Annotated in this window: 33 protein-coding genes and 2 pseudogenes; 24 read left to right on the plus strand and 11 right to left on the minus strand. The window is 62.5% G+C overall.

Features of this window, described 5'->3' with window-relative positions; genetic code table 11:
* The 4 genes from RT424_RS14740 to RT424_RS14755 all read left to right on the plus strand — a co-directional run.
* Positions 1-548, plus strand: a 548-nt coding sequence (locus RT424_RS14740) for an ATP-binding protein (protein WP_313439730.1), incomplete at its 5' end; no start/stop codon positions are given.
* On the plus strand, positions 545-1,249 hold the full coding sequence (locus RT424_RS14745; RefSeq protein WP_313439733.1) for a response regulator transcription factor: 705 nt from the start codon (positions 545-547) through the stop codon (positions 1,247-1,249). The genes RT424_RS14740 and RT424_RS14745, both read left to right, overlap by 4 nt.
* A gap of 382 nt (positions 1,250-1,631) precedes the next feature.
* Positions 1,632-1,976, plus strand: coding sequence for a hypothetical protein (locus tag RT424_RS14750; RefSeq protein WP_313439736.1), 345 nt, complete (start codon positions 1,632-1,634; stop codon positions 1,974-1,976).
* 148 nt (positions 1,977-2,124) lie between these two features.
* Complete coding sequence (locus RT424_RS14755; RefSeq protein ID WP_313439738.1) at positions 2,125-2,949, plus strand: TorF family putative porin; 825 nt, start codon at positions 2,125-2,127, stop codon at positions 2,947-2,949.
* Between the two features lie 108 nt (positions 2,950-3,057).
* On the opposite strand, the gene lysA is transcribed toward RT424_RS14755, so the two are convergent.
* The 4 genes from lysA to RT424_RS14775 are packed head-to-tail and all read right to left on the minus strand — an operon-like array spanning position 3,058 to position 5,413.
* Complete coding sequence (gene lysA / locus RT424_RS14760) at positions 3,058-4,347, minus strand: diaminopimelate decarboxylase (protein ID WP_313439741.1); 1,290 nt, start codon at positions 4,345-4,347, stop codon at positions 3,058-3,060.
* Positions 4,348-4,373: 26 nt separating this feature from the next.
* Entirely contained in the window at positions 4,374-4,637 is a 264-nt protein-coding gene (locus RT424_RS14765; protein WP_313439743.1) for a hypothetical protein, read from the minus strand.
* Positions 4,634-5,131 (minus strand): SAM-dependent methyltransferase, encoded by a 498-nt coding sequence (locus tag RT424_RS14770; RefSeq protein ID WP_313439746.1) that lies wholly within the window; start codon positions 5,129-5,131, stop codon positions 4,634-4,636. The genes RT424_RS14765 and RT424_RS14770 overlap by 4 nt, the downstream gene beginning before the upstream one ends.
* Before the next feature lie 12 nt (positions 5,132-5,143).
* Positions 5,144-5,413, minus strand: a complete 270-nt coding sequence (locus RT424_RS14775) for a hypothetical protein (RefSeq protein WP_313439749.1) — start codon at positions 5,411-5,413, stop codon at positions 5,144-5,146.
* Between the two features lie 689 nt (positions 5,414-6,102).
* On the opposite strand from RT424_RS14775, the pseudogene RT424_RS24545 reads away from it, so the two are divergent.
* Together RT424_RS24545 and RT424_RS24550 are read left to right on the plus strand one after the other, a co-directional pair.
* Positions 6,103-6,399 (plus strand): annotated as a pseudogene (locus RT424_RS24545) (dihydrodipicolinate synthase family protein); the annotation flags it as partial.
* Positions 6,400-6,425: 26 nt separating this feature from the next.
* Entirely contained in the window at positions 6,426-6,818 is a 393-nt protein-coding gene (locus RT424_RS24550) for a dihydrodipicolinate synthase family protein (protein ID WP_409521507.1), read from the plus strand.
* 467 nt (positions 6,819-7,285) lie between these two features.
* Here RT424_RS24550 and RT424_RS14785 read toward each other — a convergent pair whose 3' ends face one another.
* A complete protein-coding gene (locus RT424_RS14785) occupies positions 7,286-8,071 on the minus strand; it encodes a LysR family transcriptional regulator (protein WP_313439754.1) in 786 nt (261 codons plus the stop codon).
* 102 nt (positions 8,072-8,173) lie between these two features.
* Here RT424_RS14785 and RT424_RS14790 point away from each other — a divergent pair, with 102 nt between their 5' ends.
* On the plus strand, positions 8,174-9,220 hold the full coding sequence (locus tag RT424_RS14790; protein ID WP_313439757.1) for an aromatic ring-hydroxylating dioxygenase subunit alpha: 1,047 nt from the start codon (positions 8,174-8,176) through the stop codon (positions 9,218-9,220).
* Between the two features lie 29 nt (positions 9,221-9,249).
* Here RT424_RS14790 and RT424_RS14795 read toward each other — a convergent pair whose 3' ends face one another.
* From RT424_RS14795 to RT424_RS14805, 3 genes are all read right to left on the minus strand, one after another.
* Positions 9,250-12,273 carry a family 78 glycoside hydrolase catalytic domain gene (locus RT424_RS14795; protein ID WP_313439760.1) on the minus strand — a complete coding sequence of 1,008 codons (3,024 nt, stop codon included), beginning with the start codon at positions 12,271-12,273 and terminating at the stop codon, positions 9,250-9,252.
* A 94-nt stretch (positions 12,274-12,367) separates the two neighbouring features.
* Positions 12,368-13,678 (minus strand): glycoside hydrolase family 1 protein, encoded by a 1,311-nt coding sequence (locus RT424_RS14800; protein ID WP_313439762.1) that lies wholly within the window; start codon positions 13,676-13,678, stop codon positions 12,368-12,370.
* Between the two features lie 10 nt (positions 13,679-13,688).
* Positions 13,689-16,007 (minus strand): TonB-dependent receptor, encoded by a 2,319-nt coding sequence (locus tag RT424_RS14805; protein WP_313439764.1) that lies wholly within the window; start codon positions 16,005-16,007, stop codon positions 13,689-13,691.
* Between the two features lie 222 nt (positions 16,008-16,229).
* Between RT424_RS14805 and RT424_RS14810 the strand changes: the two genes are divergently transcribed.
* Entirely contained in the window at positions 16,230-16,814 is a 585-nt protein-coding gene (locus RT424_RS14810; protein WP_313439767.1) for a helix-turn-helix domain-containing protein, read from the plus strand.
* Here RT424_RS14810 and RT424_RS14815 read toward each other — a convergent pair.
* Complete coding sequence (locus tag RT424_RS14815) at positions 16,811-17,716, minus strand: LysR family transcriptional regulator (protein WP_313439770.1); 906 nt, start codon at positions 17,714-17,716, stop codon at positions 16,811-16,813. The two genes, RT424_RS14810 and RT424_RS14815, sit on opposite strands and share 4 nt — an antisense overlap.
* A 112-nt stretch (positions 17,717-17,828) precedes the next feature.
* Between RT424_RS14815 and RT424_RS14820 the strand changes: the two genes are divergently transcribed.
* From RT424_RS14820 to RT424_RS14830, 3 genes are all read left to right on the plus strand, one after another.
* The gene (locus RT424_RS14820) at positions 17,829-20,216 is read left to right on the plus strand and encodes a TonB-dependent receptor domain-containing protein (protein ID WP_313439773.1); all 2,388 of its coding nucleotides are present in this window, start codon (positions 17,829-17,831) and stop codon (positions 20,214-20,216) included.
* The gene (locus RT424_RS14825) at positions 20,216-20,659 is read left to right on the plus strand and encodes a DoxX family protein (protein ID WP_313439776.1); all 444 of its coding nucleotides are present in this window, start codon (positions 20,216-20,218) and stop codon (positions 20,657-20,659) included. Before RT424_RS14820 ends, RT424_RS14825 begins: the two co-directional genes overlap by 1 nt.
* A gap of 91 nt (positions 20,660-20,750) precedes the next feature.
* Positions 20,751-21,119, plus strand: coding sequence for a LysR substrate-binding domain-containing protein (locus tag RT424_RS14830; RefSeq protein ID WP_313439779.1), 369 nt, complete (start codon positions 20,751-20,753; stop codon positions 21,117-21,119).
* Here the strand turns inward: RT424_RS14830 and RT424_RS14835 are convergent.
* The gene (locus tag RT424_RS14835) at positions 21,084-22,331 is read right to left on the minus strand and encodes a cation:dicarboxylate symporter family transporter (protein WP_313439782.1); all 1,248 of its coding nucleotides are present in this window, start codon (positions 22,329-22,331) and stop codon (positions 21,084-21,086) included. The two genes, RT424_RS14830 and RT424_RS14835, sit on opposite strands and share 36 nt — an antisense overlap.
* A 336-nt stretch (positions 22,332-22,667) precedes the next feature.
* On the opposite strand from RT424_RS14835, the gene RT424_RS14840 reads away from it, so the two are divergent.
* The 8 genes from RT424_RS14840 (at position 22,668) to RT424_RS14875 (ending at position 36,181) form a co-directional block, all read left to right on the plus strand.
* Positions 22,668-24,389, plus strand: a complete 1,722-nt coding sequence (locus tag RT424_RS14840; RefSeq protein WP_313439785.1) for an amidohydrolase family protein — start codon at positions 22,668-22,670, stop codon at positions 24,387-24,389.
* Positions 24,390-24,467: 78 nt separating this feature from the next.
* Complete coding sequence (locus tag RT424_RS14845) at positions 24,468-27,542, plus strand: TonB-dependent receptor domain-containing protein (protein ID WP_313439788.1); 3,075 nt, start codon at positions 24,468-24,470, stop codon at positions 27,540-27,542.
* Positions 27,543-27,665: 123 nt separating this feature from the next.
* Entirely contained in the window at positions 27,666-29,084 is a 1,419-nt protein-coding gene (locus tag RT424_RS14850) for an amidohydrolase (protein ID WP_409521508.1), read from the plus strand.
* 1 nt (position 29,085) lies between these two features.
* Entirely contained in the window at positions 29,086-30,351 is a 1,266-nt protein-coding gene (locus tag RT424_RS14855) for an amidohydrolase family protein (protein ID WP_313439794.1), read from the plus strand.
* Between the two features lie 73 nt (positions 30,352-30,424).
* On the plus strand, positions 30,425-30,721 hold the full coding sequence (locus tag RT424_RS14860; RefSeq protein ID WP_313439797.1) for a hypothetical protein: 297 nt from the start codon (positions 30,425-30,427) through the stop codon (positions 30,719-30,721).
* A gap of 32 nt (positions 30,722-30,753) precedes the next feature.
* Complete coding sequence (locus RT424_RS14865) at positions 30,754-32,013, plus strand: TetR/AcrR family transcriptional regulator (RefSeq protein ID WP_313439800.1); 1,260 nt, start codon at positions 30,754-30,756, stop codon at positions 32,011-32,013.
* 263 nt (positions 32,014-32,276) lie between these two features.
* On the plus strand, positions 32,277-34,481 hold the full coding sequence (locus RT424_RS14870) for a TonB-dependent receptor (protein ID WP_313439803.1): 2,205 nt from the start codon (positions 32,277-32,279) through the stop codon (positions 34,479-34,481).
* Complete coding sequence (locus RT424_RS14875) at positions 34,481-36,181, plus strand: alkaline phosphatase D family protein (protein ID WP_313439806.1); 1,701 nt, start codon at positions 34,481-34,483, stop codon at positions 36,179-36,181. Before RT424_RS14870 ends, RT424_RS14875 begins: the two co-directional genes overlap by 1 nt.
* 203 nt (positions 36,182-36,384) lie before the next feature.
* Here RT424_RS14875 and RT424_RS14880 read toward each other — a convergent pair whose 3' ends face one another.
* Complete coding sequence (locus RT424_RS14880; protein ID WP_313439809.1) at positions 36,385-37,353, minus strand: LysR family transcriptional regulator; 969 nt, start codon at positions 37,351-37,353, stop codon at positions 36,385-36,387.
* A gap of 83 nt (positions 37,354-37,436) precedes the next feature.
* On the opposite strand from RT424_RS14880, the gene RT424_RS14885 reads away from it, so the two are divergent.
* The 5 genes and pseudogenes from RT424_RS14885 (at position 37,437) to RT424_RS14905 (ending at position 41,038) form a co-directional block, all read left to right on the plus strand.
* Positions 37,437-38,210 carry an SDR family NAD(P)-dependent oxidoreductase gene (locus RT424_RS14885; RefSeq protein WP_313439812.1) on the plus strand — a complete coding sequence of 258 codons (774 nt, stop codon included), beginning with the start codon at positions 37,437-37,439 and terminating at the stop codon, positions 38,208-38,210.
* Positions 38,207-38,758, plus strand: a complete 552-nt coding sequence (locus RT424_RS14890; protein ID WP_313439815.1) for a nuclear transport factor 2 family protein — start codon at positions 38,207-38,209, stop codon at positions 38,756-38,758. The genes RT424_RS14885 and RT424_RS14890 overlap by 4 nt, the downstream gene beginning before the upstream one ends.
* On the plus strand, positions 38,755-39,789 hold the full coding sequence (locus RT424_RS14895; RefSeq protein WP_313439817.1) for a zinc-binding dehydrogenase: 1,035 nt from the start codon (positions 38,755-38,757) through the stop codon (positions 39,787-39,789). Before RT424_RS14890 ends, RT424_RS14895 begins: the two co-directional genes overlap by 4 nt.
* A gap of 651 nt (positions 39,790-40,440) precedes the next feature.
* Positions 40,441-40,771: pseudogene (locus RT424_RS14900) on the plus strand (IS3 family transposase); the annotation flags it as partial.
* A 66-nt stretch (positions 40,772-40,837) separates the two neighbouring features.
* Positions 40,838-41,038, plus strand: coding sequence for a hypothetical protein (locus tag RT424_RS14905; protein WP_313439819.1), 201 nt, complete (start codon positions 40,838-40,840; stop codon positions 41,036-41,038).
* Positions 41,039-41,087 lie beyond the last annotated feature (49 nt).

Raw genomic sequence — 41,087 nt, forward strand, 5'->3', positions numbered from 1 at the left:
GCTTCGTCGCCAATCTGCTCGACATGGCGCGTGTGGAAGCCGGCGCGCTGCCGATGAAAGTGGAAGCGACCGATCTCTTCGATGCCGTGGCAGGAGCGGCGCACGATACTCGCGCGTCGTTGATGAACCATGCAATCCAGGTCGATGTCGTACCCGATATTCCACTGGTCCGGCTGGACCCCGTGCTCCTGCACCACTGCCTCATCAACCTGCTCGACAATGCCGGGCGCTATGCCGACGCCGGAACCCCGATCGTGATCCGATGCAGGCGCGCTTCGGACGCGCTGCTCCTGTCGGTCATTGACCAGGGGCCGGGCATCCCGGCAGGACAGGAGAAGCGGGTCTTCGAAACCTTCACCCGCCTGGAAGGCTCGGACCGGGTACGCCACGGAACCGGTCTCGGCCTAGCGATCGTCAAGGGCTTTGCCGAAGCCATGGGCCTTTCGGTGGAGGCGACCAACAACGAAGCACCGCACGGCGCCTGCTTCACTATCCGCATCCCTGAACCGCTGATCATCGCGAATATCGATAGCAAGGACGTACTATGAACCTCCGCCACAAGGTGCTCATCGTCGATGATGAGCCTCACATCCGCAGGCTCATCCAGGCCGCGCTCGTCCGCGCAGATTATGCTACCGTGGAAGCGGAAAGCGCGCGCGAAGCTATGGATCGCCTGCAGACCGAACTTCCGCAGATCGTACTGCTGGACCTTGGTCTCCCCGATCGCGATGGGCTGGAACTGGTGCCGCTGATCAAGCAGAATGCAGATACCACGCTTATCGTTGTCTCCGCGCGCGATGCGACGGACGAGAAAGTTGCGGCGCTTGATCTAGGCGCGGATGACTATCTAACCAAACCATTCGACACCGACGAACTGCTGGCGCGGGTGCGCGTCGCCTTGCGTAATCGCATGACACGCGGTGGTGGGGTGCCTGCAATCACTGTCGGCGACCTGTCGATCAACCTCCTCGACAGAAAGGTCACGAAAGCGGGCAAAGAGGTTCATCTCACGCCCAAGGAATATGCCGTGCTGGCGCAGCTAGCCAAGTTTCCTGGTCGGGTCATCACGCACGAACAGATCATGGTGAACGTCTGGCCCAAGGATGTCGAACGCCATGTCGAGTATCTGCGCGTGCTCGTGCGGACACTGCGGCAGAAGCTGGAAACCGACCCGCAGCGGCCTCAGGTCATCAGCAATGACGTAGGCATCGGCTATCGCCTGCGCATCCCTGACGATGATTCAACATGAAGCGCCATCGAAACCCTGACGGACGTCAGCGCATCGTGGACTGGCTCGGAGCGCAGGGCGCAAGCGGTATCGCGATCTACAGTTGTATTGCAGTCACGCTCGCCTGCGCCTTCATCTCTGCGCTTAAGTAAGGTCCGGCCTTAGAGTCCGTTTGAAAATTCGCTGAAAGCGAATTTTGCGGCAGCAGCCCACGGCTCAGGAATTAGCGCGTGTCCATCATACCGATGGGCGCGCCGCACGATGTGAATCGCATATGATCGGCTCAATTCGTCGTCTTTCGAGCGCTTCGACATTAGGAAATCTCAATGCGCCGAGCGGTTTCTCGCTCTCGAATTGCTATGCGGTCCTGCGTAACTTGTGAGCCTCCCAAAGGAGGTCGTCGATGGTCAAGTGGCACGAAACCCTGGCAGCCCAGTTCGCTCTGCGCCTTGCTGGCGCCGTCGTCCTGTCGGGCGCATGGTGGGCAGGCAGCAGTCTCTATACGCGCGTCCACGCGCATGCACCCGGGCCGGCGAGCCTCGCGGAACTGGCGATCTGCGCTGTGTTCGTTCTGCTGCTCATCATCGGCAATGCGCTTCTGTTCGTGGGGCCTGGCCTATGGAAGCAGATCGAGATTCCCCGGCGCTGGAGCGCTGTCTTGATCGAACCTCGTCAGTTCGACGTGCTGCTGAACGAACAGGCGAGCACGGAAACGAAGTTCGAGCGCGTGACTACCAAGGCCGCTTGATCCTCGCTGCCTCGTTTTTGGATCGGGGCATTGGAAAAATACAACGCGATCGGCACGGTCCTCCTCTCGATATCAAACGCGGCTCTGATCTACTTGGAACGCCTCGAATCGCCCCGGCAATGTCCGGGGACATCCAATGAGGAAACCCATGAAATCGATCGCACCTGTCGCAGCCCTGTTCGTCGGCCTGTTCCCGATGGCCGTTCAGGCGCAGGAAGAGGCAGCACCCAGTTCCCCCGTCACCGTCGCCGGTTCCGCGACGATCGCTTCGGACTACCGGTTCCGCGGTGTCTCGCAGTCCGACAAGGACATGGCCGTCCAGGGCGGCCTCACCGTCAGTCATGAGAGCGGTCTCTATGTCGGCACCTGGGCCTCGAACCTGTCAGGTTGGGGCACCTTCGGCGGCTCCAATATGGAACTCGATCTGATCGGCGGCTACAAGGCGAAGCTGAGCGACAATGCGACGCTCGATGTCGGCCTGACCTGGTACATGTATCCGGGCGGCGCCAGCGATACCGACTTCGCAGAGCCTTACGTCAAGCTTTCGGGCACAACCGGGCCCGCCACGCTGACGGCCGGCGTCGCCTACGCGCCCAAGCAATATGCGCTCGCCAACGTCTCCAATGCCCCCAATAGCCGCGGGCAGAAGCAGGACAACCTCTACCTGTGGGGCGACGGCGCCTTTGCGATCGGCGGCACGCCGCTCACCGCGAAGGCCCACATCGGATACTCAGACGGCAATCCGGGCCTTGGGCCTAACGGCACCAGCGTCGCTCCCACTGGGACCTACTGGGACTGGTCGATCGGCATGGACGCCGCCTGGCGCAACCTGACCTTCAATGTCTCGTATGTCGATACCGACATAACGCGTGCCCAGGCTTCTCGCCTGCAGCCCAACTTCAGCAAGGGTCAGGATGGCACCGGGTCCATTGTGGATGCTACCGTCGTGGCCTCTCTGACGGCTGCGTTCTGACAACGGGGGAAAGCCCGGCAGCGACGGCTGCCGGGCTCTTTTGATCTCTCCAAACTCGAGGATAGCCGTGTCCGTCAGGCCATGCCGCGTTTGAATTCCCGGCGAACGTCAGGCAGCCACCGGATCGTCGATCCCTTGCGCGTACGACTGCCAGGGCGCAAGCCGATGGCGAGCAACCGCACTCACAGCCAGGCGATCGGACACGACGGCGAACCTATCGCCATCGACCAGGACTTCAGGTGGCAGCGCGCGGCAGTTGTAGGTCGATGCCATCGTCGCACCATAGGCGCCGACCGTATGAATTACGGCAAGATCGCCAGCGCCCACGCTGTCGATGTCCCGTGCGCGGGCAAAGGTGTCGCCGCTTTCGCAGACCGGCCCGACGATGTCAGCCGTCATGCGTGTACCGGTGGGGCGCACGGCCGAGAACTCGTGCCAGGCATCGTAGAGCGAAGGCCGCATAAAATCGTTCATCGCGGCATCGAGGATCACGAACGGCTGCTCGGCGCCGGGTTTGACCCAGGTGACCTGGGTGAGCAAGACCCCAGCACTGGCGGCGATACACCGGCCCGGCTCGAACTGCAGCGTCACATTCCAGTTTCGCGTGATCCGGGCGACCATCGCGCCATAGGCTTCGAGATCGGCGCCAGCTTCGCTCTCGCGGTAGGATACGCCAAGGCCTCCGCCCAGATCGACATGCGTGAGGGTGTGCCCGCGAGCGCGAAGCGATGCGAGGAGTTCGCCGATGCACGTGTAGGCGGCTTCGAGCGGTGCGATATCGACGATCTGACTACCGATATGCACCGCGATGCCGCGCAGATCGAGACCGGGAAGCAGGGCCAGACGCTCATAGATAGCGATCGCATCGCCAAGGGGAACGCCGAACTTGCTGGTGCTTCGGCCGGTCGTGATCTTCGCATGCGTGCAGGCATCAATGTCTGGATTTATCCGCAGCGATGCCGGCGCGCGAAAGCCGCGTTCGATCGCAAGGGCCGACAGCAGTTCGCCTTCCGCTTCCAGTTCGATATTGAACTGACCGACACCGGCATCGAGCGCATCGACGAGTTCGCTGCGCGTTTTCCCGGTTCCCGAATAGATGATGTCGCCGGGCTGCATGCCGGCTTCCCGTGCGACCGAAAGCTCCCCGCCGGATACGATGTCGGCGCCGAAGCCTTCCTTGGCGAGCAGATACAGCACCGCGCGGTTCGGGTTGGCTTTTACCGCAAAGGCGATGTGCTTTCGCGGGATGTCCGCAAGTGCCGCCTGAAACTGGCGGGCTGCGTTTCGTAACGCCTTCGCCGAGTATACGTAGGCGGGGGTTCTGACTGCGGTGCCGATCGTGGTCAGGGGTACGGCTTCTGCGTGCAGGACGCCGTCGGCATAATGAAATGCTGTCATGCGCGAATGTCCTTGATGAAGACCTGTCAGGGCTTGCGGCGGCGTTGAACTCGTCGCGATCGGATGAGGTCGGGAAGCGCGCGGTGACGGCTGTTTTCGATCCGCAGCACGAGTGCGAGCTTCTTGCCTTGAGCCACAAGTACGAGGCCGAACAGAGTGACGGCGAGCAAAAGGAGAGTAAGCAATCCGCGCGCGCTTCCTGGGTCGCTGGGCGCCAACAGTTCCAGCGTGGGAGCGGCGATGATGAGGACACCCCCAACGCCGCGCCAGAACAGATCCCTTCGGGTCATAGGCTCGGCATCCCGCATTGTTCACGCTTTGCCAGCACATACTGACCTGAAGCGCGAACTGCGTCTTCGAAGCTTTTCGAGTAAGTTGGCGGCGGCGCATACAGGATTATGTCGGCAGGGAATTCGGCTTCGGCCAAGAGGCTCGGCATCGGCGTCGCTCTCTCGAATTCGAGGCCTATCGCGCAGTCCGAAAGCCATCGAGCCTGTCTGCGGGCATCGTCGATGTTGTCAGCGTCCGGATCCACGCCAGAACCTTCGATCGCAAGGAATCCGAGCTTGCGAGCTTCACGCGTGGCCGCGATGAGAAGCGAGCCGTCGCCGCAGTTCACATCGACGATGCGAACGGATCTGCGACCGCTTTTTCGCAGCGATTGGAGCCTTGCGACGAGCGGTCTCCAGCACGGATCCTGTTCGGCGCGCGCGCGATCCGAGCACATGCCGATCGAGACCGCAGGCCAAGGTGAGCCGGTGGGGAGGGAAAGCGAGAAATGCATGGTGCCGCCCTTTCACGCCGCGCGGTCGAGGGTGCCGTAGGCATCCGGCACCGGGTCGAAAGGGATTGCAGGGACCAGCCACTTCGTTGTCAGGAGGATTTTAGCCTCGGGAAAAGCGTGCACCTCTCCGCGGGCGAAACGCCATGCGGCATCGCGCGAGATGAACCGGCCCTCCAAAAGGCCGTGGTTCTCCTGGACCAGCCAGTGTCCGGCGTGGTCCTGACCGACATAGAGTATCGACCCGCGTTGGTCCGGTTCCGGATTGCTGGGGGTTTCGATCACAAAACAGCTCCTTCAAGCCAAGTTGATGCGTCGGCCGCGATAAACCGCGGCGGACGATGAAAAGGTAAAGGGAGCGGCATATGTATTCCAGATCGCGATGAACGGATAAGCATTGAATTTTCACTATGTTGTCCACCTATCGAGCGCCGAAAATACAATGACATTCCTATGCGCCTGGCGAAAAGGTTCTCGCGTTTTTATATCCGGATACGCATACTTGGACCGCTCATCGAAATTGGAGCACTATCCATGTTCTCGGGCTCAATTCCCGCCATTCCCACTCTTCAAGCGAGACGGCATCGACGAGGCCGCACTGCGCGATCATGTTTCCTGGCTGATCGAGGAAGGGGCGTCCGGGATCTTAGGGCGTAAACTTATAAACCGCACCGTCGAGGCGCCCGAATGGCGAACAGCTCGGGCCGAAGTGGCCGCCGGGCGGGCTGGTTGCCCGTCCAAGGTCGATTTGGTTCGAGATGGAAGCCATTCGGGCGTCCTTCGGATTTGACGCAAAATGGCCCATCGCTGCGTCGGCAGGACTTGAAATACGAACGTATTCCTTCGTCCTGCCTTCTTGCGCTGAGCCATTTTGCCCCAAACCTCGATGGTGCGGTTTATGAGTTTACGCCCTAGCCTGCGGCACGACCGGTGAAGCGGCCAGCCTCAGTGATGCGGAACGACGGCAGGTCCTTGTTATCTGCATGTCAGAAGCGAACGGCCGCGTCCCGGTAATAGCTGGATGTGGAACGGCAAACACCGTCACCACCCTTGCACAGATTTGCCGTGCCCGGGACGCAGGAGCGGCTGCTGCCTTGGTCATGGCACCGTACTACGTGCGACCGAGTCAGGATGGCATTTTCGCTCATTACGCACACCTGAGCGAAAACGGCGGCCTCCCGATAGTCTTGTACAACGTGCCGGCGCGCACAGGCGCGGATATCGCGCCCGAAACCATGGCAGGCTGGCGGCGGGCTATCCTGAAATCGTAATCGGCTTAAAGGACGCCACGGGTGCAATCGCTCGGGTTGGAATGCAGCGTGATGCATGCGGTGCGCGGTTCTGCCAGCTTTCCGGTCATGACGAGACGACCCTCGCCTTCATGGCGTCGGGTGGTCGCGGTGCTATTTCGGTTACTGCGAACATTGCACCGCGGCTATGTGCCGAAATCCAGGAAGCCTGGCTCGTGCAGGATTTCGCAAAGGCCGCCCTACTCGACGAAAAGCTGCTGCCCCTTCATCGAGCGCTGTTCGCGGAGCCATCGCCGGCAGCGCTCAAGTATGCGATGGTCCGGAAACGTCGAGGCTACCCAGGTCGCTTGCGACTTCCGATGGTTGAGGTCGGGAGCGAGACGGAACAGGAAATTGACCGTGCAATTTTCTTGGCCACAACAGACGAGCTCATAAGGTAGTTTGTGCCAATATTCGCAAAGCACGGAGCAGCGTCACAATGTGTCGGCCTTCGAGCGCTTGCGTACGAGGGCCGCCCGTACAGAAACCCGCGGACCCGGATCGGACGCGGGTTGCGAAGGTAGCTGACGCTCATGCGGTGTCGTCTGCCAACCAACTCACGTGGTTCCTGTACGCCTCGGCGAACGCGGTCCTATGCTGACTGAGGGTATCATAGTTAATCTTGCGCGGCTCAGAAGGCGTTCCGGCATGGGTAATTTAAGAAAAGTTTTGATCAATTGAAGCGGCGAGCTCAATAGATGCGAGCGCGGTCGTTTGATGATCTGTCAAGATCCAACTACTGACGGATCACGCCCTTTGAACATTTCGCTGATAAGCCGTCGTAGCCAACTTACGGCCGGATCATCGTGAACCCGGCGATGCCAGAATTGCTGGATATCGATGCGCGGGGTCGACAACGGTGGATCAATTACGCTAGTTGGGCCATGGTGGCGAAGATCTCCCCTACTGCCGCAGGCACCGTGCTGATGAGATCGGATCCAGCGATCAACAGCGGCACGCTCATGAAATGAGGAGACTTCAGCTGAATGCGTCGAGAAAGCCCACGTTTCTCAAGGCTTTCTTCAAACAGTTCCTGGCTTCGCCCGGTTTGCGAGACGACGATATGACCCAGGCTCAGAAACGTATCAAGCGACCACCCCGGCGCCGCTTCCGGGTGGTCCGCTCGCGCGATGCAAGTAAAGGGATGATCGAAGAGCTTCTGGGTGAAAAAGCTGTTTCCTTCAATATCTGGGAAGAAACCCAGCGCGAGATCCACCGCCCCTTCTGCCATGGCGTTCCGGAGCTGCCCTGGCTGGAGTGATCGGGATTCCAACGTGACATGCGGCGCGCGCCGGGAAAGCTCCGTCATCAACTGGGGCAGGAATACGAGCTCGCCGATATCCGATAAGCTGAGGACAAACCGGCGATCGGATAGAAGCGGGTCAAAAAGCCGCTCGGCAAGAATCTCGCCTTCAAGAAGACCAAGCATGCGTTGCAAGGGAGCTTGCAGCGCCTCCCCCAGCATTGTGGGCTGCATGCTGTTGCCAGTTCGAACAAGCAGATCGTCTGCAAATTGGGTGCGCAACTTGCTCAAGGCGAAGCTAACGTTTGGCTGGCTTATGTTCAGCCGGCGAGCGGTTGCGCTGACGCCGCGCTCCTCGAGCAGGACGTTCAAAACAATCAGCAGGTTCAAGTCAAAGCGGCGATAGTCCACGAGGTTATCCGACTCACTGATATGCCGTATCAACATTAACAGCGATGCGGATAGGCTGACAGAACGCTATCTCTTTTGCAAACGAGTGAGAGGATGAGGCCTGTGGAACAACCACTTTATCTCAAGAACGTCTGGTACGTGGCGGGCTGGAGTAGCGATATCAAACGTGGCGATCGCATCGGCCGCACCTTCCTCGACCAGCCCGTCGTGCTCTGGCGCGATCAGCAAGGAACTGCACATGCGCTTGCCGATCGATGTGCCCACCGCGCGATGCCACTTTCCGCAGGCGTCGTGGAAGGATCGGCCATCCGATGCCCTTATCACGGTCTGGAATTCGGGGGTGACGGCAGATGCACCCGGATCCCTGCTCAGGATCGGATTCCCGACACTGCGCGCGTCAGAGCCTATCCGCTCGTCGAACAGCAGGGACTGCTCTGGATCTGGATGGGTGACACCGGACGTGCTGATGTGATGCTCGTGCCCAGCTATCCCATTCACGAAGATCCCGCCTACGCCTGGCGCTCGGCACACTTTCCCGTGAACGGAAGCTGGCAGCTGCTCGTGGACAATCTTATGGACCTCTCCCACCTGCCGTACATCCACGCCAAGACGATCGGCGGAAACCCGGACCTTCATTTCCGCACGAAAACGCAGTCCGAGAAGCTCACCAATGGTGTGCGGGTAATCCGCCAGATGCCTGATTCCGAGCCGCCGCCCACTTATGTCGACGCCGCCGGATTCACCGGTCGTATCGACCGCTGGCAGGAAATCGAGTTTGAACCGGTGCTGATCCGCATCCACACGGGTGCATGCGATGCAGGCACCGGCGCGTATGAAGGCCGGCGCGATCACGGATTCTCGATGCGCGGCTTCCACGGCATTACGCCCGAAACCGCGACGACCACGCATTACTTCTGGTCGATGGCAACCAACATCCTGCGCGACGGAATTCCCGATGAAGTGTTCGAACAGACGGCCCGCACCTTCCGTGAGGACCAGGAGGTTCTGGAGTTGCAGCAGGCGCGTATGTCGGCCGACCCGGATCAACCGATGATCGATATCGCAAGCGACGTGGGTGGCCGACATACGCGCCAGTTCATTTCTCGTCTGCTGCGCGAAGAGGCAACGGAGCGGTTGGCCGCTGCCTAACCGACCGCCGGCTTTGGGGCGACTTCGGTTCAATAGCTGAATCGGTGTCGTCCTGGCCCTGCTTCTTGTTCGCCGTCCGGGAGTGCCACGGTCGCGATGCAGTTCGCAGGCACCGACACGTCCAGCGATAGCTGCCCCGCGGAACGGGACCAATAAGTCTCGATGCGGCCACGAACGGTATCAAGGGTGGCTCCCGCAGACGGGATGCGTTCGTCGGGCAGAACTGCGACACGAAAACGCGCGAAGCCCGGCTCGATGGGCTCGATGCCCGCTACACGCCGGTACAGGAAAGCCGCTACCGCTCCCAGCGCATAATGGTTGAACGAGTTCATCGCCACATCGCCCGTGTCGCCGTTCCAGCGTTCCCAAATCGTCGTGGCGCCTCGATCCACCATATAACCCCATGAAGGGTATTGGTTGCGCAGAAGCAGGTCCCAGGCGAGCTTTTCCTCTCCCACCGAGGCAAGCGCATCAAGTGCAAGGGGGGTGCCGAGAAATCCCGTCGACAGCAGCGTGCCGCGCCGCCTGATGTCCGCCGCCAGCAACTTGCCTGCTGCCGCATGCTGCGTGGGCGCGAGCAGGCCGAGTGCCAGCGCCATAATGAAACTGCACTGGCTGCCGTTCCCCACCGTTCCGTCCGCATCGACGAACTTTTGCTGGAACGCGCTACGAACCCGCTCATGGGCTTCCCGCCAATGCACGGCATCGACGTCTCGTCCTGTCCAGGCCGCCATCTTCGCGACCTGATCGATCGAGCGAGCAAGCATGGCGGTGGCGATGAGAGTTTTGGGCGTGGTTTCGTCCATCGGCGATTTGGCATCGAGGGCCAGCCAATCGCCCAGATCAGCGCCTCTATCCTTTTCCCAAAGACCGCCCGGATTGGTCGCGACTATGCCTTTAAGATAGGCGGTCATCGCTTCCCAGTTCTCCTCGACGACGGCCGTGTCACCGCTATGCAGGAACGACGCATAAGGCAGCATGATCCCGGCGTCCGCCCAGCCGGGCGTGGCGCTTGTCGTGCCCCAGCCCAGGCCGGATGGGCTAGGCGCCCAAAGAGGATAAGCGCCATTTGAGCTCTGGGCGTCCCGCAGGATGCGGCAGTAGGAGCGCGTGAAGGCCCCGACGTCCATGTTGAAGGCAGCCGCATCCCAGAACACCTGCGCATCGCCGGTCCACCCCAATCGTTCGTCGCGCTGGGGGCAATCGGTGGGAATTCCGACGAAGTTCGACCTCTGGCTCCAGAGGATATTCAGCCACAAGCGCTGCAGGCGCGGATTGTCGATGCGGAAGGTGCCCGTCTCCTCCAGCGCGCTGGACAGCACAAGACCACTGATCGCGTCAGCTTTCAGATCGGTAATGCCCTCGACTTCGGCATAGCGAAATCCCTGATAGGTGAGCATTGGCTCCAACCGCTCGCCTGCCGGGTCGCCTCGCAGAATATAACAGTCCTCGGCGCGGGCGGCGCGCAGGTTCCTGCGGTCGGGGAGTCCGGCCTTGTCCAGCACTTCGGAATGGCGAACCCTGATCTGCTGACCGCCCTTCCCTTTGAGATGGAGGCGCACCCTGCCGGCGAAGTTTTGGCCAAAGTCGACCAAAAAGCGATCCTCGGCAAGTTTGCGGATGGAGACGGGAGTCAACTTGCGCACGATGCGGATCGGCTCTGCGTGCGCAGGTGAACAGATGGCCGACGGGGCCGGCGCTTCCCAAACCTCGCTCCAGGCCGATGCGTCGAAGCCTGGATCGAGCCAGCCGTCCGGCCAGAGTCGCAAGTCCTGATCTTCGCCCGCGTAAAGCTCCGACATCAACAGAGGTGAGACTGCGTGTCGCCACTCCTTGTCGCTGACGAGACGCTGGATTTCACCACCGACATTCTCGATATCGAGGACCACGTGGATGCGGCGCGGCGCAGAGCCATAGGCAAAACGCCCTTCGGGAGCCTGGTAGCTTGCGAAAAAGCCGTCTCCTACTAGCGCGCCCAGGACGTTGTCTCCCTCACGCAGTAGATGGGTGACATCGTAGCAGCGGCTGGGTATCCGGCGGCTGTAATCGGCTGGCTCGGACTGGAGTTCGTCGTCGCCGATGCGCTTGCCGTTCAGCCATAGCCGATATCCGCCCAGCGAAGCGACGTGAAGGCGCGCGCTACGGACCGCCCCATGGCGGACGAAGCGGCGCCGCAGCAGCCGACCCGGGCTGGCCGGCCAGGGGAATACCGGCTGTCGCTCAGCTGCCATGGCCTTCACCCACTGCGCATCTGCGCCGAGCCTCGTCTCCCATCCGCCCGAGATGCGCCGCACCGCCGCCGTTTCCGACAAACGGAGCTGCGCTGCGAGCGCGACCGTCGGCTTGGTGAAGAAACCGGCGATGGGCGCGACGTCAAGTGTCAGCACATGCTCGCCCGGCTTCAGCTGCAACTCAAAGCGGGCTGCCGGTGCCCCCCCGAAGGCGTTGGGATCGCGCGCCGGAAGCTCCAAAGGCTCGCCGTCCAGCCTGAGGGCGACAATCGCGCCGTCCGCGACAAGGGTCAGCAGCCCTTGTCCCGCATCGCTCTGGAAAGACAACCGGAATGAGCGCGGCTGGCTGGGGGACGGTGACGACCCTTCGACCCATTGAGGTTCCGCCAGCCTGTCGGCGCGCTCTGCCTCGTTTTCGACGGCAAGCCACAGTCCGCTCCAGTCTGACGGCTGGAGGAGACCCATCTCCCACTGCGAAGGTTCGCTCCAGACGGAATGCCCAGCGGCATCGATGACCTGGACTTTCCAGTAAAGCTGCTCGCCAGAGCGCAACTTACGGCCGGCAAAGGGCATGGAGGAGGATGGGCCGTCGATCCTGCCGCTGTCCCAGACGTCTCCCTGGTTCCGCTCTAGCATCCGCAGGTTTGACGAAACGAGGATTCGGTATGCGGACTGGTGTATCCGGCCTGGGCCTTCGATGCGCCAGGAGAGGGTCGGAGCGGCATCCCCCAGACCGATTGGTTCGTGGCGCCCGGCAGCCTTGAGGCTCACCACGGTAGCCTTGTTCGTTGCCGCTGCCGCGGCGGGCAAGATGTGCCCCACGCTGGCACTCATTAAACCTGCACCCACGACAAACCCGCGCCGATCGACCTCTGGCAAATTCTTCCTCCCCTCGTTTTCCGCTGTTCGCAGACGCCTACAGGCTGTTTCGGCTTGCGTAGCGTCCAAGGTGAGGCCCGCTAGGCTTTATGGTGCGCGAGAACGTCTTGCGGTCGACAGCGACAAGCCCGAAAGGCGCCGTATAGGCACGGTTCCACTCGAAATTGTCCAGCAGTGCCCAATGGATATATCCGCGTACATCGACCCCATCGCGGATGGCGCGTCCCAGTCCGGCGAGCGCTCGGTCCATATAGGCGATCCTGCGCCGGTCGTCTGCCACGGCCACGCCGTTTTCGGTGACGATCACCGGCAGGCCCGTCGCCTTCGCGGCCCATCGAACCGTCGCTTCAAGCGCCTCGGGATAGAACTCCATCTGCGTCAGGGTCTGTTCGGCGCCGATCGGTGGGGGCAGATCCGCGTCAGGCCCGACTATGGCACGGCCGTAGGTCTGGACTCCGATGAAGTCATCCTTGCGGACAGCCTCGAACCAGGGCGCGTAGACTTGCGCGATTTTGCGCTCGAGCGCGCTTTCGCCAGGTGCGGCCTGCTCGTCGGCCATGGACAGGCTTAGACCCAGCTGAAGGTCTGGACGCACCGACTTGATCGCCTCGACAGCACGGTGATGGGCGGTGATCTGGTTAGGTACAGTTTTCGTGGTGTCCGAGGTCAACGTACCCGCAAAACGATCGGCCCCAATCAGGCGAGCAGCCGCCTTGTTGCCCAGAGCGAACATCGGCATCGCCTTGCGGAAGTCCGGTTGCCAGGAAAGCTGCGGCGCAAGGTTCGGTTCGTTGAAGGTCAGACCGTGAGTATAGTCCGGCCCGAGCCCGCGCGCTGCCACTTCGCAAAAGCGAACGAAATGGTCGATGTTCGCCGCCTCCTCCCAGCCACCCATTCCCGCGAACCAACGCGGAACGGTGAAATGGGAAAAAGTGATGAAAGGCCGAAGGCCGCGGGCATGGCAATAGTCGATCATCGCCCGGTAGTGGGCCAGCGCCGCCTGGGAATACTCTCCGGGCTCAGGTTCGATCCGGGACCACTCGATGCCGAAGCGATAGGTGTTGAGCCCGAGCCGTTCGACGATGTCGATGTCCTCACGCCAGCGATTCCAGCTGTCGCACGCGTCTCCCGAAGGTTCGGCAAAGGCGCTTGGTCGCAGATGCTCGCTCACCCAGCTATCGGAATTGACGTTTCCGCCCTCGACCTGGTGCCCGGCTGTTGCTGCGCCCCACAGGAAGTCGGAACGCAGCTTGCGGGGGGCAGTCGCGAGGAGCGGAGCGGCACTCGCCATCACCAGGCTCGCGGCGGTGCCGCGAAGAATTCCGCGGCGTGAAACCGGATGTATCATAGTGCTGCCCTTAGAACCGGAACTGGACGTTAGCGCCGATCGTGCGCGCGGAATCGAAGCCGAACTGCTGCTGGTAGCTTGCGATCCCGTTAGAGGCGTCGCCGGCGTCAAGGCCGATGAAGTTAGGGTTATATTCGTTCGTGCAGTTCTTGCAGAAGATCGCGATCCGCATTCCGTTATCGAACCGGACGCCTGCGCTTGCGCCGATGAGATCCGTCGTCGGCACGCGGGCGCCGGGGGCCCGGTTGATCAGGTAATTGATCGGGCTGCGGTGATACCAGTTCGCCTCGATGAAGGGGTGCGCGTTCTCCCCCACGTCGAATTCGTACATCGCCTGCAACGACGAGGCGAATTTAGGCGCCGTCGGAGTACGCAGCCCGCGGGCGTTAAACGATCCGTTTGTACAGCCCGCTTGGCCTGGATAGCACTCGGCACCTTCGAAATTGCCGAATTTGGAATCGAGGAACGTCGCTGAGCCATTGATGGAGAAACCATGGAGCGGCGTGGCGCCGATGGTGATCTCGATACCCTTGCTCTTCACTGACGCTGCATTCTGCACGACGAAGGCCTGGAGCGCGGTGTCGAGCGACTGAGTCTGATAATTTGCGAACTTCGTGTGGAAGGCGGAGACGTTGAATATCAGCTTTCGATTGAACCAGCTTGTTTTCAGCCCGATCTCGGCTGTGTCGGACTTTTCGGCACGAACGAGCAGGTCCGCGTCGGCACTCGCTGCGGTGTCATTGAAGCCCGGTCCCTTGTAGCCTCGGCCATAGGAACCGTAGAACATCGCGTCCGGAGTGATCTGGTACTGGCCGCCGACCCTCCAGCTGAAATCCGTGTGACCGTAAGACTGCGCGAAGGTTCCCGGCACGCCGAGGGGAACGAAATAGGCGTCCTCGATCTGCGTGAGGTCGATCGTTATCTCGTCCCGCGTGACGCGTCCGCCGCCGAAGATCTTGAGCGCGTCGGTCACCGCATAAGTCAGCTGACCGAAAGCGGCATAGCTGTCGGTCTTCATGCGATAGTCATTGTCCCGGCCCAGGAAGTAGCTGTTGCTGGTTGAGCATGCAGGCGGCGGAGCGCCGGGCGTCGCCACCGCGCCTACGCAGAAGGGGAAGTTCGGCAGCAGGAAACCGGGCAGATAATTGTTTCCCGCGATCTGGCCGGACTGGTCGATCGTCGAGTGGAAGTAATAGAGGCCGGCCTGTCCGGACAGACGGTTCTCCGAAGGCAGGGAAACCCTGAATTCGTTGGAGAACTGGTCGTAATTGGCATGCGAGCGATTGATGTTCGCGCCGTTGCTGTTCGTGAAATCGACGTCCAGTTGGGAGTCGAAATTGTAGAACTTCCAGGCGGCGATGTTGCTGATCACCACGCCGCCAGGGCTCGTCCAGGCGAGCGAGGCCTGCGCGCCGCCCAGCTTCAGATCACGCCAGAAGCCGCCGTCGCCGGCATAAGTGAAATTGTCGTCGCCCGCTTCGATATTGGAAGATGCCAAAGGTCCAGCGTTGACGCTGCCTGCGCCGAGCTGGCGATAGGTGCGATCATAGATCCCTGCGACGCCGTGCGATTCGGCATATTCGCCGATCACGTAAAGCTCAAGAGAAGGCGTCAGGCGTTGTAGATACTTGGCGCGGACGCCGTATTGCTCGCGATCGAGATCGTTGCGGACATCCCGGCGGCCGACGAAACTCGTCGAAGGCTCTTCATAGGAATAGGTGCCGTTCACGCGCAGCGCCCCATCCTCGCCAACAGGGATGTTGACTGTCGCACGGCCTATCATCGACCAGCTCTGGGCATCGCTTCCAGGCGTATCCCGGTTGCTGAGTTCCAGATTGCTTTCAATGCCGAAGACCCCAAGCTTGGGCCGCGCGGAGATGACGTTCAGCAGGCCGGCCGATGCGTTCTTGCCGAACAGGAGGCCTTGCGGACCATTGAGAACCTCCACCCGCTCGACGTCATTGAAAAGGCCCTGCGCAAGAAATGGCCGGCCCAGATTCACCTCGTCCAGCGAGGTGGCGACGCTGGAATCGATCGTCGTTGCGAAAGCCTGGGTGCCCACGCCGCGAACGGCAAATGTATTGTCGTTACCGACCTGAAGGCTCGGCGCCGCCAATGCCACCTGCGACAGATCGTTCACATTGCGCGATCGCAACGTGTCTCCTCCCAATGCGGTAACGCTCACCGGAACGTCCTGGAGGCGTTCCGTGCGGCGCTGGGCAGTGACCACGATTTCCGAAACCGCGTCTTCACGCGCGTTTTCCTGCGCATACGCTGGCTGGGCCATGGCAAACAGGCTCACGCCCAGAAACAGTGCAACCCTGGTCATCTTTCAAGATCCTCCCCGCACCGATCAGTCGGCGTCACCCGGATCGGATAAGGTCTACGCCAACATTCGGTCAAGCATGAATGTTAGTTATTGAAGTTCATCGATTGGGTCGCTACTTGAGTTTAGCAGGGCGCCGACCCTCACTGTGAAGAGCTACAACGGCAGACTATGATCCAGAAACGACAGCGTCCGACACAGGAAGAACGAACCGCACGCACGCGCTTGGCGCTGATCGAAGGTGCGATCTCCGTTATAGATGAGAAGGGCTATGCGGGCGCCAATACTGCGTTGATCTCCCAGCGCGCCGGCGTTTCGCGCGGTGCCTTGCTTCATCAGTTCGGCACTCGCGCGGCGCTAATGGCCGAAGTCGTAAGACACGTCTTCGAAGGCGAAATGGCGGAGTACGAGAAGGTTCGCCAGGCGACCGGCTTGGGCGATCACCTTTACGATTGGCCCCATCAGCTTTGGGCAGTGCTGTCGCGGCCAGCGGGACTTGCCGTGCTGGAAATCCTTCAGGCAACGCGCAGCGACTCCGAACTGGCCGAATTCGTTGTTCCAATGCAGGAGGAAGTCAAACGATCGGCGTTGGTAGTGATGCAGGGCGCGTTCGGCGGCGACGAAGTGCTCGCGCGCACCGTCATGCGGCTGATGGTGTGGTCGATCCGCGGGCTTTCGATTGCGGAGCGCTACCTTCCCCATAGCGAGGAGAACAAAGCAGCAGTCCGATTGCTCTCGCAACTCCTCAAAGCAGCCGTCCCCGATGGAAAGATGACGGGATTATCAGAGTTCACGACGTCCGAGAGCTAGCTAGGGCTGGCTTTCGCGGCGGACAGCAAGCGCTGCTTGAACCAGATGAGACCGGCATCGGACGCGCGGGCCGTGTGATACTGGAACATTTCGCGCATCGCCGGCATCGGGAAAGGCACGGCGCGGATTTCCAAACCGAGCAAGGGCGCATAAGTGCGCGCCAGGCGCTCATGCATCAAGGCAAGCAGATTTGTACCCGGCAAGAGCCATGGGACTAGGGAGAACGAGATCGTCGTGACCTCTATCCGCCGCTCATCGCCTTGCTGCGCCATATGGCGCTCCGCGAATGTGGGAACGCCGCCGATCCGCACCGCGACATGGCCACATCCATGGAAGGCCTTGCTGGTCATTTCGTCTTTGAAGACCGGGTTAGATCGGCAACCGACGACAACGTGTCGCTCCTCAAAAAGGAGCTCGCTTGGATGGTTCGGACCTAAAAATTCTTCAGGCGTTACCTGAAAATCGAGCTTGCCGTCGTCGAGAAGCAGCACCGTATCGTGCGTGGGGAGCACCATGTTGATTTTGATGTGCGGCGCTTCCTGCTTCAGCTTGGGCAACAAGGGGCTAAGCAGGACCGTCGAGACGTAATCGGACGCGGCAATGTCGAAGCGGCGATCTGAAGTTGCCGGGTCGAAAGCGGTAGCGCCCGAAATAAGCGCGCGCAGATTGCCGATCGCCTCGGTTACAAGGGGAGCCAGCGCCAGAGCATGCGGGGTGGCCACCATCTTGCGGCCATGCGGCACCAACAATTCATCGTTGAGCGCAATCCGCAACCGTCCCAGCGCTGCACTCATCGCCGATTGCGTTAGATTGGCACGCTGTGCGGCCCGCGTGACGTTTTGCTCTTCCAACAGCAGCTCGAGCGCGATGAGCAGGTTGAGGTCAAATTTGTCGAGGCGCATGATCTATTGATCCTGTTTGTGCATATCTACAAAAACAAAAAATTTGCTCGTTGGCAAGTCGTCGAGCACTCCTCTTCCCACAAGCTCGTAGAAGCATTGGGGAGAGAAGAACGTGCGTACATCGTGGATGGTCGGCGGCGGACTGGCGCTGGTGTTGGCAACAGGGACAGCTCACGCGCAGGATGAGACGGCACAAGCCGAGACCGGCGTGTCGCCGGCCGGTCTTACTGAAATCGTCGTTACAGCGCAGCGCAAGGTCGAGAGCGCACAGCGAGCCGGTCTTGCGATCGATGTTGTCGGCGGCGACGAACTTTCCAGAGCCGGTGTCACTAGTTCCTCAGACATCGGTAAGCTGGTGCCGGCTCTGACTGTTCAGCAGAATGGCGGCGCGAACGCCGTGTTCTTCTTGCGCGGCGTCGGCAACTTCACGGTGAATGGATACAGCGATCCTGCGATCGCCTTCAACTATGACGGCGTCTATCTCGGACGACCGACCTCGACCTCAGGCATGTTCTACGACCTCGACCGCATCGAGGTTCTCAAAGGGCCGCAGGGAACTCTGTATGGCCGCAACGCCACTGGTGGCGCCATCAACGTCTTGCCCGCAAAGCCAAAGATCGGTGAATTTTCGGGCTTTGTCGATGCGAGCTATGGCAATTACGACGCGATAAGCCTCCAAGGCGCCGTCAACGTCCCGATCGGCGAAACCGGCGCATTACGCGTCTCGGGCAACCTGACGCAGCATGACGGGTATCTCTCCGATGGAACTTCGGACGACCGCAGCCGCGCCTTCCGCGTTCAATACCTGGCGGAACTCACGCCCGATCTGACGATCCGGGTAAGCGGAGACTATTCGCAGACCGGCGGCAAGGGCGCCGGATCGACTTATCAGGGCCGTTATGTACCGAACGGTGCAGGCGGGCTTTCTTTCATACCGTCGGGCCTAGATGCCTCTGTCGGTCTGCTCGACCCTGCCTCGCAAGCATACCGTCAGACCCTGTTTCTTGGTCTTTCAGGACGCACAGCCGCGCCCCTCGATCCAGATGTTTATCTCAACAACAAATTCTACGGAACAAGCGCCGAGATCACCTGGAAAACCGGCGCGGGAACTCTGACAATTTTGCCAGCCTGGCGTTACTCGGACCTGGACAATAAATTTGCAGCGCCCGGGTTCATTGGCTACATTCAGGAAAAAGATGAACAGTTCAGCCTCGAAGCGCGGTTTGCCGGCGAGCGCATCGGAATATTCGACTATATTCTTGGCGCCTACATGTTCGACGAGAACGTCGACGGCAACTACACCTTCGCGCAGCAGGCACTCAACGCTTACCAGGAATTCCAGTCCGACACTCGCTCTTATGCTGTATTCGGGCGCCTTACCGCTAATCTGAGCGACAGGTTGCGTCTGATCGGCGGCCTGCGCTGGACCCGCGATGAAAAGCAGTTCGACGGTCGGGCCGACGTCTTTCTCGTGCGCTGCACCCGGACGGTCAATTTCGTGCCGAGCTGCCCGACCACTCCGCTCCTTCCCGTAGGCGACAACTACACGCAATTGCAGCCGCCCTTCATCGTCCCGCCCGTCGGCGGGGTCACGCCCATCGGCTCCAGCGGCGCGATCCTGATCCGGGCGGTGACGCCGGTTCAATCCGAACTTACTCGTTCCAAGCTCACTTGGAGGGCGGGTCTAGAATTCGACTTCGCACCGCGCTCGCTCTTCTATGCCAGCGTCGAGACCGGCTATCGGTCGGGCGGCTTCTCGCTTTCCGCCGGTTACGAGACTTTCGATCCGGAATACATTACGGCCTATACCGTTGGGCTCAAGAACCGCTTCTTCGACAATCGCTTGCAGATCAATTTGGAAGCATTCCTGTGGAAGTACCGCGACCAGCAGATCAATCACACCGGCGTTGATGCGGCCGGCAACCAGGGCCAGTTCACCGAAAATGCCGGACGCTCGACCAACAAGGGGTTCGAGGTCGAGGCGCAATTCTTGCTCACGCCTACGACGCTACTCAGCGCCCAGGTCCAGTATCTTGATGCCAAGTTCAAGGACTTCATTTACCGCGAGCCGATCGGCGCAACGCCGCCGCTCACGGGCTGCCCTTACGCACCGAGCGCAACCGCCGCTGGGCAGTACGATATCAACTGCTCGGGGAACCAAGCTTACCAGTCACCGAAGTGGACCGTCAATCTCGGCGCCCAGCAGACGCTTGAACTGGGCGACTACAAGCTGATCTTCGCAGCCGACACGCAATATCGCACGAGCCGCTATGTTGCCTTCCAGTATCTCCCTCAGCAACGGGTCGGAGACACCTGGGTCACCAATGCGAATCTCACCTTCACGCCAGAAGGCGAAAGATGGTCGATCGGCGCGTTCGTGCGCAACATCGAGAACAATCGCGTGCCGGTTGCGGGTCTTACCTACAACGCCGCTAATGCTGCCACCGTGGTGACTTCTCCGCCCCGGACCTACGGCCTGCGTGCCGGGGTAAAGTTCTGATGCAAGGCGATATCGTTGAACCGCTTGCATGGCACGAACGCTGGGCGCCGACGATGCTGTCTTTGCTGCGTGTGGCCGCGGGCTTGCTATTCCTCACACACGGCACTCAGAAGCTGTTGGGTTATCCCGCTCCTTCAGAATTTGGGATCGTGCCGCTCTTCGGCCTGATGGGGTTCGCTGGGATACTTGAACTCGTTGGCGGCATTTTGCTGACCGTGGGACTGTTCACCCGATCGGTGGCCTTCATCCTCTCGGCGATGATGGCGGTCGCCTACTTCATGGTTCACGCGCCGATGGGTTTCTATCCAATCCTCAATAAAGGTGAACTCGCGGTCCTCTTCTGTTTCAATTTTCTGCTGCTCAGCGTCGTTGGTGCAGGAAAATGGAGCGTTGATCACGTTTTCTTCGGCAGGTTCAAGCAGCAGGTGACCCGTCATACATGATGCGGATCTTAATCATTCACGGCAAACGAAGCGGGAGAAACTTCCACGACGAAATCGGGTCGGTACGGCTCTGCCCGGGGAACAGCCAGCCATGGGGCAGCATGACGCCGCGCCGTCTGCCCTCACAGCCGCAGCAGTTCGAGCAATTGCGGTGACGGAACAGAGCGAAACCAAATTCGCGGAGTCATTTCCGGCTCACGGGCGAAAAGCGAGTGAGTTCTACGAGGTCACACGCCTCAGCTCTGCCATAGCTCTTGTCGACGCCGGCCTAGGGCCTTCGGTTCTCCCAAGACTTGCCTGTATGGGCCCGGAAGCGCGTGACCTCGTCTGGCGGCCCATTCAAGGCGAATCGGTGTTCCGAACGATTGGCGTTCTTCGCCGCCCCAACGCGCCGCTATCGCCAGCCGCCATGAGGCTTTTGGCTTTACTGGAAGCGGCCTGGAGTAGCGCCACGAAGTAGCGTGGCACCGTTCCAGCGTGAAACGAGGAGCGACGCGGCTATGTTGGCGGTTGCGCTGGTGACGGCTCGGAATTCGGACAGCAGTCGGTCGACCGCGATCAGCATGGCGGCAGCCGCGATAGGGACGTCGGGAAGCAGCGAAAGGGTTAACAGCAAGGCCGAGAACCCGCTCCCGGTCACACCCGCCGCAGCTTTCGACGTAATCAGCATAACGGCAAAGTAGACGGCGAGCCGCTCCGGCGGCAGATCGATGCCCAGCGCTTCGGCGAGAAACAGGGTCGCCACCATCAGATAGACCGCAGTACCTGCAAGATTGAGAGTATATCCCAGAGGAACCGTCAGACCGACCACACTGCGCGGACACCCCAAACTTTCAAGTTTGGTAATGAGTCTGGGCAGCACGACTTCCGTCGAAGAGGTCCCAAGGATGATTAGAAACTCGTCGCGAAACGTCTGGATGGGGTGACCCGGCCGGATTCCGGTGGCGATGCGCACGGCGATAAGGAGCACCGCCAGCAGAGTTCCGCACGCGATCGCCAGAGTGAGGATCAGAAGTCCGAGTGATCCGATGAAGCTGAGCCCGTAGCTTCCCACGGTAAAGGCGATTGCGCCGAACGCCCCGACCGGGGCGGCGCGGATCAAGAAACCAAAGATCGTGAACTGAAGCTTGGTCAGAGCTTCGACTGCTCGGACGATCGACTTGCCCTGCTCGCCGATGCGCAGCAACCCGAAACCGACGAGGCCCGCTACGAACAGGACCGGCAACACGTCTCCGGCGGTAAAGGCCGAGAACAACGTCTCGGGGATCATGCGGATAAGGAAGTCTCCCGGCCCGTCGATCCTCTCGGAAGACAGATGTTGCTGCAATTCGCCGCTTGCGAGCACACTCGCAGGCACGCTCAACCCATTGCCCGGTTGCAGGAGACTGCCGACGGACAGGCCGATGAGCAGCGCCGCGACGGTCACGATGATAAACACCGCGACGCTGCGCAACACTGTAGTGCCGGTATCGCGGGCCGCGCCGTGTCTCACGATGCCCTCGACGATCGTGCAGAACAGGACCGGCGGCACCATCATTCGCATGGCTTTCACAAAGGCAATGCCGAAAGGCGCCATGTCCACGGCGACCTTCGGGCACGCCCAGCCCAGCCCAATCCCGGCAAGAATGCCGATAACCATCTGGACATAAAGCGGCTTCAGTACGCGCGACAATGTGCTCTCCCAACGAAGGCACCGAATTTAGGCGCCATTCGCATAAAGAGGCCCGATAAACCGAGAGTGGTCGTGTCGAACTTTTTCGTTCAAAAATCACATTGTTCTCGCACCAAACACATTGACAACCAAATTGGTTGAGAATAGCTGCCGAAGCACATGAGGCGACTCTCCCAAGGCTGAAGCCGGGAGCTTTTCCCGAGGCGACAACGCCAGGCCCTCGCCGTTATCGTACCAATAGCTCTACAGGGGGTCATCTTGTCACGCGCCTTTCTGCGCACTGCCGCCCTTTCGGCAGTCGTCTTGCCCGTTCTCGCAGCATCGCCATCCGCGGCGGTGGCCGCGCCTCAAGACACTCTCGCCATCGTCGGCGCGACCGTTTTCGATGGAACGGGGGCAGAGCCCCGGAAGGCCGACGTGCTCATCGAGAACGGCCGGATCTTGCAGGTGGGAACGAACCTGCGGTTCCCTACAGGAACCCGAAAGATCGCCGCCAAAGGTGCAGCCCTTCTCCCTGGCCTTTTCGACCTCCATTCGCACTGGACGCCGTCCGGCGTTCCGGCAACGACCCCGCAGATCGCGACGGAATACCTCAAAAACGGCGTCACCTCGGTCAGCGATTTCCATGAGCAGCCCGAATCCTATCTTCCGCGCCGGGAATGGCTTGCCCAAATCGCCTCGCCCCATGTCGCTTTCGCCGCCCGCATCAGCACGCCTGGCGGTCACGGCGCCGATTGGGGCGATCAGGCGACGACGATCTGGATCAATACGCCGGAAGCCGCACGGGCGGCGGTAAAAAGCCTGCTTCCCTACAAGCCGGACTTCATCAAGGCTTTTGCCGACGGATGGCGCTACGGCACGGCGGCGGACAACACCAGCATGGACGAAGCCACGCTGGCGGCGCTTTCCTCGGCTGCGCATGCGAACGGCCTCGAAGTGCTGACCCACACCGTCACCGTCGATCGCGGCGTGACAGCGGCGCGCGCCGGGGTGGATTCGCTGGCGCACTCGATGCAGGATCGCCGTCTCGACGCGGATACCATCGCTCTGATCCGCAAGTCCGGTATGGCCGTCATCCCCACCCTGGCCGTCTACGAGCCGCAGAAGCCCGGCAGCGCGCCGCGCGATCGCAGCGATCCCAAGGTCGCGCAGTCCTTCGCCAAGTTCGACAATGCGCTCTTCAACGCGAAGGCCCTGTTCGACGCAGGCGTGCCGATCGGCGTCGGCACCGACGCGGGGATGCCGGGCACACCGCACGGCGCCTCTACCATTCGCGAACTGGAACTCCTGGTGCGCGCCGGCCTGTCGCCTGCGCAGGTTCTGACCGCCGCCACGTCGGTCAGCGCCCGGATCCTCCATCTCGACGAGGATCGCGGCACGATCGCGCCGGGCAAGCGCGCCGACCTCATCCTAGTCGGCGGCAAGCCCTGGAACGACATCGCCGACATTCGCAAGGTCGACAGGGTCTTCGTGGACGGCAAGCTCGTGCTTGGCCGCGGCGCACCGGCACTTCCTAGTGGTAATCAAAGCGATCGCCTGCCTTCCGCGCAAGTCGCGTCGCTCGTCGACGATTTCGAACGCCCGGACGGTCGCTCCAGCCTCGATACCCTGCGCCTCGAAACCGGCGACGGCGGCCTCGACCGCACGGTGGAGATTTCGCAGATCGTTCCCCGCGACGGCGGCGGCCATGCCCTGCTCGTTTCCGCCCGCATGGCGCAGAAAGCGGAAGCCTATGCCGGTGTCGCCATCCCGCTCACGCGCGGATCGGTGCGTCCCGTCGATCTCCATCGCTACACGGGCATCCGTTTCGCCGTGAAGGGCGCGGGGTCCTACAGCCTACAGTTCAACGGCCTCGACGGTCGGTGGAGCAGGGACTTCGGCGCAGGCGAAGGCTGGACCTCGATCGACGTGCCCTTCAGCGACCTCAAGGCCGTGCCGAGCCGCAAGGGGCCAGGTCCTGCCTGGACCGGCGACGGTATCGTCCAGGTCGAACTCGGTGCCCAGCGTGCACCGGGCGAGCGCATCGCGTTCGAGATCGACGACATCCGTTTCTACTGATCGCAACCGCGCCGAACGCGCGGACATCATCACCCGCGCGCCGGTTACGGGCGCGCAACTCAACAGGGACAGTTTCACATGCGTAATCGTCGCGCCTGTTTCAGGCAGGTTCTTCTTGCGTCTTCCGTACTCGGCCTGAGCATCGCCCAGACCGCCCATGCGCAGGACGGCACCGAGGCATCCGACGGTGCCAAGGCCAGCGAGATCGTCGTCGTCGGCAGCCAGATCAAGGGCGCCAAAGTCAATGAAGCGCTTCCTGTCACTGTGGTGGACCGCTCGCAGATCGACGCCGTGGGCGCGGTCTCGGGCGACGAGCTGTTCCGCTCGATCCCGCAGATGGGCGACGTTTCATTCAATAGCACCAATGGCGGCACCAGCAGCAATTTCGCGCGCGGCGACGTGGGCTCGATCAACTTGCGCAATCTCGGCGTGGGCAACACGCTGGTCCTGCTGAACGGCCGGCGTGTCGTCCAGCATCCGGGCAGCCAGGCCGACGGCAATCTCGTGCCTGTCATCACCTACAACAGCAATGCCATCCCCGTCGCCGGACTGGACCGCCTCGAAGTGCTGCGCGACGGTGCGGCGGCCATCTACGGCACCGATGCGGTGGCGGGCGTGGTCAATACCGTGCTTCGCGACGATGTCGAAGGCGGCCACGTCGAAGTCCAGTATGGCGGCGCCGAAGGCACCGGCCTGCGCGAACTTCAGGTCAACGGGCTTCTCGGCCACAACTTCGCGGAGAACCGGGGGAACTTCACGCTCGCCTTCAGCTATACCGACCGCACCGCGCTCGATTCCACCGATCAGGACTTCACCGCTTCGGCGGACAAGCGTCCGCTGTTCGAAGGAACCCGCTTCGAGGGTGCAACCTCGCTCGACCGTCGCAGCACGCTCAGCCCCTGGGGCGATTTCCAGACGCCGGCAAGCTTCGGAACCGTTCGCGCGAACGGCACGGCGCTGACGAATGCCTCCGGCCAGTTCCATATCCAGCCGGCGACCAACAGCGGCTGCCAGATCGGCCTGGGCAACGGCATCTGTCTCGATGACGGTAACCGCGCCACCGCAGGCGCCGACCGCAACTTGCGTTCGGACGGCCAGGCCAACTATCCGCTCTCGGTCATTCCCTCGCTCAAGCGCATCAATCTCTTCACCACCGCCCACTACGATCTGACCGACGACCTGACGCTGTTCGGGGAAGCCGGTTACTACCTGGCGCAGACCGAGAGCGTGCAGGACAGCGTGTTCTCGATCGGGTCGATCAGGATGACGATCCCGGCCTCGAATTACTGGAACCCGTTCGGGGCTGCCACCCTGCCCGACGGCACGGCCAATCCCAACCGGATCGCCGGCCTCAACATTCCGGCAGCCGGCCTTCCGGTCACGATCACCAATTACCGCTTCGGCGACCTTGGCCCGACGCGGGTCAAAGTGGAAAACCAGCAGACCCGCTTCCTGCTCGGCTTGCGCGGCACGTTCGGCAAGTTCAACTGGGAAACCGCGGGCCTCTACTCCGAAGCGACCGTCGTCGACCGTCAGACCGGTGTCAGCGCCACCGCGCTTCAGGCCAATCTCGCGCTCTCGACCCCCAATGCCTACAATCCGTTCAACGGCGGCAATCTGGCCAATCCCTCGGGCGTGGACACGACGCTCAGCAACCAGGCCGCACTGGACGCCATATCGGTCGTCGCCAAGCGTCGCGGCAAGACGACCCTCGCCCTCGGCGACTTCAAGATCTCCACGCCCGACCTGCTCACGCTCCCGGGCGGCAATGTCGGCTTTGCGGCCGGCGTCGAACTGCGCCGCGACACCCAGCTCGACGACCGCGACTCCCGCGTCGACGGCACGATCACCTGGACAGACACGGTGACCGGCACGGTCCAGCCCAGCGACCTGTTCGGCGTCAGCCCCACGCCCGACACCTTCGGTGCGCGCACGGTGGGCGCAGCCTATGCGGAACTCGCCATCCCGCTGGTCTCGCCCGAAATGAACGTGCCGCTGGTGCGCAAGCTGGAAGTGCAGGTGGCGGGCCGCTACGAGCATTACAGCGACTTTGGCAGCATCGCCAAACCCAAGGTCGCCGCAGCCTGGGACGTGGTGGACGGCATCCGTTTGCGCGGTTCCTGGGCCCAGGGCTTCCGCGCGCCCAACCTCGAACAGATGAACGCCTCACTGGTGACGCGCGGCAACACCCGCACCGACTACGTGCGCTGCGAGGCGGACCTTCAGGCCGGGCGCATCGCTTCTTTCGCCAATTGCTCGCAGTCTTACGTCGCCACCGCGCAGCGCTCGGGCAATCCCGACCTGAAGCCCGAAACCTCCACCAACTGGTCGTTCGGCGCCGTGCTGGAACCGCGTTTCATCCCCTCGCGCTTCGGTGATTTCACCTTCACCGTGGACTACTGGCAGATCAAGCAGAAGGGCATCGTCGGCCTGTTCGGCGAGGGCAATGCGCTGATCCTCGACTATCTGCTGCGCCAGCAGGGTTCGTCGAACCCCAACGTCATCCGTCTAGCGCCCACGGCCGACGACGTGGCGCTCGTGGCCGGAACCGACCTGGCCCCGGTCGGCGTCGTCCAATACGTCAAGGACCAGTACGTCAACCTGCAACCGCAGACCGTGCGCGGGCTCGACATGACGTTCGCCTGGCAATTGCGCGATACCGGCATCGGCAGCTTCGCCGTCAACGTCAATGCCGCACGCCTCCTCAAGTACTACCGCGCGCCTTCGCCGGAAATCGCCGCCCTGCTGGAAGCGCGGGATGCGGGCCAGATCAACGCCGGAACCGCGATCACCGGCGGCGGCGATCTCGTGCGCCAGGATGGTCTGCCCAAGTGGCGCCTTTCCGGCTCGCTGACCTGGAGTCTCGGCGGCCTCACCGTCGGCGCCTTCACCCAGTACATCAGCAGCGTCGATGACACCGGGCTGACCGATTCCGCCGGTAACGACTGGGTCGTCAAGGGCCAGGTCACCGCCAATCTCTACCTTCAATACGCCTTCCGGGACGGCGCACTCGACGGCACGAGCTTCCGCATCGGTGCCCGCAACGTGACCAACGAAAAGCCGCCGCTGGACTCGGGCTCCTACGGCTACAACGGCGCGCTGTACCAGCCTTACGGCCGCTACTGGTACGCCAGCGTCCGCAAGTCGTTCTGATCCGCTTCTGCCCGGCTTTTCCGTCATCATAGGAAAAGGCCGGGCATCACCCCACCCGTCCCCCGAACAGGAGAAGCGCTCGTGCGCATCCGAAACCGCCAACCGCTGACGCACCGTCGTTCAATGATCGGCCTTGCCGCCCTCTCCTTCGCGCTGTCGCTTTCCGCGTGTGCAACCGGGGGCGCGCAAGCTCGTCGCGCGCCCGAGCCGACCCCGATCGCAGGCGCGAAACCACCCGCCTCTCCTGCCGATCCCTATCCCAGCACTTACCGCCCCCGTCCCTCGGTCCAGACCGCCATCGTCAATGCGACGATCCTCACCGCCACCGGCCTCCGGATCGAGCACGGCACGGTCGTCATGGACGGCGGCACGATTCTTGCCGTCGGTGCCGACGTGACTCCGCCCGCGGGCGCCACGATCATCGACGGCACCGGCAAGTGGGTGACGCCCGGCGTCATCGATGCCCACTCGCACCTCGGCGTATTCCCGGCGCCCGGCGTTCAGGGTCATGCCGACGGCAACGAGAACATCGACCCCAATACCGCGCAAGTCTGGGCCGAGCACTCGATCTGGCCTCAGGACCCCGTCTTCAACAAGGCGCGCGCCGGCGGCGTGACCACGCTGCTGGTCCTGCCCGGTTCGGCGAACCTGTTCGGCGGACGCGGCGTGGCCGTGAAGAACGTGCCTGCCGTGACCGAGCAGCAGATGAAGTTCCCCGGCGCGCCCTATGCGCTCAAGATCGCCTGCGGCGAAAACCCCAAGGGCCGCTACGGCAGCCGCGGCCGCGCTCCGGCAACCCGCATGGGCGAAGTCGCCGGATTCCGGAAGGCCTGGATCGACGCCGCCGAATATGCCCGCAAGTGGGATGGCTACGAGCGCAAGCGCGAACGCGGCGAAGCGGCCGAGGCGCCCAAGCGCGATCTCGCTCTCGAAACCATGGCCGGCGTGCTCAAGGGCGAAATCCTCGTCCAGAACCACTGCTATCGCGCCGACGAGATGGCGGTGATGATCGACGTTTCCAAGGAGTTCGGCTACAAGACCCGCGCCTTCCACCATGCCGTGGAAGCGTACAAGATCGCCGATCTGCTCAAGGAAAACGACATCTGCGTCGCGATCTGGGCGACACGGTGGGGCTTCAAGATGGAAGCCTACGACGGCATCGAGGAAAACGCCGCCATTCTTACCGAGAAGGGCGTTTGCGTGGCCATCCATTCCGACGAGCAGCGCCTGACCCAGCGCCTCAATGTGGAAAGCGCGGTTGCACTGGCCGCCGGTCGCCGCGCCGGGATCGACATTCCGGAAGCCGAGGCCGTGAAGTGGTTCACCGCCAATCCGGCCCGGATCATGGGCATTGCCGACAGGACCGGCACGCTCGAAACCGGCAAGAACGCCGATGTCGTGCTCTGGACCCGCGATCCCTTCAGCGTTTACGCGATCGCCGAGAAGGTCTTCATCGACGGTGCGCTCGTCCATGATGCCGACACCCCCCGGAACAACCACCGCTCCGACTTCGAACTCGGCCAGCCCAACGGAGGGCTTTGACATGCTGCGCAGCTTCATCAGTTCTCTTGCCATCGCCGCATCGCTTGCCGCTTTTCCGGCCGGAGCCGAGACCCTGGCAATCGTCAACGCCCATATCCTCACCCCAGGGCCAGTAGGCGAAGTCGATAGCGGCACGATCGTCGTGCGGGACGGCGTGATCGCCGCCGCCGGCAAAGGCGTCGCCGTGCCCTCCGGCGCGCGGATCGTCGATGCCCAAGGCCACATCGTCACACCCGGTCTCGTAGCGGTCAACACGGCGCTCGGACTTACCGAGGTAAGCTCGGTCAGCGGTACGCGAGACGACCGCAACCGCAACAAACAGATCAGCGCCGCCTTCGATGTCCAGTACGGACTGAACGGGAATTCGACATTGATCCCGGTGGCGCGGCTTGGCGGCGTCACCAGCGCGATCGTCGTTCCGGGCTATGACGATCGCGACGAGGACCGACAGCTTCCCTTCGGCGGTCAGGCGGCGGCAATCTCGCTCGGCCAGGGCGCGCGCCTGCTGCTCAAGGCTCGGGTTGGCATGGTCCTGGAATTCGGCGAGGACGGCGCCACCCGCGCCGGCGGTTCGCGCGCGGCGGAATTCGTGGAACTGCGCAGTCTGCTCGACAACGTGAAGTTCTACCGCACGCACAAGGCCGCCTACGACAGCGGCAACTTGCGCGATCTTGGCCTCTCACGCCCGGACCTCGAAGCCCTGTTGCCCGTTCTGGACGGCACCTTGCCGCTGATCGTCGATGTCCATCGCGCATCCGACATTTCCGAAGTGCTGCGTCTCGCCAGGGAATACCGCCTGCGCGTGATCCTGAGCGGCGCCGAAGAAGGGTGGATGGTCGCTCCGGAGATCGCCGCCGCACGTGTCCCGGTCCTGCTCAATCCCACTGCAAACGTGCCCCAGAGCTTCGAATTGCTGGGCGCTACGCTGGAGAACGCCAAGCGGCTGTCGGCTGCCGGTGTCGATATAGCCGTGGAAGGGAACGACGGCGGCCCGCGCGTCCGGGACTTGCGCTACAATGCCGGCATCGCCGTGTCGCGCGGACTGCCCTACGCGAAGGCGATCGAGGCTGTAACGCTCGCTCCGGCCCGGATTTTCGGGCTGGACGGCCAGGTCGGCTCCATCGCCTCCGGCAAGCGTGCAGATCTCGTGATCTGGGGCGGCGATCCGCTCGAACCGCTCAGCGAGGCTTTACGCATTATCGTCGGCGGACAGGAACAGCCGCTGACCTCTCGCGCCGAAGAACTACGCGATCGCTATCGGGAATGAGCGCAAGCGGCTGACGGTGCCGCTAAAAGAAGGCCCGAGATTTTTATCTCGGGCCAGACAATTATCCAATGCGGTGAGCGGACCGCAGACGCCCGCTCTTCACGGCATCTGGGATCTCGACGAACTCTACTATCTCACCGACGATCCTTCCGAGAACAACAACCTCCTCGCCCAACCGGGACCCGAGGCACTGGCCGAGTGGTTGAGCCACAAGCAGATGCGGGTGTGCGCAACGAACTGCGCCGTCCCCGCCGCGCTGCTGGTCAAGCGTTCCCGCGCTAATGTGGTAGAGCCCCGGCTTGTCCTCGAACGTCCAGACCACGGCGCAGCCGCTGCACTCCCCCGTTGGTTGCTGACAATTTATCCTTGAGGTGACATGCACCCGACGGCATGGGACCGTTGATGACTTCGAGCTCGCGCGATAATCCGAAAAGCCCATCGCCTGATGCGAAAGCGTCGCTGCGCCATGCGCTGCTCGAAGCGACGCTGCGCATGGCCTATGAAGACGGGTTCGACGGCGTCAGCCTCCGCTCGGTGAGCGCGCAGGTCGGCAAAAGCACGACGGTCATCTTCCAGCACTTCGGTGGACGGCAGGGCCTGATTGATGCCGCGCTCGATCATGCAGTGGCGGGCGAGCGTCAGCGCCACGATGCCTTGCTTGCCGAACTCGGCGGTTTCCCTCAGGAGCCTGCGGCGCTGACAGAACTCGTGGCCTATTACGTGCTCGCCGCCGACGCCTCCCTCACGGCACGCTTCTGTCTTGAGGCTACGCTCCGTGCCGAGCAGCTGACCGATCCGGCGCCGAGGGTACGCGCATGGCGCGATATCCGCAGCACATTCTGGGCTGCGGCGGCACCTGCGTCCTCGCCCTCGCACATCCATCTGCTGGCGGATTATACGATCATGGAGCAGGCATTCTGCACCGCCCTACGCTGCGAGCCCGCATACGACCAGCTGCTTCGCGCCACCGCCCGCGCGGCCTGCACGCGCCGCATCGCCGCCGATCCGGAGGCGGACAATCCCATCCTCGCATGGGCGCGCGCCGCTGCCTTCCCCGAACCGGACGGGCAGGCAGAAGGAGCCGCGCCGATGGAGCCACTGCTTGCCACGGTGGCCCAGCGCATCGCCGCGGAAGACATCGACGGCATCAACCTGCGGCGCATCGCCATGGAAGAAGGCGTGCCCCCGTCGCTGATCATCTATCACTACGGGGATTTCGCAGCGTTCCTTTCGGCGGCGATCTGGCGGGCGATGATGCATGAACTGCCGGGCTATCTCGACCGGAGCCACCGCACTGACGACGAGGCGCGGGCAGGGTGGCTGGATGGACTGCAGGCCGCCGTCGATCCGGTGCCGGGCGAAGGGTCGCGCGGGTTCTACGTGCGCTATGCCCGCATCCTGGGGCAGGTGTGCCTGCTGGCCCGCCAGCGGGGCGAGCTTGTCCAGCTCGTGCGCCAGCTGCGCGCGATCGAAGGGATGGGCATCCACCACGCCAGCCTCACCGCGTGGCCCCGCGAGCACAGGCTGGACCCGGCGGCGGCCTCCACCTTCTCGATCTGGATCAAGGCCCATGCCCTTGCGCGAATCGGTGCGCCGACGCCGCCCGATAGCCCCGGCGAGATGGTCGCAGTGCTTCGCGCGCTGACGGACAGCGTCAGCTGAAAATTTGAACCAGCGTTTTTTCTTGCCGCTCCCGAGCGTGAAAAGCGCCTGAGTTTCTTGACTTTCTGGTCGTCATTGGCCGCTTTTTCCGTTCCGGTAATTTGAACCGACGTCACTGAACTGACGCATTATCCCTCTAGGCGCCGACTCGTTGAATTGCCGTTACCGTGTGGTGGGGCATCTGGAAATGGGCGCTGCCGGACATCCCTGAACGTGGGGACGGCTTGGCAAGAACAGGGAAGCGAAAGTTGAACTACCGTTACATGAACAGGGTCCGTGCCGCAGCAGGCACGTCGGTCGTCGCGCTTCTGGTCGCGGGCGCCATGCCTGCCGCCGCCGCTCAGGCAGGCGCCGGAGAAGCCGCGGGAGATGCGGGCGCCGCAGCCGCCGGCAACGACATCATCGTCACCGCCAACAAGCGCGAGCAGACCCTGCTCGAAGTGCCGTCCTCGGTGCTGGTGATCGAAGGCGAGACCCTGCGCGAACGCGGCGTGAAAACGTTCGTCGACATGGCGCAGCAGACGCCGGGCGTGATCGTCTCGACCTCGCTGGTCGGCGGCCCGACGGTCCAGAACTTCACCATTCGCGGCATCGGCTTCGACGACTTCCGCCCCAACGGCAACCCGTCCGCCGCCGTCCACTTCGACGGCATCTACCAGGGGTCCTCGGCTCTGATCGGCGGCCAGATGTTCGACGTCCAGCGGGTCGAGATCCTCAAAGGTCCGCAAGGCACGCTCTATGGCCGCAACACCACGGCGGGCGCGGTCAACGTCATTTCCAGCAAGCCGTCCGACCGGGCGGAAGGCTTCGCCACGCTCGATTACTCCAGCTTCAACACCGTTCGCGGCGAGGCCGCAATGAACGTGCCGCTGGCCGAGACGGTGGCCCTGCGCGTCTCGGGCCTCTACGACCGCACCGATGGCTACCTGACGCTGCTGGGCGCCAACGGCGCGGGCGGCAGCACGCCGCTGCCCGGCGTCATTCCCGGCAACACCGATCCGGGCCGCGACGACAAGACCGCGCATTCCGAATTCTACGGCGCCCGCGCGCTGCTTTCCGTCGGCATGGGCACCGGCACGCAGGTGCTGGTCAACGTCCACGGCTTCAAGGACCACGGCGGCCAGGCGCAGGGGCAGCCCACCAATGGCAGCGCGCCCGCCTACAGCTACTACGGCAACATCGATCCGAGCCGCAGCCGCAGGAATCTTGGCGGCTCGATCACGCTGGAGCAGGACATCGGCGAGGACGTGCTCCTCACCGTTCTTGGCGGCTACGAATGGATGAAGAGCCAGTTCGAATGGGACGACGGGTCGACGGCGCGCACGTTCGATATCGACTATCGAGACAAGGTGCAGCAGGGTTCGATCGAGGCGCGCCTGCAGAACCGCGAGCCGGGCGACATCAACTGGACCGTGGGTGGCGCCTGGTTCAAGGACAGGATCCGCCTGTTCAGCGTCCTCGACGGTTCCGACACCTTCCGCACCACTTTCGAGGCGAACTACCTCCAGCGCCGCGAGAGCCTTGCCGGGTTCGCCGACGTCGACTTCCGCGTCGCGCCGCGCCTGCGCGTGGATCTTGGCCTGCGCATCAGCCACGAGAAGAACCGCTTCAGCGGCTACACCTACGATCTGAATCCCTACGGCGCGTCGATCGGCAGCATCGCCTTCGCGCTTCCGGCGGAGTTCGACAACACGCTCGACGAGACGAGCCCTTCGGGTCGCGCCACGGTCACGTATGAATTGAGCGAGAATGCCAGCGTCTATGCCTCGGTCGGGCGCGGCTTCCGGGCGGGCGGCTTCGACGGCAGCACGATCTGGTCCACGCCCGAGGCCGACGCCTTCAAGTCGGAGAAGGTCTGGGCTTACGAGGGCGGCGTGAAGTTCATGCCCTCGCGCGGTCCCGTGCAGTTCGAGGTGGCCGGGTTCTACTACGACTTCGCCAACATCCAGGCCGGCTCCTTCCGCACCTACGACGGCGCGACGACCAGCGTGCGCACCAACGTGGGCAAGGCGCGCAGCTATGGCGGCGAGGCCAGCTTCACCGTGCGCCCGGTGCGTGCCATGGCGATCAACTTCGGCGTCGCCCTGCTCGACACCAAGATCACCGAGATCGAGGCGATCACCGCGGCGGAGCAGGCCCGCCTCGGCAATGCGCTGCCCTTTGCGCCGAACATGACGCTGAACGGTTCGATCCGCTACGACTTCGCCCTCAGCGATCGCATCACCCTGACCCCGCAGGTCGATGCGCGCTACGTCGATGCCTATTACGGCGACCTCGACAATACCGCGCCGGTCGGCGACTTCGCGCTGGTCAATGCGCGCGTCGACCTGAAGATCGACAACCGCTGGACGGTGGCGGGCTTCGTGCGCAACATCGCCGATGTGGACTATACCACCGGCGGTTCGGCCACGCAGGCCTTCAGCGGCGCCCCGCGCACCTGGGGCGTCTCGTTGGGGGCGCGCTTCTGATGGCGCTGACCCGGCGCACGGTTCTGGCAGGTTCGGCGGCGGGCGGGCTTCTGCTCGCCGCCAACCCGGCGGCGGCGCGCGGCCAGACCGTGTTCGCACACGGCGTCGCCAGCGGCGACCCGCATGCCGACAGCGTCCTGCTCTGGACCCGCGTAACCGACCCTGCCCGCCAGCCCGTCAGCGGAATCTGGGAGATCGCCGAGGACGAGCGCTTCGCACACATCGCCGCGCAGGGCACCTTTACCACTTCGGCGGCGCGCGACCATACCGTGAAGGTGATCGCCGAAGGGCTGACGCCGGGTCGGGACTACTTCTACCGCTTCCGCGCGCTGGACGCCGTTTCCGTCAGTGGCCGGACGAAGACGCTTCCCGTGGGCCCTGTCGAACGGCTCGACATCGTGCTTGCCTGCTGCGCGATGTACATGTTCGGCGAATTCCACGCCTATCGCGCAATCGCCGATCGCGACGCGGTCGACATCGTGCTTTTCGTCGGGGACTACATCTACGAATACGGTGCGGCCTCGATGCCAGGGGTCATGGACCAGCGCCCGATCGAACCGCCGCACGATACCGTGACGCTGGCCGATTACCGCGCGCGCTACGCGCAGTGGCGGCGCGATCCGGCCTTGCGCGATGCCCACGCCCGCGCGCCGTGGATCTGCATGTGGGACGACCACGAGATCGCCAACGACGACTGGATGCACGGCGCCCAACACCACGATCCGGCGGTGAACGGCGACTGGGAACAGCGCAAGGCGGCGGCGGTGCGCGCCTATCTCGAATGGATGCCGATCCGTGATCCGGCAAAGGCCGATCCCTACGGCATCACCCGCAGCTTCGCGTTCGGCGACCTGGCGACGCTGGCTTTGCCCGAGACCCGGCTGATGGCGCGACAGCAGCAGCTGTCCCTGACTGGCGATCTCGACTGGCATCTGGTCGACCGCCGCAGCGGGGCACGGCGCGTGATAGTCGATCCCGCGGAATTGAAGGGCTTGGACCCCACGGCCCTGCCGCAAGGCGTCACCCGAGAGCCCGACGTCGAAGGCTTCCGCCGCAAGCTCGCCAACCCGGACCGCGAGATGATCGGCGCCAAACAGCGGCAGTGGCTGGCCGACGAACTGGCCGGGCACAAGCAGGCCGGGCGGTCGTGGTTCCTGTTCGGCAGCGCCACCATCCTGTCGAGCTACATCTATCCCGACCTTACCCGCTATCCTGGCGGCAAGGCGGCTCTGGCGCCGATGTACGAGCTGACCCGGCACGGCCTGCCCCTGCTCAACGTCGATTCCTGGGACGGCTATGCGGGCGAGCGCGACAAAATCTACGACCTGTTCGAGGCGAACGGCGCCAACCTCCTGGTCCTCTCGGGCGACAGCCATATGGCGTGGATCAACGAACTTCACCATGGCGAGCGACGGATCGGCCTCGAACTCTCGGCATCGACGCTGACCGGCCCCTCCATCGGCGAACTGATACTGCCGCCCGGTCCCATCGGACAAGCCTTCGCCGACGACAACCGCGACGTGCGCTGGTGCGATCCCCGGGCTGTGGGCTTCATCACGGTGTCGCTCACCGCCAAGGGCGTAGATGCCGATTTCGTCCGCGTTCTAACCCCCCGGAAGGTGACGGGGAAGTTGGACATCGCCAAGCACGCCAGCGCCCGGATCGCACCCGCCGGCCTGAGTGGTTGGCACTTGGACTGACGGCCCGGCTCTGAATTGCAACCTGTTAATTCAGGGCCTGCGAGCCGCTAAACCGCCTCAGGAGAGGCAACACATGTACGACAAGGAGGGGCCTGCTCCCCAACGCTGTTCGGCCACGAGCGCTTATGAAAGCTCCGATCCGGGATGTCCTATCGGGCCATGTACGACCATCGCGACAGGCATTCGCGCGCCGCTGGAAATCGTCATTCGGATGCAGGAGCATGATGCCCGATCGCCGCCGCCAGCAGGTCGAGTACGCAATTTTCCGCACGCCCCTGATGGAAACGTGCTTGATCTCGAAAGCTGAGAAACAGCCGATAATTGAGTTTGGGATCGGAAAAAGCCTGGCCCGACAGTCTGCCGTAACCTTCCGCCAGCTTCGAGAGGCATGTCGGCAGAACCGCGCAGCCCAATTTGTCGTCGACTAGCCGCAGCGCAAGGTGAGGATCGTCGATCTCTATCGTCGGGCTTACTGCAACGCCCTCGGCGATGGCTGCGGCGTTGATGGTCTTGCGTATACCGAGATGATGGGAGGGCAGGATCAAAGGCAGCCTCGACGCTTCTACAAAATCCAGCGGACCGCAATCCGGCGCGGAATCCCGCACGAAGAGCATCAGCGGTTCCTCCAGCACGCATCGCTGCGACAGGCGTGCATCTGCTGCCTGCTCTTCAAGAACCGCGAAGTCTATCACGGCCCGGACCAGCCAGTCCTGAAGGCTCCCGGTATTCCCCTCGACGATGCGTAGCCGAATCTCCGGATAATTCTGCTTTACCGAATGCACGAAAGGGCGGCCGAATACTTCACCGAGGCCCGGCGGCATGCCGATGGTGAACTCACCCTCGATCCGATCATCGGGCGTCCTGATGTTTCGCGTGGCGAGGTCGATTTCGTGAAGGGGGCCGGCGATCGCGGCGAGCAGATTGTCGCCGGCATCCGTCAGGTTCATCCCACGCGCCGTACGCTTGAACAAGGCGATGCCGAGTTCCTGTTCGAGCATCCGCATCTGCCGACTGAGCGCCGGCTGCGCTATGCCGAGAACCCCGGCGGCTTTTGTAAGCGAGCCGTCCTGGGCGATCCTCGCAAAGTAGCGCAGTTGCTTGAGTTCCAAAGCCGACTCTCCGTGATATGCTGATCTGTTATATCGCGAACGCTCTAATTGTATTGGCGGCATATCAGACAGCCATTTAGATTTCGGCCAAAGCGATAAGGGAGAGAGGGATTATGGGCTTGCCGCAGCGATATGGGCCCTGGGCGTTGGTTTTAGGTGCGTCTGAAGGAACCGGACGCGAGTTCGCGCGGCAGCTCGCGGCAGAGGGCATACCCTCTGTCCTTATCGCCCGGCGCAAGGTGCCGCTCGAACAGCTGAAGGCAGAGATTGCCGGAGACTACGGGGTCGAGTGCGTCAGCGCGATAGTCGATCTGGCCCTCGGCGATGCGCCGGAGCGGATCGTGGAGGCGGTCGGCGATCGCGAAGTGGGCCTGCTCATCTGCAACGCCGGCGGCGATCCGAACGGCAAACTCTTTCTCGACGTGGAGCTTGCAGCATGGCGGGAGCTTATTCAGCGCAATGTCGTGACGACACTGGCGGTCTGCCACCATGTCGCCAAGCCGATGCGGACGCGGGGCAGAGGCGGCATTCTCCTTGTCAATTCCGGCGCCTGCTACGGCAGTGCTGCCACGATGGGGCCGTACAGCGGCAGCAAGGCCTTCATGCTGGGGTTCGCCGAAGGTTTGTGGGCGGATTTGCAACCGCATGGCGTCGATGTTTTGACCCTGGTGCTAGGACGTACCGATACGCCCGAATTCCGCCGGTTTCTGGCCGATAAGGGCATGGATATGCCCGCGGATGTCTGGAGCGCGGCGGACGTTGCGCGTCTCGGGCTGGAGCGGTTGCCGCATGGGCCGATCCACAACGTCGGGCAGGCGGACGACGAGCCCGGAATGTCTCCCCAATCGGCGGCGGAACGGCGCGCGCGCGTGGTCGCGGTAAGCAGGATCACCGCCCAACTTTACGGAACCGAAAATTGAGCGCGGCTGCAGCTCTTACGGCGCTGGCTGATCGCACCGCCATTACCGATCTGATCTACCGCTATTGCCGCTCGGTCGATCGGCTCGATGTGCCGCTGGGTCATTCGATCTGGCACGAGGATGGTTGGGCGGATTACGGTGCCGACGTCTATCAGGGGCCGGGCAAGGGTGTGATCGATCTGATCTGCGCGCAGCACCTCCACACGCTCCACCATTCGCATCAGGTCTCGAACATCGTGGTCGCACTGGATGGCGACCGTGCCGGGAGCGAGGCTTATTGCACCGCATCGCTGCGGATCGAGCGGGACGGCGTGTTACGGCAGATGACGATCTGGAACCGCTACATCGATCAATGGGAAAAGCGAGCCAGTCGCTGGGGACTGGTGAAGCGTCTGACGATCCGCGATTTCGACGAAGTACGGGAGGTTTCCGAAATGCAGCGCCATGATCTGGCCACCCGCGACCGCACCGATCCATCGTACGAAGTCCTGGGCCGATATCCCGAGGCCGCGGATCACATGCTGTACGGAATGGAGAAAGGATCATGAAGGCCGCGGTCATCCAAAATGGCGCGGTGCGCGTCGCCGAGGTGCAAGACCCCGTTCCAGCCACGGGGCAGGCGCTCGTCCGCACGCACAGCTGCGGCATGTGCGCGTCCGAGCAGCATTTTCTGCATTCGGGCCAGAACGTCATCGACCTGTCCCGGCGTTTCGGCGGCCCTTATGCAGGGCTCGACTTCAGCCGTCCGTTCGTGCCCGGCCACGAATATGTAGGCGAGGTGATCGACTACGGGCCCGGCAGCCAGCGCACTGTAAAGCCGGGGCGGCGGGTCGTGTCCTTGCCGGTAATGCGCCAGCAGGGCGCGCATGCGGTGATCGGGTTCAGCCACGATTGTCCGGGGGGCTGGGGTGAACTGATGCTGCTCGATGAAGCGACACTGATCGAGGTTCCCTCCGAACTCGACGACGACATGGCGGCTATGACCGAGCCGCTTGCGGTGGGGCTGGAGCACGCGCGTCGCGGGAGGCCTTCAAGAGACGACATCCCACTCGTTGTCGGATGCGGCGCCATCGGGCTCGGCGTCATCGCTGGGCTCAAGCTGATGGGCATCGGTCCAATCATAGCCGCCGACTTTCACACAGACCGGCGCGAGATGGCGATACGCATGGGCGCTGACATCGCGGTCGATCCTCGCGAACTTTCCCCTTATGCCCCGCTGCCCGATCTCGGCAACCGCCGTGCCAACCTGATTTATGAGAATGTCGGCCTGCCTGGCCTACTGCCCGAGATCATCGCCGCCTGCGCCTTTGAAACGCGGATCGTGATGGGCGGATATTGCATGGAGCAGGAGCAATTCTATGTCTTCGCCGCGCAGAACAAACGGCTGACCATCCACTTCGCCGGCGGTGAGGAAGGGCAGGATATGGAGCTTGCACTGCGATCTATCGCCGATGGCCGGATCGACGTATGCCCCTGGATCGGTGAACGCATTGGCCTAAGCGGAGTGTCCGATGCCGTCTCCCGTATGTCTGGCCCGCTTGCGCCCATTCGTACCGTGATCGATCCACGCACTTTTTGACAGCAGTGCTCAGCGCTTCATCAGCAGCCGCAAATGGCTTAACTCCGATCAATCGATGATGGGATTCGTGCACGGCGGTACCCCCATCGCGAGTTCAGACAGAATCGAGGTACTCAAGTTGGTAACGGCGATGAGCGTACTGCCAGAATGTGCGCTGCAAACTCATTGGCGACCTCGCCCCAATCGGCCATCCGTCTTCAACATACCGGAACATGAGACCATCGACCCGAACCTAGTGTCGGTGATGATGCCTTTTAGCCCAGGTATTGCGGACGTTTACGGCGCGATCCAAGCTGCCGCTGCCGCCGTGGGACTACAAACAAACCGCGCCGATAACGTGTGGTAGCACCACACGGTCATTCAGGATGTCGTAAACCTGATTGATCGTGCGCGGATCGTCGTGTGCGATCTTACGGGCAAAAACCCGAATGTCTTCTATGAGGCGAGTATATATCTGCCCAATGGCGAAGGACTTGCCGCCTTGACCGAAAATCTGCGGGCTCGGATGGCTACGCTGATTGCCGAATAACCCGACCTGAACTCAAGATCGTGTTGACTATTCTCCCTTGTCGCATCGATCATCCATGGAAACTGAGTATCCCCGAGATTTCTGGACGCCTTCTATCCTAATTTTGCGGACAGGAGACGACGAAGGAGCAGCCCGAGCGGCTCGGCGTCAGTCAGAATTTGCTGTATGCCTGGAAGCGGCAACTGGCGGAGGTGGTGTCTGGGGATGCCGGCAAGGATGCAGAGATCCGCCAGTTGAAGCGCGAACTGGCCCGGATGACCGAGGAGCGCGATATCCTAAAATAGGCCACCGCGTATTTCGCCAGGGATGCAAAGTGAGATACGCGTTCGTTGCCGAGTATCGTAGTCCGTTCAAGGTTCGGTCGATGTGTCGATGCCTGCGCATCCAGCCCAGTGGCTACTATGCCTGGCGGAAGAGCCCTCTGAGCCAGCGGGCATCGGGGAAGATGCTCGATAGACGGAGTTGATACGACAGGCCTGGAACGACAGTGGCGGTAATGCCGACAAGATCAACCAGCGCATGCTGAAGATGGAAGCGAGAAAGCGCGATCTGGAAGCGGAGCTTGCAGTGGCAAAGGAACCCCCACCGACGCTTCATCCGAGCATGGCCCACCATTATCGGGAACAGTTGGATAACCTCACCCTCGCGCTTTCCGCCGGTGATGAATGCAATCGCCTCAAAGCGACGGAGATCATCCGCTCTTTGATCGAGCGGAGTTAGCGGTGCGAGCGCCCCACGTAGACGGCGCTGATTGCTGAGCCAATGACCC

Origin of the sequence: Novosphingobium sp. (assembly GCF_032093395.1) — a bacterium.
Classification (GTDB): domain Bacteria; phylum Pseudomonadota; class Alphaproteobacteria; order Sphingomonadales; family Sphingomonadaceae; genus Novosphingobium.

Excerpts from the sequence above, each read along its gene's own strand:
- RT424_RS14855 (WP_313439794.1), top strand. The coding sequence starts at position 29,086 with ATGCTGCGCAGCTTCATCAGTTCTCTTGCCATCGCCGCATCGCTTGCC.
- RT424_RS14815 (WP_313439770.1), bottom strand. The coding sequence starts at position 17,716 with ATGCGCCTCGACAAATTTGACCTCAACCTGCTCATCGCGCTCGAGCTG.
- RT424_RS14865 (WP_313439800.1), top strand. The coding sequence starts at position 30,754 with ATGACTTCGAGCTCGCGCGATAATCCGAAAAGCCCATCGCCTGATGCG.
- RT424_RS14770 (WP_313439746.1), bottom strand. The coding sequence starts at position 5,131 with ATGCATTTCTCGCTTTCCCTCCCCACCGGCTCACCTTGGCCTGCGGTC.
- RT424_RS14845 (WP_313439788.1), top strand. The coding sequence starts at position 24,468 with ATGCGTAATCGTCGCGCCTGTTTCAGGCAGGTTCTTCTTGCGTCTTCC.
- RT424_RS14850 (WP_409521508.1), top strand. The coding sequence starts at position 27,666 with ATGATCGGCCTTGCCGCCCTCTCCTTCGCGCTGTCGCTTTCCGCGTGT.
- RT424_RS14870 (WP_313439803.1), top strand. The coding sequence starts at position 32,277 with ATGAACAGGGTCCGTGCCGCAGCAGGCACGTCGGTCGTCGCGCTTCTG.
- RT424_RS14825 (WP_313439776.1), top strand. The coding sequence starts at position 20,216 with ATGCAAGGCGATATCGTTGAACCGCTTGCATGGCACGAACGCTGGGCG.
- RT424_RS14805 (WP_313439764.1), bottom strand. The coding sequence starts at position 16,007 with ATGACCAGGGTTGCACTGTTTCTGGGCGTGAGCCTGTTTGCCATGGCC.
- RT424_RS14880 (WP_313439809.1), bottom strand. The coding sequence starts at position 37,353 with ATGCCGCCAATACAATTAGAGCGTTCGCGATATAACAGATCAGCATAT.
- lysA (WP_313439741.1), bottom strand. The coding sequence starts at position 4,347 with ATGACAGCATTTCATTATGCCGACGGCGTCCTGCACGCAGAAGCCGTA.
- RT424_RS14745 (WP_313439733.1), top strand. The coding sequence starts at position 545 with ATGAACCTCCGCCACAAGGTGCTCATCGTCGATGATGAGCCTCACATC.
- RT424_RS14750 (WP_313439736.1), top strand. The coding sequence starts at position 1,632 with ATGGTCAAGTGGCACGAAACCCTGGCAGCCCAGTTCGCTCTGCGCCTT.
- RT424_RS14800 (WP_313439762.1), bottom strand. The coding sequence starts at position 13,678 with ATGATACATCCGGTTTCACGCCGCGGAATTCTTCGCGGCACCGCCGCG.
- RT424_RS14895 (WP_313439817.1), top strand. The coding sequence starts at position 38,755 with ATGAAGGCCGCGGTCATCCAAAATGGCGCGGTGCGCGTCGCCGAGGTG.
- RT424_RS14765 (WP_313439743.1), bottom strand. The coding sequence starts at position 4,637 with ATGACCCGAAGGGATCTGTTCTGGCGCGGCGTTGGGGGTGTCCTCATC.
- RT424_RS14755 (WP_313439738.1), top strand. The coding sequence starts at position 2,125 with ATGAAATCGATCGCACCTGTCGCAGCCCTGTTCGTCGGCCTGTTCCCG.
- RT424_RS14905 (WP_313439819.1), top strand. The coding sequence starts at position 40,838 with ATGCTGAAGATGGAAGCGAGAAAGCGCGATCTGGAAGCGGAGCTTGCA.
- RT424_RS14830 (WP_313439779.1), top strand. The coding sequence starts at position 20,751 with ATGGGGCAGCATGACGCCGCGCCGTCTGCCCTCACAGCCGCAGCAGTT.
- RT424_RS14875 (WP_313439806.1), top strand. The coding sequence starts at position 34,481 with ATGGCGCTGACCCGGCGCACGGTTCTGGCAGGTTCGGCGGCGGGCGGG.